This is a genomic window from Prochlorococcus sp. MIT 0604, from assembly GCF_000757845.1.
Lineage (GTDB): Bacteria > Cyanobacteriota > Cyanobacteriia > PCC-6307 > Cyanobiaceae > Prochlorococcus_A.
The window spans coordinates 797,740-855,410 of the sequence record NZ_CP007753.1; the positions used below are offsets into that span (position 1 = coordinate 797,740).

The following is a 57,671-nucleotide window of genomic DNA, read 5'->3' on the forward strand; positions in this document are numbered from 1 at the left end:
ATTTGAACCCACGACCCCCACTACCCCAAAGTGGTGCGCTACCAAACTGCGCTACGCCCCGTATCTTAACTATAAAGATAAGTTTGATTTAAATGTTATTCTTTATAGGATTGTTATCAGATCTCAATACACACTTATCAACTTCCCAATTAAAGTTTTCCCATATATGGTCTTCTAATTTATAGTTGCTTCCAGTAAAAACTCCTAACTTAACTTTTGTAGGTGACGCAGAACAATACTGCCTGCTTCCAGCTGATGCAAGATATTGTTGATGGTATTGTTCAGCATAAAAATATGAATCAATCATTTTTATTTCCGTTTCGATTAAACCATAATTTTTTTTGTTTAGTTCCTTTTGATATTCTTTCTTACTGGCTAATATTGTTTTAATATTATTTTCTTTTTTGTAATATATTGCTGATCTATATTGGGTTCCCATATCATTACCTTGCCTGTTTTTTTGAGTAGGGTCATGACATTCCCAAAACATTTTTAATAAATCACTTACATCAATTTCACTTTTATCCCATATAACTCTTACAACTTCTGAATGACCAGTTAAGCCCGAACATACTTCATAATAAGTTGGATTGCTTTTTTCGCCACCAGCATAACCTACAGAAGTTGTGACAACTCCTGGAAGTTTCCAAAAGCATTTTTCAGCCCCCCAGAAACATCCACATCCAAAAATTATTTCATCTTCTTGGTTATTAGGATCTTTCTTAATATCTGTATTTAATATTCTATGTAATGAATAAGGATCATTAGTTAAATTTACCGCCTTATTATTCATGATTTTTTTCAGATATTTAAACATAATTTAAATCTATATATTACAAGAAAAAAATTATTTTTAGCTCTTAACAATTCTTGTAGCTAGTTCTCTCTCCCAAAGTTGTTTATATAATCCATTTATTTTTACTAAATCTTTATGAGACCCTTCTTGTACTATTTCTCCTTTATCCATTACTAGAACCCTATCACAGGTAGCTGCAACAGAAAGTTGGTGACTTATCATGATGATTGTTTTATTACTTCTATCACTCATTTCATCTATAATTTTTGCTGCTGTTTTATTATCTACGCTTGCTAATGCATCATCAAGAACAACAATAGGAGAATTAACAAGTAGTGCTCTTCCTAGTGCAGTTCTTTGTCTTTGTCCTCCACTTAAAGTAATACCTCTTTCGCCAACAATAGTTTTAAATCTTTGTGGAAAACTATTGATATCATCAATTAATCCTGCTTTTGTAGCGCTTTCTTTAACTAAAACTTTAGATGCTTTGGGTTCTCCAAAACTTAGGTTTTCTGAAATTGTAGAAGTAAATAAGAATGCTTCTTGAGGAACGATTGAAATATTTTTTCTAAGTTCATTTAATTTTAGAGTTTTTACATCAATTTCATCTAAAAATAATTGATTGTCTGGTATTTCAATAGTTCTTCCTAGAGATTTTGCTAATGTTGTCTTGCCACAACCTACTGGGCCAACTATTGCAATAAGTTCTCCAGGATAAATCTTAAAATTAAGACTATTTAATGAGTTAAATTTTGATCCTGGATACTTTATCGTTAAATTTTTTGCTTCTAAAAATCCTTTAATCTTCCTTTTTAATAATTTAGCTTCTGCCCTATCTACAATATTTGGTCTGTTCTGAAAGATCTCTTCCACACGATCTAAACTTACTTGACCGAGTTGAAAAGTATTTAAGGTAAAACCTAATAGAGCCGTAGGGAAGACAAGTCTTTCTACGTAAAGAATTAGAGCTACTAAACCACCTATCGAAATAAATCCACTCTCTAGTTGGAAAGATCCTAATGATAATAAAATCAATAATGAAATTGAGGAAATACCTTGTAACAAAGGGAATAGGGTACTAGCTGTTCTTGCAAGTTTTATAGCTGAATTTCGATAAGAATTATTGTATATGTTAAATTCTTTTTTCTCAGCATTTTCTTGGGCATAAATTTTGATGGCGCTTATGCCAGAAAGATCTTCCTGTATTAAATCACTAAGTTTTGATAATGATTCTTGTTGAGCTTTTCTTTGTTTAACCATTCTGCCGCCGAATAGACTTACAATTCCAAGGATTAATGGAAATATCATTAAAGCTGATATTGTTAATGTTTTATTAATCGCAAACATTGAAGGAATAGTGAATGAATAAGCTAATACAATGTTGCACAGGCTTAAAACAGTAAAGCCTAATAGTCTTCTTATATTTTCAACATCGCTTGTAGCTCTGCTAATAATGTCTCCACTTCCTTTCTCTTGGATCCAATCTGGATCTTGAATTAGTAAATGTTCAAAAAGTTTTTGACGAAGATTTACCTCTACTTTTCTACCTATACCGAAGACAATCTGTCTTGAAAATAATCTTATTAAACCCATTAAAGTTGCTAAAAATATTAACCACAAAGATTTAGAAATAACAAAGTCAGAGGAAAACCCAATTTGTAGTTGGTCAATTATATTTTTTACTTCTAAGGGTATTACAACACTTAATATATTTACTACCAAGAGAGCTAAAGCTCCATATAAGAATTCTTTTTTGTAGGGTCTAAGGTATTTAGCTATAACTTTTATGTTTAAATTTTTCATTTTATTTTGCCCATATGATTAAGATAATGTTTCATTTTTGGATATGTGAGCTAATTTTATAAATGATTCAGTATTTATTTATGGGTAACGAACAAACTCATCCATTACATGAAACCGACAAGAGTATTATAGATTCCCTTATCACAAAAAAAACGCCAGAAGAACTTGACTATATAAATTTAGCTAGATTAATAAATCGCTATAACAATTTCCCTGGAGAAATTGAAATTAAAAATGATATTGAAAAAATTTTAAAATTTTGGAAAATCACTAAAAATCAACTTTTTTCAAATACAAAGAATATTTGGTCAAGAAACTTTAGGCCCTCAAATACTAATAAAGATTTAATTGGCTCAAGTTTTGATACCTCAGATTAAATTTTTTCATAATTTTTCTTCAATAATTAAATGTTTTCCAATTTATCAAACGCTGAAATCTTAAATAATTTGTTAGAGGGAAGGAACCTTGATGATTTAACTTCTAGATCTTTAATGCAAAGATGGCTTAATGATGAAATTTCAGATGTTGAAACAGGAGCGTTTTTGAGCGCTTTGAGAGCTAAAAGCTCTACAGGTATAGAACTAAGTTCTATGGCTGAGGAACTATTAAATGTTTGCGAATTGCCAATAGCAAGGCCAAATTTGTATTTGGTGGATACTTGTGGAACAGGAGGGGATGGAGCTAATACATTTAATATTTCTACTGCAGTAGCATTTGTAGCTGCATCTTGTGGGGTAAAAATAGCTAAACACGGAAATAAAAGCGCTAGTGGAAAAGTTGGCTCTGCTGATGTTTTGTTGAATCTTGGTTTGAATTTAAATTGTTCATTAGAAAAAATAATCTCAGCCATAAGTGAAATTGGAATAACTTTTTTGTTTGCACCTGTTTGGCACAAATCTTTAATAAAACTTGCTCCATTAAGAAAGACCCTTGGAATAAGGACAATATTTAATCAACTTGGACCATTGGTAAATCCTTTAAGACCCAATGCGCAAGTTTTGGGTGTTGCTTCTGAGGATCTTTTAAAACCTATGGGAAGCGCGCTTTTAAAAATGGGCATGAATAGAGCAATAGTTGTTCATGGCTCTGGCGGCCTTGATGAAGCTTCTCTTCAAGGAGAAAATAAATTAGTGCTTGTTGAAAATGGTGAATTACGGTTTTCAGAAATAAATATTTCAGATTTTAATCATGAAAATATTTCTAATGAAAAGCTTGTTGTTTCTGATATTGAGTCCAACGAGGAAATATTAAAGTCTGTTTTAAATGGTTCTGGACAAAAAGCACATAAAGATGTTGTTGCCTTTAATGCTGCTTTAGTGCTTTGGGCCGCAGGAATTGAGGATGATTTAAATGAAGGATTTAATAAAGCTTTATTTTCTATTAATCAAGGAGATCCTTGGAAAAAGTTTTTACTCTTAAAAAATTATTTATCTACAGATTAATTAATTTCAAATTGATGATTAATCCATATAAGAAAAACGCGAAATTAGTATTAAGTAATGGAATTGTATTTCCAGGATTCTTTTTTGGTGCTTCTGGTACAGCCAGTGGTGAGATAGTTTTTAATACTGGAATGACAGGATATCAAGAAGTTATTACTGATCCAAGTTATTATGGTCAGATATTAACATTCACTTTCCCGGAGATTGGAAATACTGGTATTAATTTTGAAGATTCAGAATCTAATATTAATGTTAAGGGGATAATTGTTAGAAATTTTTCATCTAATAACAGCAATTGGAGATCAAAAAAGAAATTTAATCAATGGTTAGTAGAAAAAAATATCATAGGTCTTTATGGAATTGATACAAGGGCTCTAGTTAAAATTTTAAGATCTAATGGTGCGATGAATGGAATTATTACCTCTTTAGATAAATCTGATGAAAGTTGTTTAAAAATAATTAATGATACGCCAAAGATGGAGGGTTTGAATTTATCAAAAGTAGTTTCAACAAAGCAACAATATTTATGGAAAAGTCATACACAAACAATTTTTGATTTGAGAAAAAGATATCCTGAATCGTCTAAAAAATTAAAAATAGTGGCAATTGATTTTGGAATTAAAAATTCAATTCTAAATAGACTTGTATCACATGGTTGTGAAGTTTTAGTTTTACCTTCTAGATCTTCTCTAAAAGATGTTTTATCGAATAAGCCGGATGGTATATTTTTCTCAAATGGTCCAGGCGATCCTTCTTCTGTTTCTGAAGGTATAGATTTAGCAAAATCTCTTATTGAATATGGTGAAATACCTATGTTTGGTATTTGCCTTGGCCATCAAATATTTGGATTAGCATTAGGAGGCTCAACATACAAATTAACTTTTGGACATCGTGGTTTAAATCACCCTTGTGGTGAAAATAATAAAATTGAGATTACTAGTCAGAATCATGGTTTTGCTATTGACCCTAATTCTCTCTCAAAGGATATAGTTAGGATAACCCACTACAACCTTAACGATAATACTGTGGCTGGCTTAGAAGTTAATAATAAGCCAATTTTTAGTGTGCAATATCATCCAGAAGCAGGACCTGGCCCTCATGATTCAGATTATTTATTTAAAAAATTTGTTTCTCTAATGTTAGAAAGATGTTGACATATTGTTTTCTTTTGATTTGATAATTACATTTGATAAATTAATTTTTTGGAGGTATTAGATCATAGAAGATTTCCAGAAGTTAACGGTTTCTTTAAGAGGAAACCTTGAGGTTAAAACAAACACTATTGTGTTTACTTTTAAAGGTCAACTTGATGCTTTCTCAGAAAAACAATTTAAGACTTTTGTAACTAATAACTTAAAAAATGAGTTTCCGTTTGTTATCGACCTTACAAAAATAGATTTTTTAGATTCCTCGGGTCTTGGAGCACTTGTTCAGACTGCTAAAGAATGCAAAAAGTCGAAACTTGGGTTCTCTGTCGTTGGCAATTCGAGAGTGGCTCAAACAATTAAACTTGTTCGATTAGGGGATTTTCTTAACTTGAAGTCAAGCCTTGAAGATGCCTTAAATTATTTAAAAAATTGAATTATTGGATTCAAAACTTGGTTCCATATGGAACTCCCGAAGATATAGGGGTTATTCAACTTGCTTGGCTTGGAGATTCGGTATGGGAGCTCCACCAAAGACTAAGGCATGTTCATTTTCCTTTAAAATCTAAAGACCTTCATTTATCTGTAGTAAACGAAGTAAAAGCAAAATCTCAGTCAAAATCATTAAGTCAAATTGAACATTTATTAAATTCAAATGAAATGGATCTAATTAGGCGTGCTAGAAATAAAACTAAGAGATATCAAAGATCTTCAGACCCCACCATATACTCCAGAGCAACTGGTTTTGAAACTCTTATTGGTTGGCTATTTTTAAAAGATCCTCAAAGATTATCAACACTTTTTGAATATTTAGAATTAAAAATGAATTGAAACTATGAAAAAGTCCCCTAAAAAAAATATTTCTGGAAAAAATAATAAAAATTATAAAAAAAATTCAGATTATGGTAATTATTCAAAAAGTATAAATCGTACGGAAAAAAATGATAGATTTTTGAACAATTCTGCAAAAAATAAGAATGCTGAAAATTTTAATAAAAAAGAAACGAATAATACTTTTTCATCTTTAAATAGATTGAAACCAAAATTTAAATCAAATTCAGAATTTTCCAACAACAAACATAATACATATCAAGAGTTTACTAATAAGAGGAATTTTGATGATTGGATATGGGGAAAACATTCAGTTTATGAGGCTCTTAGTAGCGATAGATCTATTAATAGGATTTGGTGTACTTCAGAAATCTTTTCTTCAGACAAATTCTATATTTTGCTCAAGGACCTTAAATCAAAAGGTGTCCTTATTGAAGAAGTTTCTTGGAATAGGCTTTCGCAATTGACTTATGGTGCTTCACATCAAGGTGTAGCATTACAGTTGGCATGCTCCAAAACAATATCCTTAGAGCAATTAATCGATTTTTCTAAACACAACTGTGCAAATCCAATACTTTTAGCATTAGATGGTATAACTGATCCACATAATGTTGGTGCGATTATAAGATCAGCGGAAGCATTTGGTTGCAAAGGCATAATTATTCCTCAAAGAAGATCTGCTGGATTGACTGGTACAGTCGCTAAAGTAGCTGCAGGAGCCTTAGAACACTTGCAAGTAAGTAGAGTTGTTAACTTAAATAGGGCACTTGAGGAACTTAAGAAAAATGGTTTTCTTGTTGTTGGCTTATCTGGAGATGGTCAATTATCTATCTCAAATTTTCTAGAAAAATCTCCCTTGGTAGTTATAGTCGGCTCTGAAGATAGAGGGATTTCTTTGCTTAGTCAAAAAAAATGCGATTTTCTATTAAGAATTCCACTCAAAGGTAAGACTTCAAGTTTAAATGCATCTGTGGCGGCCGCTATATCACTATTTCACTTGACAAGTAGATGATCTTATTTGTTACTAATCAGTGTTACTTAAGACTTCTAGAATGTTGTTGTTTCAATATATTTTTATGATTAATAAAATTTTATTGAATTTTCACTACAAAATTGTATAGAATTTAACAAGAATTAATGGTCTAAAGGGCCAATAAAATTTGATAAGAAACTTTGGAAACAAACTCGGATTAGCTTGGTGGGCTAAAATTGAGACAGATCAGCCTCATGGAACTTACTGGTTCGGTCCATTTATTACTAAACGTAGTTTAAAAGAAAATATTTCTTCTTTTATTAAAGATCTATCTGATGAAGGGTCTAAAAATATTAAACATAGCTTTGTCAGATGCAAAAAAGAAGAACCACTAACTATTTGATAACTTTAATTTTTAGAAGTAAATTAAGAAATGAATTTTAATTCTTTAAGAAAGGAAATTATTAGCAATAATGCTTCCGTTAAGGAATTAGTTAATGATTTTTTTGCCAAAATCGATCATAAAGATCCTGAAATTAACTCATATATTTGTACTACAAAAGATAATGCTATTGCTCAAGCAGAGAACATTGATAAATTAATACAAAATAAAAAGAAACTTCCTCCTCTCGCAGGGATTCCAATAGCAATAAAGGATAATATTTGCACAAAAGGAGTTGCAACAACTTGTGCAAGTAAAATGCTCAAAAGCTTTGTTGCACCTTATGAATCTACAGTTTCTAGTAAATTATGGTCTTCAGGGGGAATTTGTTTAGGAAAAACAAATTTAGACGAATTTGCAATGGGTAGTTCAACGGAAACTTCTGTCTTTGGTGTCACTTCAAATCCTTGGGATATTAATAGAGTGCCAGGAGGGAGTTCAGGAGGTAGTGCTGCTTCAGTTGCCGCTGGATTTTGTGCGGCAGCTATAGGTTCTGATACTGGAGGATCAATAAGGCAACCAGCTTCTTTTTGTGGTGTCGTAGGTCTTAAACCTACTTATGGCAGAGTTAGTAGATGGGGACTGGTAGCATTTGCTAGCTCTCTTGATCAAATTGGCCCAATTACAAATACAGTTTCAGATGCTGCTGAAATCCTTTCTGTAATATCTGGTAAAGACGCCTTTGACTCAACATGTCTTGATAAGCCAGTTCCAAATTATTTGACTGATTTAAATAAATCTATAAAGGGTTTAAAAGTTGGAATCATTAAAGAATGTTTTGAGCACCCTGGTCTTAATCCAGAAGTTAAGGAATGTGTTCTTTCTGGAGTTGATAGATTTAAAACTTTAGGAGCTGAAATTATTGAAGTTGAATGTCCTAGATTTAACGATGGAATTGCGACATATTATGTCATCGCACCATCTGAAGCCTCAGCAAATTTAGCTAGATATGATGGAGTTAAATATGGCTTCAGGTCGAATGAAGGTTCAAATCTTATTGATATGACTTCAAAAAGTAGAGCTGAAGGTTTTGGAGATGAAGTGCAAAGAAGAATTTTGATAGGAACTTATGCTTTGTCAGCTGGATACAGTGATGCATATTACAAAAAAGCACAAAAAGTTAGGACACTTATTAGAAGAGATTTTGATAATTCTTTTAAGAAAGCAGATGTCTTATTGACTCCAACTTGCCCAACAACAGCCTTTTTGAAGGGAGATTTTGTCAATGATCCACTTTCAATGTATTTGTCTGATCTATTAACTGTTCCTGTTAATTTAGCAGGTCTCCCAGCTATAAGTATTCCTTGTGGGTTTGATACTAAAGGATTACCTATTGGATTGCAATTAATAGGCAATGTTTTAGAAGAGGACAGAATATTGAACGCCGCAAATATCTTCGAAATTGATGCTCAGGTAATTAAGAATAGACCTTTATTATAAATTTGTATTAATAATTAATTTGTAACCACAAAGTATAGATCTTTTAGAAATTTTCTCTATCTTATATATATAAATTATTTGAATATGGGTTTCGTTCCGCTTCATAATCATAGTGACTACAGCTTGCTTGACGGAGCTAGTCAAATTTCAAAAATTGTAGATAGAGCTACTGATCTTGGAATGGAATCTATAGCACTTACTGATCATGGAGTTATGTATGGTGTTCTTGATTTGGTCAAGAAGTGTAAAGAGAAAGGCATAAAACCAATTATTGGTAATGAAATGTACGTGATTAATGGTTCTATTGATGATCCTCAACCTAAAAAAGAAAAAAGATATCATTTGGTAGTGTTAGCCAAAAATTATACTGGTTATAAGAATCTAGTGAAGTTAACAACAATTAGTCACCTAAATGGTATGAGAGGTCGAGGTATTTTTTCTAGACCATGTATTGATAAATCTCTTTTAAGTAAATATAGTGATGGTCTTATTGTTTCCACAGCTTGTCTCGGTGGAGAGATACCTCAGGCTATTTTAAAAGATAGATTAGACGTAGCAGAGGATATAGCTCTTTGGTATAAAAAATTATTTGCAGATGATTTTTATCTAGAAATACAAGATCATGGCTCTATTGAAGATAGAATTGTTAACGTTGAATTGATAAAAATTGGGAAGAAGCACCAAATAAAAGTAATCGCTACCAATGATGCTCACTACCTATCAAATATGGATGTTGAAGCACATGATGCATTGCTTTGTGTATTAACAGGAAAACTAATAAGTGATGAAAAAAGATTGAGATATACCGGTACAGAATATATTAAAAGTGAAAATGAAATGCTTGAACTCTTTAAAGATCATATTGATGATGAATCAATTAATGAGGCAGTGAATAATACTGTAGAAATTTCTCAAAAAGTTGAAGAATTTGATTTGTTTGGTAATTATAGAATGCCAAAATTCCCTCTTAATATAGATACAGATTCATTTTCTTTCCTTACTCAATTATCTAACGAAGGTCTTTTAAAAAGACTTAAAAAAAATGATCTTTCAGAAGTTGATGAGAACTATAAAAAAAGACTAACTTCTGAATTGAAAATTATAAAAGATATGGGTTTCCCAGATTATTTTTTGGTTGTTTGGGACTACATTAAATTTGCTAGAGATAACTCTATCCCAGTAGGACCAGGTAGAGGTTCTGCAGCAGGCTCATTAGTAGCTTATGCCCTTCAAATCACAAATATAGATCCTGTTGAGCATGGATTATTGTTCGAGAGATTTTTAAATCCAGCTAGAAAGTCTATGCCAGATATTGATACCGACTTTTGTATTGATAGGAGAAATGAAGTCATTGATTATGTTACTAATCGTTATGGAGAGGATAAAGTTGCTCAAATAATTACTTTCAATAAAATGACATCTAGGGCAGTTTTAAAAGATGTTGCAAGAGTTCTTGATATACCATATGGAGAGGCGGATAAATTGGCTAAGTTAATACCGGTTGTAAGAGGGAAACCTTATAAACTCAGTGAAATGATTGATAAGAATTCTCCTAGCCAAGAGTTTAGGGATAAATATATTAATGATAATAGGGTGAAAAAATGGGTCGATTTGGCTTTAAGAATTGAAGGGACTAATAAAACATATGGGGTTCATGCTGCAGGAGTTGTTATTGCATCAGATCCTCTCGATGAACTTGTACCTCTTCAAAGGAATAATGAAGGACAAATAATAACCCAATATTCCATGGATGATATTGAATCGCTTGGATTATTGAAAATGGATTTCTTGGGTCTGAAGAATCTTACGATGATTGAAAAGACAGTTTCTCTGATTAATCAATCCACGGGAAAGATAATAAATATTGATGATTTACCTAAAAATGATTGTAAAACTTTTGATCTAATTGGGAGAGGAGATCTTGAAGGAATTTTTCAACTTGAATCTTCCGGCATGAAACAGGTGGTGAAGGATTTCAAGCCTAGCTCTCTAGAGGATATTTCCTCGATACTGGCTCTTTATAGACCTGGTCCCCTTGATGCAGGTCTTATACCTAAATTCATAAACCGAAAAAATGGGAACGAAAAGGTTGATTTCCCCCATCCTTTTATTAAATCAATTCTCACTGAAACCTATGGAATTATGGTTTATCAGGAACAAATCATGAAAATTGCTCAAGACCTAGCCGGTTATTCTTTAGGTGATGCTGATTTACTTCGAAGAGCAATGGGTAAAAAGAAAGTATCTGAAATGGTAAAGCATAGGAATATTTTTGTAGACGGTTCTATGAAGAAAGGGGTAAATGAGAAATTAGCAAATGATCTTTTTGATCAAATGGTTTTATTCGCAGAATATTGTTTTAATAAAAGTCACTCAACTGCTTATGGTGCTGTAACTTATCAAACCGCATTTTTAAAAGCCCATTTTCCTGTTGCATATATGGCAGCCCTTCTAAGCGTAAATTCTGGATCTAGCGACAAGATGCAAAGATATATTTCTAATTGTTATTCCATGGGAATAGAAGTTATTTCACCAAGCATTAATTTTTCGGGGGTTGATTTCACTATTAAGAATAATCAGATTTTATTCGGTCTATCTGCAATTAAGAATTTAGGAGATTCTGCAATAAGAAACATAATTGAAAACCGAAATTGTTTTGGAATCTTTAACTCATTATCAGATTTGTGCGATCGTTTGCCTTCTAATGTTCTCAACAAAAGAAGTCTTGAATCTCTAATTCATTGTGGAGCACTAGATGAATTTTCAAATGATAATAATAGAGCTCAGTTATTGTCAGATCTAGAACATGTTATTGAGTGGGCCTCTTCAAGAAATCGTGATAGATTATCTGGGCAAGGAAATCTATTTGACTCTAAAGAAGAATTTTCTAATGTTGCTTTTTCAGATTCACAATTAGCTAAGGTTGATGATTATTCACTTATTGAGAAGTTAAAGTTAGAAAAACAGCTATTAGGCTTTTATTTATCTGACCATCCTCTAAAACATTTAACTAAGCCAGCAAAACTTATATCTCCTGTAAGCATTTCGCAGTTAGAAGAGACAAAAGATAGGACCAAAGTCTCTTTAGTTGCAATGATACCTGATATAAAGCAAATCACAACGAGAAAAGGAGATAGGATGGCTATAGTTCAGTTAGAAGATCTTTCTGGAAGTTGCGAAGCAATAGTTTTTCCAAAAACTTATGTCAGGTTATCAGAGTTTCTTCTGACTGATACTAGATTATTGGTATGGGGAACAATTGATAAAAAAAGTGATAAGACTCAATTAATAATTGATGATTGTAGAGAAATCGATAATCTTAAATTGCTAATTATTAATCTTGAAAGTTATCAAGCATCAGATGTAAGAGTACAAAATACTTTGAGAGACTGTTTAATTAAATTTAAACCAGATCAAGGAAGATGTGGAATCAAGATACCAGTTTTAGCTGCTGTAAGAAATAGAAATATTGTCACCTACGTTAAATTTGGGGAACAATTCTGTATTGGAGATATTCAAGGCGCATGCAAATTATTAGAAGATAAATCATTCCAATTTAATTTGAAATCTTTAGTTTCCTAGATTAACTTTTATCTTCAAAATTTTGAGTAGCAGGTTTGAAGGCATCTTTTGCACGTTGTATGTTCATTGGAATGTTTTCAATACCAAAAAAAGATCCAGGCTCTTTGTCCCAACTAGCTGATAATATTCCAAAACTTAATCCTGCTAGACCTAACAAGAAAAACAATGCTGAAATAGCAATTGTTGAGGAAGGTGGTATTTCGGCAATATTTCTAGTAACGATAATATAGCTAACAACAAAAACAGACATTCCTAATATTGTCGGTATTCCAGCTGTAAAAAATATTCTTTTTGCCATTCTATCTGCGACATATTTAGGTATGCCGGTTGAGGATCGCTTTGGTGTAGTTATAGTATTAGATGTTTTTTCTAGATTAGCGAAAGCAGTTGTCTCAGAATAATTTTTTTTCTTTTTATTTTGTGTCTTTTTTTTAGATTGCTTTTTTTTCATTAATTGAGATCATCCTCTGATTCCAATTTTCTTGACTAGTTCTTGATATTTCTGAACATTTTTGTCTTTTATGTAAGTTAGTAATCTTTTCCTTTTACCAATCATTTTTAATAATCCTTGCCTTGAAGCGAAATCATGTATGTTTCCTTGAAGGTGGTCACTTAATTTCGATATTCTTTTAGAAAGCATTGCTACCTGCACTTCAGCTGAACCTGTATCAGTTGGATGTACTTGATGAGTTTCAATCAGCTTTTGTTTTTCAGCTGTATCTAATGACATAAAATTTTTTCTTTTATCCTATGATACTACGTCATCTAGCTAAATTACTACTATCCTTATCAAGATAATTCATAGCTAATTTTAATAGATTTTCAAATGATAAATTATTTTGTTTCTTAGCAGGGAGATCTATTTCTTTAACAATAATGGGTAAAATAGTCTTGATTTCTTTATTTTTGTAATTTAATGATTGAAGGGTTAACTGAAGGTCTTCCATCATTTTATTAATTTCAGGATCCTTAATTTCTAATTCATTTTTACTTTTTTCTGCTTCAAATAGAATTTCACTTTTAAATTTACTTTTTAATTCTAAAATTAATCTATCACTCATTTTTTGTCCTATACCAGGTACGGAACAAATTAAATTTTTGTTTTGAGTTTTTATTGCATTTATTACTTCATTAATTGATAATTTATTTAATATCCCCATACTAATTTGAGATCCAACACCTCTAATACTTAAAATTTCAATAAAGAAATTCTTTTGTTCTTTTGACGTAAAGCCAAATAATAAATCTGAATCTTCTTTCTTAATATGTTTTATCCAAAGAGTTATGTTTTTATTTGATATTTGATTTGTTTTTAATTTGAGAAAGAAGGATTTTAATATTTGTATTTCGTATCCTAATCCTTGACAATTTATTAAAATAAAAAATTTTTGATTAGATTGCCATAATTCAACCAAATCTCCATTTATCCAACTAATCAATTAACCACCATCCACCTGACATCCAATTAGTGCTCCCGCTGTTCCGCCAGCAGGGACAGCCCAAAATCTGTCTTTCCCTCTAGAGGAGGATAGTGCTATTCCGGCACCAAGAATACCCCCAATAACAGATCCTTCACTACAGTCATTATCATCTATTTTTTCAACTTTGCTTTGACCTCCACAAGGTATTACAACATCTACTTCATAACTTTTTACGTAGCCTGGGTTTGATTGCGTTCCGGGGATGTACTCCTCTCTATATTCGGTTCTTGTACAAGTTACTGACTTTGGGGTTGTCGCATTAACTTGAACAATAGGAGAAAAACAAAACAATAAAGCTAAATAGAAAAATTTCACTTTTTTTAAATGCCAATATCTATATTCTATGTCCTTTTGATTATTTTGGTAGTGGATATAATAGTTCCTAATAAAACTAGTGAGGCACCTAATAAAAAATTTATGTTTATAATTTCACTAAAAAATAAAATCCCCCAAATTGACCCAAATAATACTTGTAAATAGTTAATTGTTGAAGCTTCAGAAGCAGGTAAGTTTTTTAATCCTATAGTTAAGAAAGTCTGACCTAATTGAGTAAATAAGCCAATCCCAATTATCCAAATTATTTCATGCCAATTTGGGGTAACCCAGTTAATTAATACAATTGGCAATAAAGTTATAAAAGAAACAAGTGGAAAATATTCAATAATTACATATACATCTTCAGTAAATGAAAGTTTCCTAACTGTTACGTAAGCTAATGCAGTACAGATTGCTCCAAGAAATGCTATCGAAATCGAAATATTTTCAATTTCAACGTTTATATTTGATAATTGGCTTGGATTCAAGATTACTAATATTCCAATCCAGCCAATAATTAATGCAAAAATTATATTACGAGTTATTCTTTCGTTTATAAATATGCCAGCAAATATAGATATAAAAATAGGATATGTGTACTGAATGACAGTAGAAATACTAAGAGGCATATTTCTGATAGCATAAAAAATACAAACTAACGCTAGAGTTCCTAAAAAACCTCTTAAGATCAGTAAGGGTCTATTTTTGCCCCAAGGATTTATATTTTTTAACTTAATTATGAATAATGTAATTATTAAACTTAACAATGATCTGAATAAAACTAATTCATAAATAGGTATCCTTTTATCAATATTTTTTACGCACAAAGTCATCAAACTGAAGAAGAATGAAGCAAATACTAAATTATACTTATTTAAAGAATTAAATCTTTTTTCTAATTCTTCGATATTTTTCATTATGAAAAAATAGGTTTTTGTGAAATTAAGTAGATTCTTATTTGATTTTGACCTATAACAAATAAGTCATTATTTATTTTTGATTCAAATCTCAATGGTTCATTCTATACACCCAAGAACTATTCAAGAGGTTAAGGAAAAAGCAGATATTGTTGACGTTATATCTGAACATATTGTTCTTAAGAAGAAAGGCAAAGAATTCGTTGGGATTTGTCCTTTTCATGATGATACTAAGCCATCTATGACAGTATCACCAAGTAAGCAATTCTATTATTGTTTTTCCTGTGGTGCTGGTGGTAACTCTATTAAGTTTTTAATGGAATTTACTCGTGCAAATTTTTCTGATGTGGTACTTTCTCTTGCTAAGAAGAATAATATTAATGTTGAAAATCTTGAGGGTCCCCAAGTAGAAGCTTATAAAAAACAATTATCTAGAAAGGAGGAACTTTATAAAATATTAAGAGTCACTAAAAATTGGTTTAAGTCTCAATTAAATAATTCTCTAGGTGTTGAAGCTATGAAATATTTAACAAAAAAGAGAAACTTGAGTAATAAAATTATTGATGACTTTGAATTAGGTTTTGCACCAAATTCATGGAATGATTTATTTAACTATCTTTCAAAGATTGAAAAATTTCCTAATAATCTAATATTGGCTTCAGGTCTTGCAATTTCTAAGGATAATACTGATAAGATTTATGATCGCTTTAGAAATAGATTAATCGTTCCAATACTTGATATGCAGGGACGTGTGGTTGCCTTTGGTGGAAGATCACTTGATGGAAAGGAACCCAAATATCTTAATTCTCCTGAATCAGAGATATTTGAAAAAGGGAAAATGTTATTTGCATTTGAAAAAGCATCTAGCAATATTAGAAAAAGAGATAAAGCTATTATTGTTGAAGGATACTTTGATGTAATAGCTCTCCATTCAAAAGGTATAACTAATTCTGTTGCTTCCCTCGGCACCGCATTAAATAAATATCAAATTTCCCAACTATGTAGATGTACAGATAATAAAAATATAATATTAAATTTTGATTCTGATAATGCAGGAATATTAGCTACAAAAAGAGTAATAAAAGAAGTCGAAAGCTTATCTCTCCATGATCAAATTAATCTTAAGATACTTCAACTTAATGATTTTAAAGATCCTGACGAATTTTTGAATAGTCATACTTCAGAAGATTATTTTAATCTAATTGATAATTCATCCTTTTGGATTGATTGGGAGATTGATCAGATCTTTAAAGATAAAGACTTAACTAAGTCTGAAAATTTCCAAAGTGTTATTTCATTATTGGTAAAATTGTTGAGCAAATTACCTCATTCATCAACAAGAACTCATTACTTACAAAAAGTTTCCGAACGATTAAGTAAGGGTCAAGCAAGGTTAGCGATACAGTTCGAACAAGATTTAAGAAATCAAGTTAAGGGATTTCGTTGGCATGGTAGATCAAAAAAATTTGAACAACCAAATGAAATTTCTCGGCGTGAAAAAAATGAATCGGAAATTATCTTTTATTATTTGCATTGTCCTGATCTTCGTTTATTTATTCGCGATGAATTTCTCAAAAGAGAAATTAATGGTTTTAATACTAATCATATTCAAAATTTATGGGAATCTATTTCCAAAATTGAACAAGATAATTTAGGTTTTAATTATTTAAATGAATTAAAAGAATCTAATAGTCTAAATCTTCAAAAAGAGTTTTTTGCTATTGACTTAATTTCACTTCTTACTGATCACTTAGCTCTTTATAATCCTGAATTATCAAATAAAATTAATAATTTTGTTAATCCAAATGAGTTGTTTTTAACATTGCTTAGTAATCCTAAAGATAATTTACTTGGAACTTTATCACTTCTTGAAAAATATAATTCATTAAAAAGATGTAGACACTTGATCGAATCTTGGGGATCACAAAGATTAAAAACTTTAGAAAATTGTATTTCTATTTTAATTGATAATTCTTCAGGTTCTTCAGAAACTAATAAAGAGATAGATGATCTCTTTAAGGATTTAAACTCAGACGCGATTAAATTTCAGGAACTATATTATTTAGAAAGACAACATATAAGTTTTTTAGATAAACAACGCTGTGGTAATTTTATTGCTAGCTAACATATTTTATTTAAATTTATAAGCAGTATTTTTTAATCATATTTTTTACCTTTTTGGGCTTGTTTTCAAGAATATAAGCTTCTACTTCTTTTGCATAAGTTCCAGAAAAATTGGAAGTTGAGAACTCTAATGACCTCCTCTTACTTTGATGTAATTTAGCTTCTAAATTTTTTATATCACCTACTGTCTTATTCTTATTACATTTTTGTATAGCATGAGTTGCTTCATGTCTTAATGCCTTTCTTATTGCCAGTTTTGTTTTGAAGTTGTCTTTATTTGGTTGTTGTTTTTCATTTCTATAATTTGTTTTCCTTTTTGCATTTTCAGTACATATTATTATTTTATTTTCTACAAAATTATGTAGTCCCTTTATTTCTTTATTTAATAGGCATTCAATTTTATTTTCTTCAACTTCATAGTTTGCTTTTATTAATAAGTCAAGAATCTCTTTATCTAATTTGCTTAAAAATATAATAAATTCCATTTTGTTTTTTTACTTTACTATAGTTGGGATCTGTTCTATATCAGTTGTAGATGAGCGACTTAAGAAATTCTTATTCATCGTCCAACTTTTTGGCTTTTTTGTAATAGCCCATGTAATTGCATTGTTATTAAATCTTTTATTTAATAAATCAATAGTTCTCATGAGAATTGCTGATTTTTTTAGGTCTTTCTGAGATTTGTAATTGATAATTGATTGCTGTAAATATTCGCTACTAGTCAAATCCTGCATTAAAACACCAGCTTTTGAAAATTTATATTCGGGATTATAAATTTCCTTAGATAATTCAACTACTATTTTTAAAATGCTATTTGTGTCGTCTGTTGCATTTGTAAGTTTTTTATGAGCACTTCTTTGATAATTTTGACTTGAATATTTACTGGTTCTTGCAAATACTCTAATATTAGATGATTGCAAATTCTGACTTCTCATTTTTTCAGATGCTTTTATTGCGTGAGTCGCTAGTGCTTGAGTTAAGTCTTCTAATTTTGTGACAGGAGTACCGAAACTCCTGCTTACCTGAATTTCTTTTTTTGATTTCTTGTTTTTTTCTATAGACAGACATTTATAACCTTTTAGTTCTAATTGCAATCTTTTTCCTACTATGCCTAGTTTCTTGGTGATTTCATTTTCTTTCATATCTCTTAATTCTTTCGCATTCTTAATACCTTTACTTTGCAACCAATTAGAGGTTTGTTTACCGACTCCCCATATCTTATCTACACTAATTCTTTTTAAATAATTATTCTCATTTCTGGTTCTAGCTAAATCAAATATTCCAGCTGAATAATCAATATTTTTAGCTAATTTATTAGCAATTTTTGCTCTTACTTTATTTTCTCCTATTCCTACTGTTATGGTAATCCCTAGATTCTGATATATTAATGATCTTATGTTTCTTGCCCAAGGATATAGATTTTTATCATTAGGTCTGGAAATTGAGACAAATGCTTCGTCAATAGAATAAATTTCTATTTCTTCGCAATGGTTTTTTAGTAAATTCATTAGTCTTCTGCTCATATCGCCGTAAAGCGAGTAGTTTGAGCTTAAGACTGCTACATCTAATTTATTTAATTTTTCTTTGATCTTAAAATAAGGAGTTCCCATTTTAATTTTTAAAGCTCGCGCTTCAGAACTTCTCGCAATGATACATCCATCATTATTAGATAAAATTACTACTGGTTTATTTCTCAAATTAGGATTAATATTTTGTTCACATGAGGCATAAAAATTATTAGCATCTATAAGAGCTATAGCCTCATTACTTGAAATTCTCATAAATAGCTATGTATTGAATAAATAACCACTCCCCATATCTGTACATCAATATGGTTTTTAAAGCTAAAATCAGGATAATTATGATTTTCTGCTTTTAAATATAATTCGTCATTTTTTATAGATAATCTTTTTATTGTAAATTCCCCGTCTATCATTGCAATGACAATATCCCCTGGCTTGGCTATTAAACTCTTGTCTACTATTATTAAATCTTTATCTTTAATACCTGCATTTATCATTGATTCACCTTTAACTCTAAGAAAAAAAGTACTAAACGGATTAGATATTAAATGTTCATTTAAATCAATATTTTCTTCCGTATAGTCATCTGCGGGAGAAGGAAATCCTGCAGATACCGAACCATTTAATAAGGGGATTCTGAACCTTTTACTAGCTGAATCAAAGGAATCCAAGACTTAAATTAATAGTATATATGTACTATATAATAAAAATCAAAAAAATAGTTAGTTATTAAAGTTTTATAGATTAATTTTAGATTAAATCTAATCTTTTAAGAGCGATGGTAAGGGGAGTTGTTAGATATAGAGACAGCTCTATAGATTTGCTCGATTAGAATTAATCTAGCTAATTCATGAGGAAAAGTTAAAGGAGATAAACTTAGTATAAGATCTGAATTTTTTTTTATATCTGAACTTATTCCATCAGTATCACCGATTAAGAAATTAATTTTTTTATTTTTAAAACTTAAGAGAAAAGAACAAAAATCAACTGAATTAAACTGCTTCCCTTCTTCACTTAGGCAGATAATGATGTTGTTATTAGATCTAAGATTATTTAAATTAAAAGTCTTTAACTCATTAATGATAAGTTCAGGCATTCTTTTTTTGTATTGATTAATTCCATCTCTAATCCAAATTTTCTTTATTTTGCCAATAGCATAAATTGTTAATCTATTACTCTGAAGCATAAGTAAATATTAAAAATAATTATTCATCAAGAAGATAATTAAATTCATCATATAGTTCCTCTTCAGTTGTTAATTTAGCTTTTTTAGAATTCATATTAATTTGATTAAGCTCACTTTTTCTTAATGAATTATTAACGTTAGAAGTCTCTTCTAAAGATTCTGAATTATCAATTAAAGAATAAAAAATTTTATTGGGATCTTCTGAATTATGTGAATTAGAGATAAAATTATCATTGTTAGGTACATTTGTGTAATTACTTATATTTTTACTTTCATTATTTAAATTTTTATTTTTTTTAAATTTATTGAGTTTATCTAAATTTTTTTTTGATAAGCTCATGATATAAAGTATTAAATAAATTCATATTTAATTTAAACATATTATTTATCTTTTAGATGAATTCTAAAAACTATCATCAAAAAAAAAGATTTGGACAACACTGGTTGGTAAATAAAAAAATATTAGAAAAAATTAAAGAAATTGCTGTTCTTAATGAAAATGACTTTATTTTAGAAATTGGTCCAGGTAAAGGAGCTTTAACATCTAAGTTATTAGATTCAGAAATTAAAAAATTACATGCAATTGAATTAGATAAAGATTTAATAAATTTATTAAATAACAAATTCAATAATAATGATAAGTTTACACTTCAGCAGGGAGATATCCTTACTGTAAATTTAGATTCAATTAATAAGAAGATTACGAAGGTTATTGCAAATATTCCTTACAATATAACAGGCCCAATATTGGATATTTTCATAGGGCGATTGGGCATTATAAGAAACTATAATTATGAAAAAATAATATTTTTAATGCAGAAAGACGTTGTAGATAGGATTTTGTCAAATGAAGGAAGTCCCAATGCTGGTGCGCTTAGTGTAAGAATGCAACTCTTATCAAAAATAAAAAAAATTTGCGATGTACCGCCTTCATCATTTAGTCCGCCTCCAAAAGTTTTTTCTTCTTTAGTAGTTTTCGAACCAATTAGAAATGATTTAAGATTAGACATTAGTCTAGAAAAATATATAGATAAACTTCTTCGAATTTCATTTAATTCAAGAAGAAAAATGCTTAGAAATACTCTCAATTCAATACTTTCAAATGAAGAGATAAATGAATTATCTGAATATTCAAAAGTATGCTTCAATCTAAGACCACAAGATATTTCAATTGACCAATGGATTAAGCTTGCAGAAAATTGTATTAAAATTAAAAAATAAAAATTTAACTATATGCAAGATTTAGCTAAAAAGAAAATTATTATAAAATCTCCTGCCAAAATAAATTTACACCTTGAAGTTATTGGGAAAAGAGAGGATGGATTCCATGAGTTAGCAATGATTATGCAAAATATTGATCTTTCTGATTATTTAGAGTTTCAAATTAACAATGAAGGTTTAATTAAACTTGATTCTGATTGTAATGATTTAAGTTTATCTAGTGATAACTTAATTGTTAAATCGGCAAATCTTTTAAGGGAAAAATCAAATATAGATATTGGTGCGAATATATTTTTAAGAAAAAACATTCCAATTGGTGCAGGATTAGCAGGCGGATCCAGTAATGCAGCAGCAACATTAATTGGTCTTAATAAATTATGGGATTTGAACTTAGATCAAAAAACATTATGTTCATTAGCATCAACTTTAGGATCTGATATTCCATTTTTTATAAATGGAGGTATTCAATTATGTTTTGGAAGAGGCGAAATTTTGGAGAAATTAGATTCAGTCTTTGAATATGCAGTAATTCTTTTAAAAAATCCAAATGTATCAGTATCTACTGCTGAAATTTATAAAAAATATAGTAATAGATTTTGTGATCAATATCTTATTAATAAAGAAATGATTGAGAACATAAGAAAAAATTTAAGAGATAATGGTTTAAATAACTTAAATTTTGATAATCAAAATTTAAATATTAAAAATGATTTGCAGTTAGTTGTTGGAAATGACAATGCGTCTGTAAAGCAGGCATTATATTTACTTTCTAAATTAAAGAATAGTCTGTCATTTTCAATGAGTGGATCAGGTCCAACATGCTTTGCACTTTTTAAGGATTTGGAGACTGCTAAAAAAGAATTAGCTGCAAATTATAAATTATTTAAAGATAATGGTTACGATTCATGGGTTTGCACTTTCCTTGAAAAAGGAATAACATTTATTTAAATTTTTTTTATACAAAATTTTATTGTGGCTGATAATAGTAATAAATATATTGAAAAAAATATTCCCGAAAAAGGACCATTAAATTTTATTGTAGGATCATTAACCAGTTTTTTATTATTTATATTTTTTTATTTTTTAAGTAATAAAATTGCAATTTATTTTTCAATACATAAACCAACTAATTCTTCTGAAATAGTCCAAAATATTTCTTCTAGTATTAATACCTTAATAATTGGATTATCTTTTTTGCTAACTTTTTCTTTTGCTTTTATAGGTATAGGACTTTTTATTGTATTTATTCGAAGTTTTTTTCTGAAGAAAAGTTGAATTGTGCATATCATTAAAAAAAACACTTTCATTGAATGTCTCTACATGACTTAGGACTATTAATACTTTTGCTTTCACCAGGAATGATTTTGTCAATATTACTACTTATAACATTTGCTGAAGGAGGTTAAATTAATCAAAGTGGTAGGATTATATATGTGATTAATTAGGTAATTAATTGTGGCTGGAACATTATTATTTAATGCTTTGAAAGAGGCAATTGATGAAGAAATGGCAAATGATGTAAATGTTTGCGTTATGGGGGAAGATGTTGGTCAATATGGAGGATCTTACAAGGTTACTAAGGATTTATATGAGAAATATGGAGAGTTAAGAGTCCTAGATACTCCAATTGCAGAGAATAGTTTTACGGGAATGGCTGTGGGTGCAGCAATGACTGGGTTAAGACCAATAGTAGAAGGAATGAATATGGGTTTTTTGCTATTAGCTTTTAATCAGATATCAAATAATATGGGGATGCTTAGATATACAAGCGGAGGAAATTATAAAATACCAGCAGTAGTTAGAGGACCTGGAGGAGTTGGTCGTCAACTTGGTGCTGAACACAGTCAAAGACTTGAAGCCTATTTTCATGCAGTTCCTGGTATAAAGATTGTTGCGTGCAGTACACCTATAAATGCTAAGGGTTTAATGAAAGCAGCTATAAGAGATGATAATCCGGTTCTATTTTTCGAACATGTTCTTCTATACAACTTGTCTGAAGAATTGCCTGAGGGTGATTATACTTGTGCTTTAGATCAGGCTGACATTGTAAAAGAAGGTAAAGATATTACTTTATTGACTTATTCAAGAATGAGACATCACTGCCTTAAAGCTGTTGAAGAATTAGAAAAAAAAGGAATAGATGTTGAGTTAATAGATTTAATAAGTTTAAAACCATTTGATATGGAAACTATCTCAAAATCAATAAGAAAAACCAATAATGTAATTATTGTTGAAGAATGTATGAAGACTGGAGGTATTGGTGCAGAATTAATCGCCTTGATAACAGAGGAGTGTTTCGATGATCTTGATGCCCGACCAATTAGATTATCTAGTCAGGATATTCCAACTCCGTATAATGGAAATCTTGAGAATTTGACAATAATTCAACCACATCAAATTGTTGAAAAAGTTGAAGATTTAATTAGTGGGAGCATATAGAGAATGAAAAGAAGGCAAGGTTGGCTTTTTTTTATTATATTTCTACTTACGTTATCTGTTTATCTATTAATAAATTATCCCTTACAGTTGGGATTGGATTTAAAAGGAGGTTCTCAACTTACACTACAAATTATTAAAGAAGAAGGTAAGGTAACAAAGGATGAACTTGATGCAGTTAATTCGGTTATAGATAGACGAGTTAACAACTTAGGTGTTTCAGAATCTAACTTGCAAACCCTAGGTGGAGATCAATTGATTTTAGAATTACCTGGAGAACAAAATCCACTTGTTGCTTCAAGAGTTTTAGGTAAGACTGCTTTATTAGAATTTAGGACCCAAAAAGAAGGAACATCTACTGATTTAAAAACTCTGCAATTTCAGAGGTTTAATATTAAAGAATTAATTGAACAATATTCCTCTTCAGAAAAAAGTCAATATGATGATAATTTCTTAAAGATTATTCAAGATGATCTTAATGAGATAGAGCAAGATTTAAATTACTCATCTACTAATAGTGATTTATATAGTAAGTTAATTGAAATTAAAAAGTATGTTGATAAAGAAATTACAAATTTATTTATTAAAACAGACTTATCTGGTAAGGATCTTATTAACGCAGGAAGGAGACAAGAACAAACAAATAATAATTGGGAAGTTTTATTAACTTTTAGTAATTCAGGAGGTGAAAAGTTTGCAGAAATTACAAAGTCAATTGCTGGCACTAATCAACTATTGGCTATCATTCTTGATGGTGAATCAATAAGTGAAGCCAGCGTTGGTAGTCAGTTTGTTAATACTGGAATTACAGGTGGATCAGCAACAATAAGTGGTAATTTTAGCGCTGAAAATGCTAGAGAATTAGAAGTTCAACTTAAAGGTGGTTCATTGCCATTGCCTATTGAAATAGTAGAAACTAATACTATAGGTGCTCTTTTGGGATCCAAAAATATTTTAAAAAGTCTTTATGCAGCTATTAGTGGATTAATTTTTGTTGGTATATTTATGATTTTTAATTATAGAATTCTAGGTTTTGTTTCAGTTCTTTCTCTAGTACTTTATGGTTTTTTTAACTTGGCCCTATATTCATTAATTCCTGTAACTTTGACTTTACCTGGAATATCTGGTCTTATACTTAGCATCGGTATGGCCGTTGATGCAAATATTCTAATATTTGAGAGAATTAGAGAAGAATTATATGATGGTAATACTCTTACAAGATCTATAGATAGCGGTTTCCAAAGAGCTAATTCATCAATAGTTGATGGCCATATTACAACTCTTCTAAGTTGTTTTGTATTGTTTATATTAGGAACAAATTTTGTTAAAGGTTTTGCGGCAACATTAGGTATTGGAGTATTAATAAGCTTGTTTACCTCATTAAATTGTTCTAAAACTATTTTGCGATTTTTTACAACATATCAATCTTTAAGACAAAAAAACCTCTATCTACCAAGGAATAATTTCTCAAATTAAATTTTTTAATTCTTACTTTCCCATGAAATACAATCTTGAACTAAAAAAAAATAAAAGAAAGATAATTAGTTTTTCAACTGTTCTTATTTTGTTGAGTCTTTTAGGAATTTTATATTCTAGTTTTAATACTTCTTATAAGAAACCTATAAATTTAGGGATGGATTTTGTTGGAGGAAATGAACTAAGAATAGAGAGAATTTGTGATGATCAATGTTCTAAATTTCCCCCCGATTCTGTTTTAGAAAATTTAAGAGAGATCTCTGAAAATAAAAAAATCTTAAATAATATTAAATTACAATTCCAAAATAATGATAAATTAATTTCAATAAGAACACCTTATTTGAGTATCGAAGAATCAAATAATCTTATTAAAAATCTTGATAATATTATTGGACCTCTTAATTATGAGAGTAAGGATTCAAGATTAATTGGTCCAAAGCTTGGGAAAAGATTACTTACTAATTGTGTTACTTCATTGTTAGTTTCTTTATTTGCAATATCTTTATATATAACTATTAGATTTGATAAAAAATATGCATTATTTGCTTTATTAGCTTTATTCCATGATTTATTAATTGTTTTCGGTATATTCTCCTGGTTAGGAATTATATTATCTGTTGAAGTAAATAGTTTATTTGCTGTGTCGTTGTTAACTATTGCTGGGTATTCTGTAAATGATACCGTTGTAATTTTTGATAGAATTCGTGAAAATTTAAAATCAAAGAAAGAAGACTATAACGAAATTATTCAATTATCAGTAAACGATTCATTTAGGAGAACCACGTTTACCAGTATTACAACCCTTATCCCTTTATTAAGTATAATTTTGTTTGGCTCTTACTCGCTATTTTGGTTTTCTTTGTCCTTATCATTAGGAATTATAGTTGGAAGTTATTCAAGTATTTTATTGGCCCCATCTTTGTTGCTGAAAGACTGAGCTTAGGCTTTTAATTGTATGAAATTGAATTATTATTTAATAATTTTGTTTTCTTTAGTTTTAATAGATCTTTCTACTGAGCTAAGAATATTATTTGATCATTTTACTTTTAGTTCACTATATTTTGCTATTGGTAAACATCCCTTAGCTTTTTTTATTCTTTTTTCATACCCATATATATATAAAAAATTAATTAAGTAGATTTTATATATCTTTAAATGATTCTTTGATTAGAACCTGTATTACTACAGCTAATGGAAGAGATAGTATTAAACCTAATGGACCAAAAATGAAGGTAAATCCAAATTGTGATATTAATGTCAAACCAGGAAGTAAGTTTGCTTTTTTCTTCAATATAGAAGGCATTATTATATAGCTTTCAATATTTTGAATGATTACATAAGCTCCTAAAACGGCCAGTGGTTTCCAAAAATTATCTAATAGTGCAATTGAGATTGGAAATACACCACTAATAACTGGTCCTATATTTGGAATTATATTAAGAACCATGGCTATTAAAGCATTTGAGATAACATATTTGACATCTAATATAGACAAAACTATTAATGATAATAAACCTACTGATAATGAGCTTATGACCATAGAAAAGGTCCAATTTGCTAATGCAATATTGCATTTTTCCAGTATATTTCTAAATTTGTTGCGATAATTTTTTGGAATTAATAGAAGTATGTTTTCTTTATATTGTTTTGGTTCAATAGAAATCATCAAACTCACTGCTAATACGAATATTAATTTCAATAGACCTGAACCCAGATTACCAGCTATGTTTATTAAATTCTTAAAACTTTCTTGAATGGCTTTTGCAATGGTTGAGGCATCTGGAATGGTAACTACATTATTTATAAGACTGAAAATGTCTATAGAATTTTCTGATTGTTCTCCATAAAATAGGCTATTAAATTTGTTCAGATTTGAATTAATCAATATATTTATTTTTGATAAACCATTTGGAATATCAACTAGTATTTCATTAAACTCTTTTATAAAAGGTGGCAATACAAGAATAAAAATAGTAAATACTATTATTGATATAACTGTTAAGACAAGAAACAATGACAACGATCGGGGAATTTTCAACACCTTTTGCATTTGATTACATAAATTACATACAATATTTGAAATTACTAAAGAACAAATTATTAACAAGAGAAAATCTCTTAAAGTCCATATTATTAACGAAGTAATTAAAATTGCTACTAACTTGAAATATGATGAACTACTCAATTTTCAAAATATTCTACTTCTTCTCAGAATATCCTAATCCATTTGATTTGGCATAACTATTTGCAAACCTCATAAATCTATCAAAGTCTAATGTGTTCTTCCAAATATAAACTGCTTCCAAAAATATTGGTTCTCCATCAACAAACTTTACTTTAACTTCCCTAGTTAGTATTTCACCTTCAGAGTCAATCATACGCATACCTGTGATTTCACCGTCTGTAATTGAAGATAGTGCCTGAGGTTTTTCGAACAAAAATAATGCTTGGCCGGTAGTACCATCCTTACTCCTAGTCAGTCTTATTTCAGGAACTACTGGCTCATCTGTTCCTTCATAAAATTGTATTTTTGCAGTTTTATTTGATGTCATGACATTCTTTTATAATTTTTTATTTTAGGAAATATTTTTCACATTCGTTTGTAATTTTATAAAACATTATTTATTAACTTTAGGATCTTTTCATCATATTGTTTGTCTGTTAAATCTAATAACTTGATATTTGTTTTGCCAACCTTTTCATATTCGTAACATTTATCATAATAATTTAGAACTGATCTGCAAACTAAGTCCCATCTCTCATTATTAATAGATTCTAGGGCTATTTTTGTTCTTTGCGGTCCTAATCTTTTTTTTATTCGTAATACAGATTCTTTGAGTTCCTTTTTCTTAAAAACACTATAAGTATCTATCAACTCATCTAATCTATTTGATTCGCTCCTTAAAATTTCAATTCTCCTTGAATTTTTCATCTGTTTGAAGAATTCATGAGGGATTTTACATTTACCTATATTTGCACTTTCAGCTTCTACAAAGATATTATTAGAACATTTAAAAGAATTTAATTTTTCTGCAATAATATTTTCAAATTGTTCATTTGAAGGTTGTTCTTTCATTCCTAAACCTCCAAATGTACTTCCTCTATGACAAGCAAATCCTTCAAGATCAATAGTTTGGTATTTATATTTATCTAGTAATGATAATAATCTTGTCTTCCCTGTTCCTGTTTTTCCGCCAATTACTACAATATTCAACTTTTTTGAAAAACTATCTAATACCCATCTCCTATATATTTTATATCCTCCATTAAGTGTAACGATATTTAATTTAAATTTTTCTAGTAACCATGCAATACTTTGTGACCGCATACCCCCTCTAGAACAATATATTCTTATAAAAAGTTCTTTATTATTATTTTCAGAAATATTTTTATATGAGTCAATACTCATAAATAAATTATCAAGAAGAAATTCCATTTTCTTTTCAAAAAATTTTAATCCCTCTATTACAGCTTTTTTTCTTCCTTCTTTTTTGTAAATCGTCCCAATTATTGATCTCTCATCATTATCAAATAGTGGAATATTAATAGAATTAGGCATGTGTCCTTTATAATATTCACCTGGGCTCCTAACATCTATAAGTGGTCCTTTAAAACATCTAAATTTCTTTAGTTCTTTTCTTTCGAAATACATGGATAGTTTTTATTTTTTGATAGATTTTTTAAAATGAATAACAAAGAACAAGATAACCATAATAATGCTACATTAGATCTTATAAAAAAATTCATAGATTTCAATCAAAGAAAAAGAATAAATTTATTAAGTCAAATAGAATCTGAATTCGAAAATATTTATAAACTTGGCCCTTCTCTTTTTGATATCTTTGATAAAGATGGAGATGACTGGGCTGCTGGTTGGATATTGCAAGTTTTAAAGAAATTTAAGCCTGAATTCTTTGAAAACTCTAAATTCAATAATTGGTTTAATACATATTCAGATATTGATATTAATTATGAAGATTTGCAATTGATGTTGGTTGAGCAAAAGTTTGAAGAAGCAGATAGGTTAACAAGTTCATACTTACGTAAATTAGCTGGAAAATTAGCTGAAAAACGTGGATATGTTTTCTACAGTGAAGTTAAGAATATGTCAGGTAAAGATCTACAAACAATAGATAGATTGTGGATTATTTATTCTAATGGTAGATTTGGATTCTCAATTCAAGCAAAGATATTAAAATCAGTAGGAGAAAAGTATGAATTAATGTGGCCGAAAATAGGTTGGAAAAAAGATGGCTTGTGGACTAGATATCCTGGATCTTTTCGATGGTCATTGGATGCTCCTGATGGACATATGCCTTTAATAAATCAACTAAGAGGAGTAAGACTTATGGACTCGATACTAAGGCATCCTGCTATTGCAGAAAGACATAATAATATTCTTTAAAATAAGGTATTTAATAAGTTAAAATTAAGAGAGTATCAAAATATTGTTATGTCCTTATTTCGGGGCAAAAATATTTTAAAAAAATTTTTTAAGAGACCAAAGATTAACTGGTCTAATTACGAATTCGAATCATCATTACAGTTAAATGAATTTGTCGATCAATTATTAGAACCTATAAAATATTCTCAATCAAATTATCTTATAAAACTTGGTTTACATGAAGCTCTTGTTAATGCAGTAAAACATGGAAACAAATTAGATCCTAAAAAAAATATAAGAGTAAGACGAATAATTACTCCTAATTGGTGTGTTTGGCAAATTCAAGATCAAGGTAATGGTTTAGAAATAAAAAAAAGAGACTACAAATTACCAAAAAAAATAAGTAGTGTTAATGGACGTGGTCTTTATATTATAAATGAATGTTTTGATGACATTAGATGGAGTAGTAAAGGTAATAGGCTTCAGTTGGCTTTAAAAAGGTGATTTTTACTAGGGCAAGGTTGATCTACGTTAATTTCTTTTAACCATTTAATACTTTCTTCTATATACTCAATAGTTTCCTTCTCATTACAAGAAATAATTAAATGGCATAATCCCGCCGAAATCAGTTCTGCAGATCGTTTATATTTATTTCCTTTATCTTTATGCCATTTAGAGTGATCAATCTTTAATTTGTCATTAAGACTTTGAACAAGCTGAATAGTATCTTTATCCCAATAAGTCATAAAATTTTTTATTTACTTTACAGCAGACCATACTTTGGTCATAAAAAAGGAATTTGATTTTACATCTTTAAACCCTACTTCCTCTATTTTAGAATCTATATCCTCTTTTATGTAATCAAAATAAAAAGGCTCATGAAATGATTTATAGAAGTTTTCCATTATGGATGTGAAGTCAGGTGAATCACTTATTTGAATTGAATCAGCTAACACTAATACTCCCCCAGGTTCAAGAACTCTAAAAAATTCATTTAATACTTTAGCTCTAATTGTTCTAGGTAATTCATGAAATAAGTAAACACAAGAAATACATTGAAAACTATCATTTTCAAATGGTAATTCCTCAGCATTACCTTTTAATAACTGAATTAAATCTCCATCTAAATCTGAAATATATCTACTTGCCTCTTTTAAGTATGAATCAGATAAATCAATTCCTGTAATTTTTTCTTTAGGAAATGCGGCTCTTAATTGTTTTAATGTTCTTCCTGATCCTGTAGCCACATCAAGTATTTTTATAGAACTTTTTTTTCTATTGCTAAACATTTCAAGTCCCTCTTTTATTGGCTTAATTATTCTTCTTCTCATTGAGTCAGCACTTCCATTGAAAAGTATCTCTACTTGTAGGTCATAAATGCTAGCTGAAAAATCTGATAAATAACCATCTGTTTGGTGATGAAAATTTCTCAAGTAATATTGAGGATAATTATCTTTATCTATTGATTTTGGAAGATCGTCAAAGTTTTGTTTTCTGCGTCTATCCCATGTGTTAGGCATATCAAGCCAAATTTTTGGATATTGAGTTAGATATCTAAGCCATGGTTCGTCAAACACTAATTTTTTTGGATATACATTATTTTCTGCATCATTCCAATCTTCTTCTCTTAAAATATCCATTGAATTTTGGATTTGCATTAGAAGATCCTTATCTATATCAAAATTTTCAAGCTTCGAATCAGGAAGAATAAAATTCATTAATCTTGAACTGATCTGCTTATGAGCGAAACCTGCAATGCTTTTGCTTTGTTGTAGCGTTTTATATGCAATTTTTGAAATAGATTCCCTAGCCATTTTTCAATTTATATATATCTATTCCAACAAAAAAAAAATCAATTTGAGAATATTTTGTGATATTTCTCAAATTGATTAATTTAAACTAATGAGTTTTTTAATTATGCATCGTAATACATGAAAAATTCATGTGGATGAGGCCTTTGTCTTAGTTGTTGTACCTCTTCGTATTTAATATCGATAAAGTTATCAATAAAATCTTCAGTAAATACTCCCCCAGCTAATAAATAATCCTTATCTGCTTTTAGCGCATTAAGTGAGTCATTTAGAGATGAAGGTACTGTATCAATTTTTGCTAGTTCATCAGCTGGAAGTTCAAATAAATCTACGTCTACTCCATCACCAGGATCAATTTGATTTTTAATTCCATCAATACCAGCAAGCATCATTACAGAAAAAGCTAAGTAAGGATTTGCAAGTGCGTCACCTGATCTGAATTCTAATCTTTTAGCTTTAGGGCTTGGTCCAGTTAAAGGTATTCTTACGGCAGCTGATCTATTACCCTCAGAATAAACTAGATTTACAGGTGCTTCGAATCCTGGAACCAAACGTTTATAACTATTTGTAGTTGGGTTAGTAAATGCTAAGAATGATGGAGCGTGTTTAAGTATACCTCCGATGTACCATCTTGCTGTTTGAGATAAATTTGCATATGCCCCTTCACCAAAAAATAGTGGCTGCCCACTCTTCCATAAACTTTGGTGAACATGCATTCCAGTACCATTATCGTTAAATACAGGCTTGGGCATAAACGTTGCAGTTTTTCCATATTTTTTAGCGACATTCCTGACAACATATTTATAAGTCATTACGTTATCAGCAGAATTTATTAACGAATCAAATTTCATTCCAAGTTCGTGTTGACCTGCACCAGCAACTTCATGGTGATGCTTTTCTGTGGGTATGCCTAATTCACCCATTAAAAGCAGCATTTCAGATCTGATGTCTTGCGCAGTATCATTTGGAGAAACTGGGAAATAACCCTCTTTGTATTGGATCTTGTATCCTAAATTTCCGCCTTCTTCAACCCTCCCTGTATTCCATGGAGCTTCAATTGTATCTACACTATAAAAGCAGGAACCTTCTTTTGAGTCGTATCTCACGTCATCAAATAAGAAGAATTCTGGCTCCGGTCCAAAAAATGCTGTATCAGCAATTCCAGTAGACTCTAAGTACTTTAAAGCCTTTTGAGCTAAAGATCTTGGGCATCTATCATAAGGCTCACCACTTCTAGGTTCTTGGATAGAGCAAATCATACTTAGAGTTTTATGTTTATAAAAAGGATCTATCCATGCTGTACTTGCATCAGGAACCATTGACATATCAGAGGCGTTAATTGCTTTCCAACCTCTTATTGATGAACCATCAAATGCTAGACCTTCAGTAAATGAATCCTCTTCTATCATGTCTGATGTAAGAGTTAAATGTTGCCATTTACCATGGATGTCTGTGAATTTTAAATCGATTAGTTCAATTCCTTCGTCTTTAATTTGACTTAAAACATCTTGTGGAGACTTAGACATAACTTTTGAGATACCTTCTATGAAATTAATAACTTGATGATTCTTATTATGTATCAAACGTAACTTTTTTCAACACTAGATGCGTTCTTTCAGTGTTTCAACTCATAACTTTGATAATTATTTACTTAATTATTTAAATTGAATTAATTTCTATAAAAAAATATCGCTTAGTCGTCGATATTAGTTTAATTTAAAAGTAATTAAATGTAATGCTTTGACAGAAGCAAAACTTATTCCGGCTTTAAATAAAGAGAATTTATCTCATTTTTCAAAGACTTATGTTCCCTCTAGACTTTTATTAGGACCAGGGCCTTCAAATGCACATCCAGAAGTCTTAAGCGCTCTTTCTTTGAATCCTATTGGTCATTTAGATGAAGCATATATCTCATTGATGTCTGACGTACAGCAACTTTTAAGGTATACCTGGCAGTGCAACAATCGTCTTACACTCCCAATGAGTGGTACTGGTAGTGCAGCCATGGAAGCTTCCATAGCTAATTTTATTGAAGAAGGTGAAAAAATTCTTATTGCTAAAAAAGGATATTTTGGAGATAGATTAGTTGATATGGCAGCTAGATATAAAGCTCAAATTTCCGTTATTGAAAAACCATGGGGTGAGGCTTTTACTTATGAGGAAATTAAGTATGAAATAGAGACTAAAAAACCAGCTATTTTTGCTATTGTCCATGCTGAAACATCAAGTGGTGTTTTACAACCTCTTGATGGTATTGGGGATATATGTAGAAAAAATAACTGCCTTTTTTTAGTTGATGCAGTTACTTCACTTGGCGCTTTAGAATTATTGATAGACGAATGGAAAATTGATCTAGCATACAGTTGTAGTCAAAAGGGATTAAGTTGTCCCCCAGGATTAAGCCCTTTTACAATGAATAAAAGAGCTGAAGAAAAACTAAGTTCAAGAAAAACAAAAGTACCTAACTGGTATTTAGATTTATCTCTATTAAATAAATATTGGGGTTCTGATCGTGTTTATCATCATACTGCACCAGTAAATATGAATTTTGCTATTCGTGAAGGTTTACGATTAATTGCGAAAGAGGGTTTAGAAAATGTTTGGAATAGACACAATACTAATGCAAAGAAACTTTGGGATGGTTTAGAAAGTCTTGGAATGGAATTACATGTATCAGAGAATTATAGATTGCCAACTTTAACCACAGTTAAAATACCTCCAGCAGTTGATGGGGATGGTTTTAGAAATCATCTCTTAAGAAATTTCGGAATTGAAATAGGAAATGGACTTGGAGAATTATCTGGTAAGGTGTGGCGTGTAGGGCTAATGGGTTTTAATTCATCTGAGGAAAATGTTGACAGATTATTAAACCTATTTGATACTGAGCTGAAGAAATTTTCTATTTTTGAGTCCTCAACTTTTTGAACCAAATCTGTAATATTTGACTGCATTCATCTTCTAGGATACCTCCAATTATTTCCATTTTGTGATGAGCACTTTCATGTTTTGATAGGTCAATTGAACCACCCAATCCACCTCTTTTCTTATCGTAAGCCCCGAAAATAACTTTACCCATCCGCGCTTGAATAAGAGCAGAGGAACACATAGTACAAGGTTCTAAATTTGTGATAATAGTACATTCATTAAATCTCCAATCATTTTTTATTAGAGATGCCTGCCTAAGTGCCATTATCTCAGCATGACCTAATGGATCTTTATTTATATACCTCGTGTTAACCCCTCTCCCGATACATCTTCCTCTCTCATCTAAAATTATTGAACAGATTGGTAGCTCAATTTTTCCAATTTCTTTGGATCTTCTCAATATCGAATTCATCCAGAAATTGTATTTTGAATTATTTGTTTTTTTTTGTTGTTTTTCATTACTATTTCCATTTTCAAAAATATATCTCATTTACCGATATTGAGAATAGAATTATTAATAGATATCTTATCTGATGGCTGAAGATTTAATTAATAATAAAGATATATATTTCCCCTCAGATTTAGGGACTAATGACAAATTGATTTCTCTTCTGAATAGAGCAAGTCAAACTCTTTGTGACTGGTTCTCTAAAGCTAATAAAAATGGTCCTTTACCTTTTGATGAGAGTTTCAGGTGTATTATGCCTTCGGATGATGGTGATTCTGAAGAAGATTTGTTTTTTGAGATTGAATCTCTTTTGAATAATTCGTTTAATCCTGTTCATCCTGGCTCATTAGCTCACCTTGACCCCCCACCTTTAATTTTCTCTATTTTGGGAGATTTAATTGCTGCTGGTTTAAATAATAATCTTCTGGCTTACGAGTTATCACCAAGTGTAACTTTGCTTGAGGAATCATTATGTAAATGGTTTGCCAAGAAAATAGGTTTTAATGATTTCTCAGGAGGTATAGCTGCTAGCGGAGGTACATTAAGTAATCTGAATGCACTTATTGCAGCAAGATATAATGCTGGATTAGGTACAAATCCTAATTCTGTATTACTTGTTAGTGAAGATGCTCATTCTTCCTTCGTTAAATGTATAAGAGTAATGGGTCTTGATACTAAGAATCTTGTCACGATTAAAACTGATAATCAAGGTCGAATGGATATAAACGATCTCATAAAGTCTTTAGATGAATGTTCAATAGAAAATAAAAAAATATTTGCTATTGTTGCCACCCTTGGCACAACAGTAAGAGGTGCAATTGATCCTATTAAAGAAATAAGTGAAATCTGTAAACAAAGAAACATATGGTTACATATTGATGGTTCAATTGGAGGGATTTTTGCTATAACTTCTATTCCAATAGAAGGTCTAAATAATATTAATCAGGCTAATTCGATAACGATAAATCCACAAAAAATTATTGGCATTACAAAGACTTCATCTTTGTTATTGGTTTCAAACATTAGTACTTTAGAAAATACTTTTAATACTGGATTACCATACATATCATCTAAAGAAAATATTATAAATAGAGGAGAAATAGGCATACAAGGTTCTAGACCTGCAGAGGCTATAAAACTATGGCTTGGATTACGTATTTTAGGTCTAAATGGAATAGAACATATATTAAAATCATCAATTAAAAGAAAAGAATTTTTTATAAAAAATATTAGTAAAAATAAATTTGATATATATTCAGGTCCTCTTCATATTGTCTCATTCTTACCAAAGAAACTTGAGCCAAAAGACTCTGATGCATGGACTCACAATAAAGTTAATGAATTAATTAAAAATAATTTTATGCTTTCCAGACCAAAATTTAAAGGTAAATATTTTTTACGGGTTGTCATGGGCAATTACAATACAAAAGAATCTCATATTAGGGAACTTTTGAAACTTTTAGATGCTTAACTAATGAATATGGGTAGACCAAAAATTATTGCAATAGTAACAGGGTTTATTTCTATAGCTATTTGTATCGCTTATTTAAGCTTAATAACTATTTTTGATTTTAGAACTTATTTAAATGATCAATTATCCAATCTTACATAGTAAATGGAGGCAAACTTTTATTTGATTTATAATTTTTTTGCATTTCAATTTTAGAAATAGCTTCTTTTACAAAGTTCTTCAAAATATCCTCTCTTTTACTTATTTTATAGATCTTATCTACTACTTCTTGAATTCCTCCATCTCCCCAATCTTGCCCATTTTTAAAATATTCAATCAAACTTAGTCCTACTATTCTTATTAACCATCCTGCTGTAACTGATTGTATAGATTTAGATAATATTATTTTAGTCAAGCTTGTAGCTAAAGCAGGAGAAAGTATGGCGAGTCCCCCTTTTAGTATTCCTAGTTTCGTCAATGCGCTTAGCAATGAAGTCGCTAAATCTTTTGCATCTTTTTTTGTAAGCTTTATTTCATATATTTTGGATAATTCCAATATCATTTGAAGGTTTACTGAGGTAGTAGTAAGGAAATCAACAGTTGGTAGTGGATTAACTAGTATCACTCCTCCTGTTATCCACATATATTTATTAATAACTTTATTTGACATTAAATATCTTTGTTCTTGCACGAAATTTTTACTTTTAATACCTAACTTATTTGAGCGAAAAAGAATATTATCAGCCAATAACTCTTCACCATTATTATCGAGTGTTTCAATTATTTCTCTAAATAAACTTCCTACCTCTGGAACTAAATTTAAAGTATCAGATTTTATATACGGAGATTGTTGAGGCACTGCAATTGTGTGAACAACTGATATTTTATTTTTTCTAGCGGAAGTTATAGAAATTATATTTTCTTTGATGAGGTTATTTTCATCTCTAGATCTCAAATCACATTTATTTATAACTATTATTATTTTTTTTCTCAAATTTAATAATTCTTTAATTAAATAGTTTTCGTATTTATTTATGTCCTGATCTAAAACAAAAAGAACTAAGTCAGAATTTGATGCTTGTATAATTGTTGCTTTTTCTCTTTCTTCTCCTAATTTAGATGGTTCGAATAATCCAGGAGTGTCAATTATTTTAATGTTTCTTTTTAAGATTGGAATACGAATTTTATAACTATTAATTTGCTTCGTTGTACCTATCTTAGGTGAAGTTTGTCCGACAATATTTTTCAATAAAGATCTTGCTATGGATGTTTTTCCTGAAGAACCAGCTCCAAAAAGAGTAACTTTATAATCTCCGGTTTTTAATTGCGACTCTAGTTTATTTTTTTGGTAGTTTAACAATTCAACTTTTACCTTATCGTTAATTTTTTTATTAATTTTCTCGACCCCTTCCAAACTTATCTTGGCAGCACCATATGTATTTTTGAATAAATGTGTATTTTTTTTATTTTTATATATAACTTTATAAACTATTTTTTTAAATAATTTTTTATCAATATTATAAAATATAAAAATAATTATTATTAAAAATAAAAGGTTATATATATTTACTATTCTTACAAATATCGAAAATAAAATATATAGAAATAATATTAATACCATATATTTTATATACTTTAATTTTAAGAAATTCATTTTATCGATTATTTTTAAAAATGTTATACAGTAAAAAAATAAAACCAATATTAATCGATATATCAGCAATATTAAATACTGGAAAATTTATAATATTTAAATTTATAAAATCAACCACAAAACCTCTATCTATTCTATCTATGCCATTACCAATAGTTCCTCCAAGAATAAAGCTATAAGAATATAGATCGAATGAGTTTAAAGTATTTTTCCTAAATATTAAATAAATAAGTAATATTGAAAAAAAAATACTTATTATTGATAAAAATATTCTACTTCCACTAAATATGTTAAATGCTGCCCCATAATTTTTTACAAAGTCTAATTTGAATAAAAGAAAATCTTTATTAATAAATAATTCTTTATTATACAACATTAAATATTTCGTAAATTGATCTATTAGAACAATAAAAATACTTAAAGATAAAAAATATAATTTTGTTTGTAATTTATTAATCATTATTTGCTACATTTTAAACGTTCAATAGGTTTAATAAGTAATAAAAGTGGAAAAAGCATTAAAAAATGATATCCAATCTTACCTAATGAGTATTTCCCTAAATTATATAAAAATAAATTAAATTTACTGTAGAAAATAATTTGTATGAAGTTGTAAAATATTCCAGTTAAGTGCATAGCACAAATTGCTATAAATCCATTTTTTAAAAAGTTTCCAAAGTTTATTTTATCTCTAGTATTTAAATTATCAATTATTTTGATTAAGGGATATAAGCCTAATAAATAACCAAAATTTGGAGTGAGCAAATAGCCTATTGAGCCTCCTTGATGAAAGACAGGAAATATAAATAACCCCAAAATTATATATATAGAAAATGCTCTGAAAACAATTCTTTTATGAAATATAAGTGTTAATAAAATTATGGTTGGTATTTGCCATGTGATAGGCAATTCAATGTTATTACTAGATTTATAGATAAAAGGTAGTGGAATATAAACAGGTAACATTGATGTTATTACTAGCGATTGAAGACTCACCAGTATCTCAATTAATTTATAAAAATTGAGCATTATTATGAACTCTATTTATAAACTTCTCAATGCAACAATTGGATCTAATTTAGAAGCTCTTTTTGCAGGCAGAACGCCAAAGATTAAACCTATTGATCCTGAAATTATCATTGTGGAAAAAGTAGTTGTAATTCCTACTGATGCAGGAAGTGGTGTTATCAGAGATAAAAGAAATACACCTGATAATCCCGTTGTTGTTCCAATTAATCCTCCAATCGTAGATAAAATCAATGCCTCAATTAAAAATTGAATTAATATATCTGACTGTTTAGCTCCTATTGCTTTTCTAAGTCCAATCTCTTCAGTCCTTTCGCTTACAGAAACGAGCATAATATTCATAATTCCTATCCCTCCAACTACTAAAGATACTGCCCCAATACCAGCCAGCAAAAAAGTTAGTCCACTTGTTATGTTGGTTACTATATTCAATGCATCTTCTTGTGATCTAACCGCAAAGTCATCATCTCTGATTATTTTATGTCTTTGCCTTAATAAGTTAGTAATCTGAAATTTAGCGGCACTAGTTGCATTTTTATTTATCGCTTCAACACTAATGAAGCTTAAACTTACTCCATATGTCGGGTCTTTCCCTGTAATCCTATTGACCATTGTTGTTAATGGTATATATGCATTTTTGTCTTGATTACTTCCAAATACAGCACCTTTTGGTTTTAATATTCCGATAATTTCATACGTATGGTCTTTAATTCTGATTTTTTTTCCAAGTGATGATGATTTATCTTTGAAAAATTCGTCTTTAAGATCAGGGCCTATTACAACAAAACTTCTTGCACTATTAACATCACTTTTTGATAAAAATCTTCCCTTATCTACTTCAAAGCTTCTTACTTCAAGAAATTCAGGAGTAACTCCAGCAATTGAAATATTTAAACTTTTAGAATTTGATTGCACTATTTCGTTAGCAGAGATTTGAGGAGCTACTTTTTTAACTGTGGGTACTTGATTACTTATTGCTGCTGCATCTTCTAAAACTAGGTTTTTAGGAAATGTAATACCTCTTCTTCTTGTGTCATTATTTCCGGGAACAATAAATAAAACATTGGCACCTAAATTACTTAATTGGTTTTTTGCTAATGTTTGAGCACCTCTACCAAGTCCAACAAGTGTAATAACTGAAGCATTTCCTATAATTATCCCCAGCATTGTTAACGAACTTCTCAATTTGTTCGAAACTAATGTTTTTGTGGCCATGCCCAAGGCTTCTTTTATTGAGATATTCCTAGACATATTTATATTTATCTATTGCATCATCATCTTCTTCAATTTGTCCCATGTATATAACACCTTCATTAAGCTGGAGTGTAATAAGGTCGCCATTATTGATTTGATGATTATCCATATTTTCTAAATTACAAATTGTAGAAATCTTTTTATTATTTTTATTAAACAAAGCATAAACATCATTTACATTTTGGTCGGTAACAATACCGGCAATATTTTTACTCAGTGGAATATTTTTCATTAATTCCTTAGGAACAAATAATATTTCTCCTGGGCAAATTAAGGATATATCAAGATTATTTTTTATTATTCTTGCTTTACCCGTAACACCGATTTCCCCTATTGAAATTCCTCTTGATACAATCTTTCTTACTAAACCAACTTTTATTAAATCTGTAGAGCCGCTAATTCCAGTTAATGTACCTGCGGTTTGAACTACTAAATCTCCTTGATTTAGGATTCCCATCTCCTGAGCTATTTGCATAGCTAAACTAAAAGTTTTTGCTGTTCTTTCGTCATTTTTAACTACTATTGGAGTAACTCCCCATACAAGTTGTAATCTTCTCGCTACACTCCTCTCTGTAGTAGTTGCCAAGATAGGTGTTGGTGGTCTGAACTTACTTACATTTCGAGCTGTAGAACCTGATTTTGTTAAAGGGATTATAGCTCCTGCATCAAGTTGTCTTGCTATGTTACTTACTGCCGCACTAATAGCATTTGGGATCGTACTGGGTAAGTGGCTTTCAATAGCCTTAAGTGGATAATCCCTTTCAATTCTTCTTGCGATGGTTGCCATCGTTTCAACTGCCTCTACAGGATAATCGCCAACTGCAGTTTCGTTTGAAAGCATTACAGCATCTGTACCATCCAGAATTGCATTTGCAACATCACTAACTTCGGCCCTAGTTGGTCTTGGGTTAGAGGCCATAGAATCAAGCATTTGAGTCGCTGTAATTATTGGGATTCCTAGTGAATTAGCTTTTCTTATTAGTTCCTTTTGTAAAAGTGGAACTTCTTCAGCAGGCATTTCTACTCCCAAATCACCTCTTGCAACCATAACCCCATCACATAAGGGTAATACTGTATCTATCTGATCAATTGCTTCAAATTTTTCAATTTTTGCAACTACAGGAGTTGAATGCCCATTTTTGTTTATTAAATCTTTTATCTCATTTATATCTGATGGATTTCTTACGAAACTTAGTGCTATCCAATCAACTCCTTCAGATAAACCGAATTTTAAATCCTCTTTATCTTTTTCTGTTAATGCTTTTACTGATAATTGAACATCTGGAAAATTAACACCCTTATTGTTTGAAAGAACCCCTCCTACAGTTACAATACACTCCAAATTATTATTTTTTATATCAACTTTTTCTACAAGCATTTCTATTTTTCCATCATCTAAAAGAATTCTTTTCCCTTCGCTAACTTCTTGAGAAAGGTTGTCGTAGGTTACATTAGCAATAGTATTTGTACATTCGACTTCATTTGATGTCAGTGTGAATTTATCGCCTTTTTTAACTTTTACTGGACCTTCTTTAAAGCGTCCTAATCGTATTTTAGGTCCTTGAAGATCCTGCAATATTCCTATATCTATATCTAACTTTTTTGATACTTCCCTTATGGTTTTTATTCTCTCAGCATGATCTTTATGATCTCCATGTGAGAAATTTAATCTGAATGTTGTTACTCCAGCTTTAATTAAATCTGTAATTATCTCTTCAGATTGAGTCGCAGGGCCAATAGTTGCTACTATTTTTGTTCTTCTTTTTAAATCAATATTCGACATATATAGATAATATTGCTAGATATAAATAAATTTACCATACCCAAAGTTAGTTATTTAAGTCATGGATTTTAAAACTTATCAGAAAAAAGCTAGAGAAACAGCACAATATCCAGATTTAGGTTCAAATAATATTTATCCAACTCTTGGTTTGGTTGGAGAGGCCGGTGAGGTAGCAGAAAAAGTGAAAAAAGTTATAAGAGATAAAAATGGTATATTTGATAACGAATCAAAATTAGGTATTAAAAAAGAGTTGGGAGATGTTTTGTGGTATGTATCAAATCTTTGTACAGAATTAAATTTCAATTTAGAGGATGTTGCAGTACAAAACCTTGAAAAACTAAAATTAAGAGCTGCTAAAGGGAAGATAAGAGGTTCTGGAGATGATAGATAAATTCAGCTATAACCTAAGCTGGCATACTGGAGATTTGTAATTAAATTTTGAATAACATTTAAAAGTAAAAAAGCTAATAAAGATGATATATCAAATCCACCTATTGGAGGGATAATACCTCTAAAAATGTTTAAATAAGGATCTGTTATGGAAGTTAATGCAGATAAAACACCGTTACTCCAATCAATACCTGGAAACCATGTAAGTAAAATTCTTATTATCAATATGAAAGAATAAATTGATAAGGTTTGGCCCAGAACAGCAAAAATCTCAGATAACATTATCTTGTCGTAATTTAATATATCCTAACATTTACTTATTATTGCTGCTTCCTATATTTGAGAGATATTCATTACTTACAGCAAAAGTTTGAAAAAACTTTTCTGATAGTGATAACCAATATGATCTGCCGTCTTTTTGCTTCCGTTTGACAATAAATTTCTTTTCTAGTAATTCTTTAATATGATCATAAGCTCCTGAACCTCGAAGAAGTATAAGATCCGATTGCAGGATCTTTTTTTTGATCGCAATAGTTGCCAATGTCCTTAGTTCGGATGTTTTCAATTCAGAAGGAAGTAAATCATCGACGAATTCATTAAGACTAGATTTTAGTTCGAGAGAAAAACTGTTATTAACTGCATTTAATTCAATAGCTGAATTGGGATTAGAGTATTTATTTTTTAGATCTTTAATTGCATCATTTATTGAGTTGATATCAGAATTGGTAATTTCTGAAAGATCCTTTTTTGATATTGGTCTGCCTTTCAAATATAGAACAGCTTCAACTTTAGTAACTAGATCTATATCAGATATTGGCATGGTATTTAGATCAGATTGATTGATTTTAATTACAGAAATCTTTCCTAATTTACCTTAGATTTAATCTGATGCACCAAGGAATAATTTATATGTATCGTTTTGAGTTTCATCCCAGAATTTATAGCCTAGAATTCTTACAAATTTATTCCACTCTGAAATCTCATTTTTATGGATTAAAACTCCAATAACAATTTTCCCTACATCAGCACCATAATTCCTGTAGTGAAAAACGCTTATAGACCAATTAGATTTCATATTATTTAAAAAGTTTATTAATGCGCCGGGCCTTTCAGGAAACTCAAATCTGTATAAAAGCTCAACAAAGTTTCTATAATCCATCTCTTTAAAATTCCTTGGTAATCTTCCACCTACCATATGTCTGAGATGATTTTTAGATAATTCATCATCACTTATATCAATAAATGAGTACTTTGAATTTCTAAATACATTTAATAGATTTTTTTTATCGTTTAACCCATAGACTTGAACTCCAACAAAAATCTGTGCATTATTAGAATTCGACATCCTATAGCTAAATTCAGTTAAATTTCTATTATCAAGTAACTTACAAAAATCAATTAGACTACCAGCACGCTCAGGAATTTCAACAGCCATCATTACTTCTTTACACTCTCCAAGTTCTGCTCTTTCTGCTACAAATCTAAGCCTCTCAAAATTCATATTTGCACCACATGCAATCGCAACCATTTTTCTATTTGAATAATTCGAATTTAGAATGTCTTTTTTCATTCCTGCGATTGATAAGGCACCTGCGGGTTCTAATATTGACCTAGTATCCTCAAAAACATCTTTTATAGCAGCACATATTTCGTCAGTATTAACCCTAATCATCTTATCTATAAATTTTCTACCAATATCAAATGTATTTTTACCAATTTTTTTAACCGCCACTCCATCTGCAAATTGACCAACAGATGATAATTCCACAATTTTTTCTTCTTCCAAGGATTTTGTCATAGCGTCTGCATCTTCAGGTTCTACGCCAATTATTTTTACTTCAGGCCATATTTTTTTAATATATAAAGAGATTCCTGATATCAATCCACCACCACCAACTGCAATATAAATTGCATAAGGTTTTTCCGGGAGTTGCTGTTCAAGTTCAATAGCTATAGTTCCTTGTCCGGCTATTACCTCTGGATCATCAAAAGGATGAATAAAACATAAATTTCTTTCATGGCTAATCCTTATTGCCTCTTGATATGTTTCATCATAATTATCACCAAATAATATAACTTTTGCTTTTAAATTTTTTACTGCATTAACTTTTACTAAAGGTGTTGTAATTGGCATTAATATGGTTGCTTGGCAATTTAATTTGAGAGCACTAAGTGCAACTCCTTGAGCATGATTGCCAGCACTTGAAGTAATTACTCCCTGAGTAAGCTGAGATTTACTGAGCTTACTCATCTTGTTGTATGCCCCTCTTATTTTGAATGAAAATACATCTTGAAGATCCTCTCTTTTTAGAAAAACTTCATTATTAAGTATATTACTTAAATTATGTGCTTTCTCTAGTGGTGTTTTTTTAGCTACTTCATAGACTTCAGCTTGAAGTATTTTTTCAAAATAATCATTCATATATATATTTTTAGCATTAATTATTAATCTAATAAAACATTACATGATCTATTTCAAAAAAAATACTCATTTTGCACCTTCACGTTTTAGATTATATAGATACCAATTTTTGTTAAATGCTTTTAAGTGAGTTATGTCATCCAAATCAACTTCATGGCTTAACTGTTTCACAATTAGAGGAAATTGCCTGTCAAATTAGAGAAAGACATCTTCAAGTAGTTTCTACTAGTGGCGGACATCTTGGTCCTGGATTAGGTGTTGTTGAGCTTACATTAGCTTTATATCAAACTCTTGATCTTGATTTCGATAAAGTTGTTTGGGATGTAGGACATCAAGGTTATCCTCATAAGTTAATAACAGGACGTTTTAGTCAATTTGATTCTCTTAGACAACAAAATGGAGTAGCGGGATATCTCAAAAGAAGTGAAAGTAAATTTGATCATTTTGGTGCAGGTCATGCAAGTACTTCTATTTCTGCTGCTTTAGGAATGGCAATAGCAAGAGATAGAAAAGGTGAAAATTATAAATGTGTAGCTGTTATTGGAGATGGAGCATTAACTGGAGGAATGGCATTAGAAGCTATAAATCATGCAGGCCACTTACCAAATACTCCTTTAGTTGTAGTGTTAAACGATAATGATATGTCTATTTCACCTCCAGTTGGAGCCCTTTCTTCTTACTTAAATAAAGTAAGAGTTAGTCCACCATTGCAATTTTTGTCCGATAGTGTTCAAGAAAGTGTAAAAAATATTCCATTAATTGGTAAGGATATTCCAGAAGAACTTAAAAATATTAAAGGAAGCGTTAGACGACTATCAGTGCCTAAGGTTGGAGCTGTTTTTGAAGAACTTGGATTTACATATATGGGTCCAATTGATGGACATGACATTGGAAATTTAGTTAATACTTTTAATGCTGCTCACAAACTTAAAAAACCTGTACTCGTTCATGTTGTCACAACAAAAGGTAAGGGATATCCTTATGCAGAAGCTGATCAGGTTGGATATCATGCACAGTCAGCATTTGATCTAACAACAGGGAAATCTATTCCATCTAAGAAACCTAAACCGGTTAGTTATAGTAAAATTTTTGGTCAAACCTTATTGAAAATATGTGAACAAGATAGCAAAGTTGTTGGTATTACGGCAGCAATGGCTACAGGGACTGGTTTAGATATATTGCAAAAAAATATTCCAGAACAATATATCGATGTAGGAATAGCAGAACAACATGCAGTTACTCTTGCGGCAGGCATGTCCTGCGATGGTCTCAAACCTGTTGTAGCTATTTATAGTACTTTTCTTCAACGAGCATTCGATCAATTAATTCATGATGTTGGTATCCAAAATTTACCTGTATCATTCGTACTTGATAGGGCTGGAATAGTTGGCGCTGATGGTCCTACTCACCAAGGTCAATACGATATCAGTTATATGAGATCTATACCTAATTTTGTATTGATGGCTCCAAAGGATGAATCTGAATTACAAAGAATGTTAATAACTTCAATTAACCATAATGGCCCTACAGCTCTAAGAATACCAAGAGGTTCTGGATTAGGGGTAGCTGTAATGGATGAGGGTTGGGAACCTTTGAATATAGGCGAAGCTGAAATAATTGAAGAAGGAGAAGATATTTTAATTATTGCTTATGGATCAATGGTCGCATCAGCTATTGAAACAGCAAAGATTCTAAAAAATATGAACATTAATTCATGTATTGTAAATGCAAGATTTGTGAAGCCTCTAGATAAAAATCTTATTATGCCTTTAGCAAGTAGGATTCAAAAAGTGGTAACTATGGAAGAAGGAACCTTAATAGGTGGATTTGGTTCTGCAATAGTTGAATTACTTAACGATAATGAAATAAATATCCCTGTATACAGAATAGGTATACCCGATGTTTTAGTTGATCATGCATCACCTGACCAGAGTAAAGAAAAGTTAGGACTTATGCCTGGTCAGATGGCAGATAAAATTGTTAAGAAATTTAATTTAAATAATTAAAAATATAATAAATAAATTTTTATAAAACACCACGTGAGGCTAATCCTAAGATTGCACCAATTCCGAAAATATGACCTAGGCAATTAGCACCTACAACTGATGCGTGACTTAAACCACCATAGAATTTTGAATTAGGTATTTCAAACCCTTCATTAGGTTTTCTGATAGTTGCTCTAGCAATTGCATAAGCAAAAACATTACATGCAATCATAACAACGGCACACTTAGGTGACCATTCGAATGTTGCTGGAGCAGAAGCAGCTGCAAATAATGTGGTAATCATAAAAAATCGTTATTTTCATATATTCTCTAACACTTTTACATAAAAAACACAAAATTGTAAAAGGTCTTAAGAGTTGTTTACTTCTAAGTTATTTAAAATCTTTATGAAGCCTAACAAAATTACAAAATCGCTTAGGGTTAAGAAAGATTCTGCTAAACCATGCAAGAAGTCAACCTCAACAAGGGTTTTATCAAAGTAACTTAATGTGTATATAGAAACTATTATTGTTATAAAAACAAATAAAACTGTTAAGGAATAACCTGTTTTTACTAATATATTAACAGATTTAATTTTATGTAAGTAGAACAAAAAGATTCCATATGGAAATATAGATGCTGCGAACAAAGCTGTATTGTCAATTGAAGCTAATTTTTCTATAAGTTTTATAAATAAATCATTCATAAGTCTCCTTCTCTTTATAAATAGTGAATGATGCAAGAGCTAATGTTGAATTTCCAATAAATGTAAATATCCCTTGAAGCGTTACTAATCCATACAATGCATCTTGATTATCATAGATATGCCAAGTAATAGCGCACATAGCTCCTATTAAGTTTGGGACCATAGCTAAACTTAACCAAAAAAATAAATTATATTTTTTATATGTTGATATTTTGTAGATGACAAAGATAGAAAAAATCCATTCAGTGACTGAAGAGATATGAATCAACCAAGTTCCAAATGATAGTTCGTGCAAAGTTTATATTTTTTTCTTTAGTACATTAAGTACTTCCTTGGAATGATTTATAGGTAAAACACTTATCCATCTATAAGAAATTTCCCCTTCTGGAGAAATCAAAAAAGTATTTCTATCTGAAAATGGAGGAATCCAAGAACCATATTTATCGCTAATAATTCCATCAGGATCAGATAATAAAGTGTAGTTTATGGATTTCTCGCTGCAGAAACTTTCATGAGAATCTTGATTATCAGCACTAATGCCAACAATTTCGGCATTATATTTTAAAAAATCTTTTTTTAATTCAGAAAAACCTTTAGCTTCGATAGTGCAACCTGCAGTAAAATCCTTTGGATAAAAATACAAAACAAGCCACTTACCCTGAAAATCATTTAATTCCCATATTTTTTTTGATTTTATGTTTTTATTAAATCCTTCTAAGTGAAAGTTAGGAGCCAAATCTCCTACTTCAGGAGCAAAGTCAAAAGCTATTGCTGAATTACAATTAAATATAAGAACGAATGGTATTAAAAAACTTACAACTAAATTTCTCATCAAATTTAGAATTTTTTTAAATCAACTCCATTTGATTTAGCAAATTTATCTAATCCCACTTTTTGTACAGATTTTAGTGCTTTGGTACTAATTTTTATATTTACCCATTTTTTGCCTTCTTCCCACCAAAGTCTTCTTTTTTGGAGATTAACTTGTTGTAATTTTTTTGTACGAATATGTGAGTGGCTTACAGCCATCCCATTATTAGCTTTTGCTCCAGTCAATTCGCAAACTCTTGACATGTTTTTTGAGTTATATCTTTAAAAATTTTAACACACGACTCAATTTGTTGAATTAAGCAATTCTGAAATTAATTCAGCGTTATTATTTTGTAAATTAATAATCTGTTCTTGATCTAATCCACCAACAGATAGTTTAGCCATATCGTAAACATGATTTGCAATTTTAGATGCCAGAGGATTTTCTATAGGGTCTTTTTTATCAATAATTATTTTATTGCTTGTGATTTTATTAAGACCAATAATAAGAGGATGTTCCTTGTTAATTAAAAGCACATGGTATTCTGGTAAGCTAGGCATCCTTTGTTCCATGTAAGCACCCATATCATTAATTCTTCTCATTTGCTCTGGAAGCAAGATCATCGCAGGTGGTGCGCCTTTACTTGAAAGTGACTGAACTTTAACTGTTACTTTCTCATTGTTAAGTGCTTTTACAATGGTATCTCTAAGATTTTCTGTATTTGATTTTCCATCTTTATCTACAATTTCTTTAGATTCATTTTCTTCTAGCTCATTTATTTCTGAATCAACTCTTTGGAACTGATAATCTTGGTTTTTACTTTCTAACCAAGGAAGAAATTGAGCATCAATTAAGGGATCTGATTTAATAACTTCTTTGTTATTTGATAAGCAGATGTTTAATGCGCTTGACTGAGCAATCGAATCTGAACAGTATATTATTTTTTTAGATTCAGTTATATTATTTCGTTCTTTGTAATTTGCCAAAGTTGTGAAATATTTTTCATTGGATTTAATAAGTGATTTATTTTCAATATCTTTAGTTACGTCTATTTCCGAATTTATGATCGTTTCAAAAATTATACTTTTATCTACTAAATCAGCAAATTTTTCATCTTCGATTGCACCAATTTTAATAAAAGCAGAGATAGAATCCCAAATTTCTGCATAAAATTCTGGAGAATTTTTTATCAAATCCTTCAATTTATTTGCGATTTTTTTTGAAATAAATGATGATATAGATCTTACTTTTCTATCTGTTTGTAATGCGCTTCTACTAACATTTAGCGGTATATCTGTAGAGTCAATTACTCCTCTTAGAGGTAAAAGATATTTTGGGACAATCTCTTTAATTGAATCACTTACGAATACTTGATTACAAAATAGTTTAATCTCTCCTTTTTCCCAATCAGCTCTACCAGACAACTTAGGGAAATACAATATCCCTTGTATGTCATACGGATAATCAGTATTTAGATGAATCCATAACAGTGGATCTCCCTGAAAAGGATAGAGATACTTATACAACTCAATATAATCTTCATCTTTTAATTCACTAGGTTGTTTTCTCCAAGGAGGATTTTTCTTATTAATTGTCTCACCTTCTAATAAGACATCTATTGGCATAAAATCACAATATTTTTTTATTAATGATTTAATCCTTTCAGGCTCTATAAACTCTTTTTCTTCGTCAAGTAGGTGCAGTATCACATCTGTACCAATTGTCTCCCTTTCTGACTCCTGTAACGTGAAATTTGGCGATCCATCACAAGACCATTTAAAAGCTTTTGATTCTCCAATTGCTGATTTAGTTAATATATCAACTCTATCCGCCACCATGAAACTCGAATAAAAACCAAGTCCAAAATGACCTATAAATTCATCGTTATCTTTTTTGTATTTTGTTAGAAATTCTTCTGCGCTAGAAAATGCTACTTGGTTTATGTACTTCTTAATTTCTTCATCGTTCATTCCAATTCCATTATCAGAAATAGTTAGAGTATTTTTTTCACGATCAATAGATATTTTTACTTGAGCTTCTTCAGTATTTTCGCAGTCCCCTGCCATAGAGGCCATTCTTCTTTTACTTATTGCGTCAACACTGTTACTAACAAGTTCTCTTAAAAAGATTTCATGGTCAGAATATACTGCCTTCTTGATAATTGGAAATATATTTTCGGTATTAATACGAATTTCGCCTTTTTCCATTTAAAAAAATCAAATATATTAAATACTATTTCCAAAAAACTAGTTAATCAAGTTTAATTAGGAGTATTGTCCGAACAATATATAAATTTAAAAACTTAAATATACTTTTAAAAGATTTTATTTAACCCAAAAAATCTCACTACAATTATTTTCTTTCATTATTTGATTTGCTTTAACCAAGTCATCACATGGATTTAAATATAAAACAGCAATATTTCCTCTTTTTTGTTGTTTTTTTTGTTCATTCATACCTTTTTCTAACATATAAGAATCTTTAAACATTAATAAAATCTTTTTATTATCTTTTTTTTCTTCTTTAATTAAATTTCTTAAAATGTCAATAGAAATTGTAAATCCAATCCCATTTAAGATTTTCTCATTAGGACTAAAGAATCTCACTAATTCATCATATCTTCCTCCTTTTGCTATTACGCTTTTATTTTTACCATCATCCCCTATTAATTGAAAAACTATTCCTTCATACAAATTCAAGTGAGGTTGAAAGGTGGGATCAAGTTGTAATTTAACTCCATATTTATTTGATATTTTTGATAATGTTTTAAATAAAAAATTTAAGTCATCTAATGTTTTACTAGTGCCATATGTACTTTTCAATTTTTTTAATATTGCAATTGGATCCCCTCTCGTGAATAAGAGATCTTTCAGAATATATTTATCATCTTCATTAATTTCTAATTTACATAAATTATCTTGATCAAAATTTACCAGACATTTCTTGATTTCTTCAAAATGATTATTTTTGTATTTATTCAATATTAAATCCATTATTTTTGTGGTGCTTACTAGTAGAAATAAATTACAACCATCTTTCAAATTAATATTATCGATTGCATCAAACAATATATTTATTACTTCAATTTCTGGGTATTTTGTATCATATCCAATTAATTCAATTCCGCTCTGCAGTTTTTCTTGTAACTTAAATGAATTTTTATTATTTTGTTTTTTATCAAAGACCATTCCATTAGTAAATAATCTTATAGGTCTTTTCTTATTTATTAACCTAGTAGATGACAATTTAACAATAGATGTTGTCATTTCTGGCCTAAGACATAATGAATTATTACTTACTATTCCCACAACCTGGTTTTCGTCAATAACGCCTCTGCCTTTTATCGTCTCTAAAGTATTAATAAATGAGGGTGAAACTTCTTCATAGCCCCACAGTTTATAAATACTATTTAAATTATTTATGATATTAGAGTTGTTTTTTACATCGACTAATTTAATTTCTTTTATATCTGTCATTTTGATATTTAACAAATTTTAAGTATAAAAATTTTTTTTAAATGGAGAAACTTTATCTAGTTCAATTTTTAATTCATTCTCAAGGCTGGGAGAACAAGCTAGGATTCTTCCAGAACTTAAATTAAATTCGCCTGATGGATAATCAGAAATAATACCACCAGCCTCTTTAACAATAATAGCACCGGCAGCTAAGTCCCATACCTCCAAGCCTCTTTCCCAGTACCCATCAACCTTACCTGCCGCAACAAATGCTAGATCAACTGCTGCCGCTCCTCCTCTTCTAACTCCTCTAGTTTTATGTGTTAAATAACAAAATTCGGCATAATTATTATCCTCAGTCTCAAATCTGTCATAAGAGAAACCTGTTACAAGTAGACTATCAGAAAGACTGGAAGGACTCGATACTTTAATCTCACTATCATTGCAGAATGATCCTAAACCAATAATGGCTGAATATAGTTCATTTAGATAAGGAACTGATATAGCCCCTATAATTGGCTTATTCTTATATACAAGACCAATAGAAGTTCCAAAAAAAGGATATCCATGGGAATAATTTGTTGTACCATCAAGTGGGTCTATACACCATGTTAAATCCGATGATTTGTTTAATTTCCCCGATTCCTCTGCATTAATAGATATGTTTGGAGTCTCATCTAATAAATATTCTTTTATTTTATTTTCAACTTCCAAATCTACATTCGTTACAAGATCACCCTTTCTACCTTTAGATGATATTTTCTGAATTTTATTGTAATTGATTTTTAGAATTTCATTACCAATTTGAGCGGAGTTTTTGGCTATTTCATACAAACTGGATAGGTTTACTTGATTTGCAAGTTCCTCTATTTCACTCAATTCAAACATGATAATTAATCTTCCTCAAATTCCCAGGGCGGAGCAACTCTTGTATTTCCCCTCCCAAAATATTGTCCAAATTGTAAATCATAAACTTCATCTTCATAGGTTGTTTCCACTTCGAGATCTGAAGTGGCTTTAGCGACACAAAGCAGTGCGTAACCTTTGTCTTTTAAGGCTTGAGATACACCCATGGCTTCAGGTTGTTCTAAAGTACCCGATTTTATTTTAACTGCACAACTTGTGCAGCAACCATTTCTACATGAAAATGCAAGTTTGAATCCTTTTTTTTCAAATTCCTTAAGTATGTACTCATCACTATTAACCTGCTCTTGGTAAACCTTTCCGGTATCCTTATTTTTAATCGTGACTGTGAAAGTCTTTTTCAAATAACTTTCCTCAAAAATGGGATGATAAAGGGTTAAAATGGTTATCTCGGGAGAGGTGGCCGAGTGGTTGAAGGCGCAGCACTGGAAATGCTGTATAGGGGCAACTTTATCGAGGGTTCGAATCCCTCTCTCTCCGTTTTATATTAGTTTATTTTAGTTAATTACATCAACAATTTTGTAATTAAAGGATTTTTAAAATAGATAGTAATCCTTTTGAGAAGTTATAAATAATCTTATTTATTTAAATAAAGTTGAAAATATTCGATTTTTACTATTATATGTAGATATCTAAGATATAAATTAATTAACTTTTTAGTGAATTTTGCTTTAATTTAGCGATCTAAAATCATGGGGCAAATAGTTGGAATTGATTTAGGTACTACTAACTCCGTTGTTGGAGTTATAGAAGCTGGTCGTCCAATTGTTATTGCAAATTCTGAAGGATCTAGAACTACACCTTCAATAGTTGGATTTACAAAAGACAAAGAAATAGTAATAGGAGACCAAGCCAGAAGACAACTTGTATTAAACCCAAAGAATACTTTTTATAACTTAAAAAGATTTATCGGTAGCGACTGGGACGAATTAGATGATACAAGTATTTCTGTTCCTTATAATGTAAAAGCAAATAATAGCGGAAGTGTTAGGGTCCTTAGTCCAAATACAGAAAGAGAGTATGCTCCAGAAGAATTAGTCAGCTCATTAATTAGAAAATTAATAAATGACGCTGAAACATATCTTGGGGATACGGTAGAGTCTGCTGTTATTACAGTCCCTGCTTATTTCAATGAATCTCAAAGGCAAGCTACAAAGGATTCTGCAATATTGGCTGGTATCAAAGTAGATAGAATTCTAAACGAGCCTACTGCAGCTGCTCTTGCTTATGGATTTGAAAAAAGTTCTTCTAATAATGTTTTAGTTTTTGATTTAGGGGGAGGTACATTTGATGTTTCATTATTAAAAATTTCTAATGGTGTATTTGATGTTAAAGCCACATGTGGAGATACCCAACTAGGAGGTAACAATTTTGACTCAAAAATAGTAGATTGGCTTGCTGAAAAATTTCTTGCTAAACATGAAATCGATCTAAGAAGGGATAGACAAGCATTACAGAGATTAACTGAGGCTGCCGAAAAAGCTAAATGTGAATTATCAGGATTACAAAAAACAAAAATATCTTTACCTTTTATCACCACAAGCAAAGAGGGGCCATTACATATTGAAGAGATCTTAGATAGAAAAACATTTGAATCATTATCTCAAGATCTATTAGATAGATTATTAGAGCCTGTGCAATTAGCATTAGAAGACTCTCGATGGAACGCAGAAGATATAGATGAGGTAGTTCTTGTCGGAGGTAGTACAAGAATTCCAATGGTTCAACAATTAGTTAAGACTCTTGTTCCTAATGATCCTTGTCAATCCGTTAATCCAGATGAAGTAGTTGCAATTGGTGCTGCGATACAATCCGGAATAATTAGTGGTGATTTACAAGATTTACTGCTAAATGATGTTACACCTCTTTCATTAGGTTTAGAAACAATTGGTGGTCTTATGAAGGTACTAATCCCTCGTAATACACCAATACCAGTTAGACAATCTGATGTTTTTAGTACTTCAGAAGCGAATCAATCTTCGGTTGTCGTTCAGGTAAGGCAGGGTGAAAGGCCTTTAGCCTCTGAAAATAAATCACTTGGAAAATTTAGATTATCAGGGATACCTCCAGCTCCTAGAGGAATCCCGCAAGTTCAGGTAGCTTTTGATATTGACGCTAATGGTCTTTTAGAAGTAAGCGCAACTGATAGAACAACTGGAAGAAAGCAAACAGTTTCAATTTCTGGAGGTTCTAATTTAAATGAACAAGAAATTAAATCGATTATTGAAGAAGCCAAATCAAAAGCTAATGAAGACAAAAAGATAAGATCTGTCATTGATAGAAAAAATAGTGCTTTAACTCTTATTGCACAAGCTGAGAGGAGACTTAGGGATGCTTCTTTAGAATTTGGACCTTATGGAGCCGAAAGACAACAAAGAGCTGTTGAATTAGCAATTCAAGATGTTGAAGACTATATAGATGATGATGATCCTCAAGAATTAGAAATTTCAGTAAGTTCTCTTCAAGAAGCATTATTTGGTTTAAACAGAAAATTTGCTGCAGAAAGAAAAACTGATAATAATCCATTACAGGGTATTAAAAATACATTTGGATCGTTAAAGGACGAATTGTTTTCAGATGACTATTGGGATGATGATCCTTGGGATAATCAAATGAATAGAAATTATAGAAATTCGAGGTATGGTAACTCTAGGGATGATGATCCATGGGACAATGACTATTTCCTCTAAAAAAGACTATTTGTCGATTTTGGGTTTATCCCCTGATTTTGACGATAAAGAACTTAAAAAGGCCTTTCGAAGAGAAGCAAGAAAATGGCACCCAGATTTAAATAAAAATGATCTTAATGCAGAAGAAAGATTTAAATTAATTAATGAAGCATACGAATGTCTTCGAGATCCCAAGAAAAGAAATAAGAGTTCAGATGAAAATAATCAAGATGATTACGAAAATATTAATTTCAAGACAGGTTTTCCTGATTTTCAAGAGTATCTTGATTCATTATTTGGATATGAATACACCGCAAAGAATTACGACAAATATGATAATGAATCATTTGAGGATGAGCCCATAAATATAGATAACGATGAATTCAATAATTATGAATACCCTACAACCTCTCCAGATGAGCCACCTCCAGTTAAGCTCGACCAAGATATTGAAACAATAATTGAATTAACTCCATATGAGGCCTTAAATGGAGCTTCAATTTTAATAGAGCTTGAAGATGAAACAGTTGTAGAAGTTGATACACCTCCTTTCGCTGGAGATGGATGGCGATTAAGACTTGAAAATATTGCAAGAGGAGGTAAAGATCATTATCTACAGTTAAAAGTTCAAACGGAAAGTGGTCTAAGAATTGATGGTTTAAGAGTTCTTTATAAATTAGAGTTATTTCCTCATGATGCTCTTCTTGGCTGTGCAGTAGAGGTTCCAACCCTTGATGGAAATGTCACACTTCAGGTGCCACCAAAATCATCTACGGGAAGAATGCTACGCTTGAAGGGTAGGGGTTTAACCTTTGAAGATAATGTAGGCGATCAATATGTTGAAATCTTGGTAGTGATACCTGCCGATATTAATGATGAAGAAATTGCTTTGTATACAAGATTACAAGAATTATCACTTTCTGATTCTTAAAAAATATTATAATGATAGAAAAATTTGATACTTATGAATATATTTGTTCTTTTATACAATTCAGGAACAGATAAGGAAGGAATTCATTCAATAGAGCTTAAAGGAAGGACTATTGTTCTTATGTTTGAAGATAAGGATGATGCAATAAGATATTGTGGTCTACTAGAAGCTCAAGATTTTCCTTTGCCAACAGTTGAAATGATCAACATGGAGGAAATAAAAGATTTCTGCAATAAATTGGATTATGAAAGCAAATTAGTAGAAAAAAATTTTGTACCTAAAACCGCTGAAGATAGGTTACTGATTTCACCACCCCAGAAAAACCTAGAAGTTGAGAATTGGGAGGAGGACAAAAATAATAATAAAGATAAATTTGATATTAATACCATTAAGGAAAACCTTGAAAAGTTGCTTTAGCTATTAATATATAAGTTAATTATTAAACCAATAAAACATGACAACTGCATTATTTGAGACAGAAGTTGGGAACATTAATATTGAATTTTTCTCTGATGACGCACCTAATACAGTTAAAAACTTCACGAAGTTGATTAGTGATGGTTTTTATGATGGTCTAGCATTTCACAGAGTTATTCCAGGATTTATGGCTCAGGGCGGATGTCCTAATACTCGTGATGGGGCATCTGGTATGCCAGGAACAGGAGGACCTGGATATAATATTAAATGTGAAATTAATTCCAATAAACATATAAAAGGTTCTCTTTCTATGGCTCATGCAGGAAAGGATACAGGTGGTAGTCAGTTTTTTATAGTTTATGAACCACAGCCTCATCTAGATGGAGTTCATACTGTTTTTGGTAAGACAGATGATATGGATGTTGTGCTAAAACTCACTAACGGTTCAAAAATTATTAAGGCAACTCTAAAGTAGTAATTTAGCCTTCAAAAACAATACTGAATGTCTCTTTATCTAGATTAAATTTTCTTGTAGAAGAATATAAGATTTCATTATTAATAGTGAATTTAGTATTTATTAGTTTGATACTACTTTTTGGGTGTAATGCTTGTTCAATATTTCTAGAAACAATAATTCCAATCTTTGTACTATTTTCATATGTGGATAAAAACTGAATAAATAATTCTATATTCTTTATTTCCTCATCATTAATATTGGAATTGGTTCTATTCTGATCATGTAAAATTCTCCATACTAATTTTGGTCGGTTCCAAAACGCCAATAATCTTGGACTACTTTCAAGTTTAATATTAATGTTTTGTTCACTACAGAATTTAATAACTTTATTTTTTATTGGAACTAAATCAATAGATTTATATTTTCCGTCAAGAAAAATTGATATAAATGGATCAATATTACTGGAATTAGAATTATCATCATCAATCATGTGGCCTAACTTTGTTTTTTTAACACTCAAATATTCTGCATTATTATCGTTTGGACAAATAACTAAAGGAACTCTCTCAATAACTTCTATTCCATAGCCACCTAGTCCGGCAATCTTTCTAGGATTGTTGGTTAGTAATTTTAATT

63 protein-coding genes and 2 tRNA genes (2 of these 65 only partly in view) are annotated in these 57,671 nt (G+C 30.2%); 27 read left to right on the plus strand and 38 right to left on the minus strand.

Going from position 1 to position 57,671, the window contains the following annotated elements; translation table 11 throughout:
- The 3 genes from EW14_RS04420 to EW14_RS04430 all read right to left on the minus strand — a co-directional run.
- Nucleotides 1–61, minus strand: a tRNA-Pro gene (locus tag EW14_RS04420); it reaches 13 nt to the left of the window's first position.
- A 27-nt stretch (nt 62–88) separates the two neighbouring features.
- Complete coding sequence (msrA, locus tag EW14_RS04425) at nt 89–817, minus strand: peptide-methionine (S)-S-oxide reductase MsrA (RefSeq protein WP_042850298.1); 729 nt, start codon at nt 815–817, stop codon at nt 89–91.
- 36 nt (nt 818–853) lie between these two features.
- The gene (locus EW14_RS04430) at nt 854–2,599 is read right to left on the minus strand and encodes an ABC transporter ATP-binding protein (RefSeq protein WP_042850299.1); all 1,746 of its coding nucleotides are present in this window, start codon (nt 2,597–2,599) and stop codon (nt 854–856) included.
- A gap of 80 nt (nt 2,600–2,679) precedes the next feature.
- Here EW14_RS04430 and EW14_RS04435 point away from each other — a divergent pair, with 80 nt between their 5' ends.
- From EW14_RS04435 to EW14_RS04475, 9 genes are all read left to right on the plus strand, one after another.
- The gene (locus tag EW14_RS04435; protein ID WP_042850300.1) at nt 2,680–2,976 is read left to right on the plus strand and encodes a DUF3288 family protein; all 297 of its coding nucleotides are present in this window, start codon (nt 2,680–2,682) and stop codon (nt 2,974–2,976) included.
- A 30-nt stretch (nt 2,977–3,006) separates the two neighbouring features.
- Complete coding sequence (gene trpD, locus EW14_RS04440; protein WP_042850301.1) at nt 3,007–4,041, plus strand: anthranilate phosphoribosyltransferase; 1,035 nt, start codon at nt 3,007–3,009, stop codon at nt 4,039–4,041.
- Between the two features lie 14 nt (nt 4,042–4,055).
- A complete protein-coding gene (gene carA / locus EW14_RS04445; protein WP_042851306.1) occupies nt 4,056–5,195 on the plus strand; it encodes a glutamine-hydrolyzing carbamoyl-phosphate synthase small subunit in 1,140 nt (379 codons plus the stop codon).
- Nucleotides 5,196–5,259: 64 nt separating this feature from the next.
- Nucleotides 5,260–5,622: an STAS domain-containing protein gene (locus tag EW14_RS09855; RefSeq protein WP_369794281.1), complete on the plus strand. Its 363-nt coding sequence runs from the start codon at nt 5,260–5,262 to the stop codon at nt 5,620–5,622.
- Nucleotides 5,619–6,017, plus strand: a complete 399-nt coding sequence (locus EW14_RS04455; protein ID WP_042850302.1) for a ribonuclease III domain-containing protein — start codon at nt 5,619–5,621, stop codon at nt 6,015–6,017. The genes EW14_RS09855 and EW14_RS04455 overlap by 4 nt, the downstream gene beginning before the upstream one ends.
- A 4-nt stretch (nt 6,018–6,021) precedes the next feature.
- A complete protein-coding gene (gene rlmB, locus EW14_RS04460) occupies nt 6,022–7,029 on the plus strand; it encodes a 23S rRNA (guanosine(2251)-2'-O)-methyltransferase RlmB (RefSeq protein WP_042850303.1) in 1,008 nt (335 codons plus the stop codon).
- A 148-nt stretch (nt 7,030–7,177) separates the two neighbouring features.
- On the plus strand, nt 7,178–7,393 hold the full coding sequence (locus EW14_RS04465; protein WP_042850304.1) for a DUF1816 domain-containing protein: 216 nt from the start codon (nt 7,178–7,180) through the stop codon (nt 7,391–7,393).
- Nucleotides 7,394–7,423: 30 nt separating this feature from the next.
- On the plus strand, nt 7,424–8,872 hold the full coding sequence (gene gatA, locus EW14_RS04470) for an Asp-tRNA(Asn)/Glu-tRNA(Gln) amidotransferase subunit GatA (protein ID WP_042850305.1): 1,449 nt from the start codon (nt 7,424–7,426) through the stop codon (nt 8,870–8,872).
- A gap of 84 nt (nt 8,873–8,956) precedes the next feature.
- Nucleotides 8,957–12,454 carry a DNA polymerase III subunit alpha gene (locus tag EW14_RS04475; RefSeq protein ID WP_042850306.1) on the plus strand — a complete coding sequence of 1,166 codons (3,498 nt, stop codon included), beginning with the start codon at nt 8,957–8,959 and terminating at the stop codon, nt 12,452–12,454.
- Nucleotide 12,455: 1 nt separating this feature from the next.
- Here the strand turns inward: EW14_RS04475 and EW14_RS04480 are convergent, their stop codons facing one another.
- Genes EW14_RS04480 through EW14_RS04500 form a run of 5 tightly spaced genes read right to left on the minus strand, consistent with a single transcriptional unit; the run spans nt 12,456 to nt 15,167 of the window.
- The gene (locus EW14_RS04480) at nt 12,456–12,905 is read right to left on the minus strand and encodes a PAM68 family protein (protein WP_042850307.1); all 450 of its coding nucleotides are present in this window, start codon (nt 12,903–12,905) and stop codon (nt 12,456–12,458) included.
- Nucleotides 12,906–12,914: 9 nt separating this feature from the next.
- A complete protein-coding gene (gene rpsO, locus EW14_RS04485) occupies nt 12,915–13,184 on the minus strand; it encodes a 30S ribosomal protein S15 (protein WP_042850308.1) in 270 nt (89 codons plus the stop codon).
- A gap of 31 nt (nt 13,185–13,215) precedes the next feature.
- On the minus strand, nt 13,216–13,893 hold the full coding sequence (gene ruvA / locus EW14_RS04490; protein ID WP_042850309.1) for a Holliday junction branch migration protein RuvA: 678 nt from the start codon (nt 13,891–13,893) through the stop codon (nt 13,216–13,218).
- Nucleotides 13,894–14,250 (minus strand): glycine zipper 2TM domain-containing protein, encoded by a 357-nt coding sequence (locus EW14_RS04495; RefSeq protein WP_042850310.1) that lies wholly within the window; start codon nt 14,248–14,250, stop codon nt 13,894–13,896.
- A 26-nt stretch (nt 14,251–14,276) separates the two neighbouring features.
- On the minus strand, nt 14,277–15,167 hold the full coding sequence (locus EW14_RS04500; RefSeq protein ID WP_042850311.1) for a DMT family transporter: 891 nt from the start codon (nt 15,165–15,167) through the stop codon (nt 14,277–14,279).
- 94 nt (nt 15,168–15,261) lie between these two features.
- On the opposite strand from EW14_RS04500, the gene dnaG reads away from it, so the two are divergent.
- Complete coding sequence (gene dnaG, locus EW14_RS04505) at nt 15,262–17,292, plus strand: DNA primase (protein WP_042850312.1); 2,031 nt, start codon at nt 15,262–15,264, stop codon at nt 17,290–17,292.
- 16 nt (nt 17,293–17,308) lie between these two features.
- Here the strand turns inward: dnaG and EW14_RS04510 are convergent, their stop codons facing one another.
- From EW14_RS04510 to EW14_RS04530, 5 genes are all read right to left on the minus strand, one after another.
- Complete coding sequence (locus tag EW14_RS04510; protein ID WP_042850313.1) at nt 17,309–17,776, minus strand: hypothetical protein; 468 nt, start codon at nt 17,774–17,776, stop codon at nt 17,309–17,311.
- Nucleotides 17,777–17,785: 9 nt separating this feature from the next.
- Entirely contained in the window at nt 17,786–19,072 is a 1,287-nt protein-coding gene (locus tag EW14_RS04515; RefSeq protein ID WP_042850314.1) for a Y-family DNA polymerase, read from the minus strand.
- On the minus strand, nt 19,069–19,485 hold the full coding sequence (locus tag EW14_RS04520; protein ID WP_042850315.1) for a LexA family transcriptional regulator: 417 nt from the start codon (nt 19,483–19,485) through the stop codon (nt 19,069–19,071). Before EW14_RS04520 ends, EW14_RS04515 begins: the two co-directional genes overlap by 4 nt.
- A 98-nt stretch (nt 19,486–19,583) precedes the next feature.
- Nucleotides 19,584–20,000: a 23S rRNA (pseudouridine(1915)-N(3))-methyltransferase RlmH gene (locus tag EW14_RS04525; RefSeq protein ID WP_042850316.1), complete on the minus strand. Its 417-nt coding sequence runs from the start codon at nt 19,998–20,000 to the stop codon at nt 19,584–19,586.
- A gap of 19 nt (nt 20,001–20,019) precedes the next feature.
- Nucleotides 20,020–20,340 carry a hypothetical protein gene (locus EW14_RS04530; RefSeq protein ID WP_042850318.1) on the minus strand — a complete coding sequence of 107 codons (321 nt, stop codon included), beginning with the start codon at nt 20,338–20,340 and terminating at the stop codon, nt 20,020–20,022.
- Nucleotides 20,341–20,396: 56 nt separating this feature from the next.
- On the opposite strand from EW14_RS04530, the gene rsmA reads away from it, so the two are divergent.
- The 6 genes from rsmA to secF all read left to right on the plus strand — a co-directional run bounded on the left by rsmA (nt 20,397) and on the right by secF (nt 26,070).
- A complete protein-coding gene (rsmA, locus tag EW14_RS04535; RefSeq protein ID WP_042850319.1) occupies nt 20,397–21,221 on the plus strand; it encodes a 16S rRNA (adenine(1518)-N(6)/adenine(1519)-N(6))-dimethyltransferase RsmA in 825 nt (274 codons plus the stop codon).
- 12 nt (nt 21,222–21,233) lie between these two features.
- Complete coding sequence (ispE, locus tag EW14_RS04540; RefSeq protein WP_042850320.1) at nt 21,234–22,169, plus strand: 4-(cytidine 5'-diphospho)-2-C-methyl-D-erythritol kinase; 936 nt, start codon at nt 21,234–21,236, stop codon at nt 22,167–22,169.
- A 24-nt stretch (nt 22,170–22,193) separates the two neighbouring features.
- Nucleotides 22,194–22,496 (plus strand): DUF3082 domain-containing protein, encoded by a 303-nt coding sequence (locus EW14_RS04545; RefSeq protein WP_081925736.1) that lies wholly within the window; start codon nt 22,194–22,196, stop codon nt 22,494–22,496.
- A 180-nt stretch (nt 22,497–22,676) separates the two neighbouring features.
- Nucleotides 22,677–23,660, plus strand: coding sequence for a pyruvate dehydrogenase complex E1 component subunit beta (locus tag EW14_RS04550; RefSeq protein ID WP_042850322.1), 984 nt, complete (start codon nt 22,677–22,679; stop codon nt 23,658–23,660).
- A gap of 3 nt (nt 23,661–23,663) precedes the next feature.
- Nucleotides 23,664–25,133 (plus strand): protein translocase subunit SecD, encoded by a 1,470-nt coding sequence (secD, locus tag EW14_RS04555; RefSeq protein ID WP_042850323.1) that lies wholly within the window; start codon nt 23,664–23,666, stop codon nt 25,131–25,133.
- Nucleotides 25,134–25,155: 22 nt separating this feature from the next.
- Nucleotides 25,156–26,070: a protein translocase subunit SecF gene (gene secF, locus EW14_RS04560; RefSeq protein WP_042850324.1), complete on the plus strand. Its 915-nt coding sequence runs from the start codon at nt 25,156–25,158 to the stop codon at nt 26,068–26,070.
- A 204-nt stretch (nt 26,071–26,274) separates the two neighbouring features.
- Here secF and EW14_RS04570 read toward each other — a convergent pair whose 3' ends face one another.
- Genes EW14_RS04570 through mnmH form a run of 3 tightly spaced genes read right to left on the minus strand, consistent with a single transcriptional unit; the run spans nt 26,275 to nt 28,785 of the window.
- The gene (locus EW14_RS04570) at nt 26,275–27,318 is read right to left on the minus strand and encodes an AI-2E family transporter (RefSeq protein WP_042850326.1); all 1,044 of its coding nucleotides are present in this window, start codon (nt 27,316–27,318) and stop codon (nt 26,275–26,277) included.
- Nucleotides 27,319–27,331: 13 nt separating this feature from the next.
- The gene (psb28, locus tag EW14_RS04575) at nt 27,332–27,685 is read right to left on the minus strand and encodes a photosystem II reaction center protein Psb28 (RefSeq protein WP_042850327.1); all 354 of its coding nucleotides are present in this window, start codon (nt 27,683–27,685) and stop codon (nt 27,332–27,334) included.
- Between the two features lie 56 nt (nt 27,686–27,741).
- Nucleotides 27,742–28,785: a tRNA 2-selenouridine(34) synthase MnmH gene (gene mnmH, locus EW14_RS04580; protein WP_042850328.1), complete on the minus strand. Its 1,044-nt coding sequence runs from the start codon at nt 28,783–28,785 to the stop codon at nt 27,742–27,744.
- Nucleotides 28,786–28,818: 33 nt separating this feature from the next.
- On the opposite strand from mnmH, the gene EW14_RS04585 reads away from it, so the two are divergent.
- Both EW14_RS04585 and EW14_RS04590 read left to right on the plus strand, forming a co-directional pair.
- Nucleotides 28,819–29,538 (plus strand): GUN4 domain-containing protein, encoded by a 720-nt coding sequence (locus tag EW14_RS04585; protein ID WP_042850329.1) that lies wholly within the window; start codon nt 28,819–28,821, stop codon nt 29,536–29,538.
- Nucleotides 29,539–29,586: 48 nt separating this feature from the next.
- A complete protein-coding gene (locus tag EW14_RS04590) occupies nt 29,587–30,021 on the plus strand; it encodes an ATP-binding protein (RefSeq protein WP_042850330.1) in 435 nt (144 codons plus the stop codon).
- Here the strand turns inward: EW14_RS04590 and EW14_RS04595 are convergent.
- The 3 genes from EW14_RS04595 to glnA form a co-directional block, all read right to left on the minus strand.
- On the minus strand, nt 30,000–30,263 hold the full coding sequence (locus EW14_RS04595) for a DUF6439 family protein (RefSeq protein ID WP_032518874.1): 264 nt from the start codon (nt 30,261–30,263) through the stop codon (nt 30,000–30,002). The genes EW14_RS04590 and EW14_RS04595 overlap by 22 nt on opposite strands.
- Before the next feature lie 12 nt (nt 30,264–30,275).
- Nucleotides 30,276–31,331: a class I SAM-dependent methyltransferase gene (locus EW14_RS04600; protein ID WP_042850332.1), complete on the minus strand. Its 1,056-nt coding sequence runs from the start codon at nt 31,329–31,331 to the stop codon at nt 30,276–30,278.
- A gap of 101 nt (nt 31,332–31,432) precedes the next feature.
- Nucleotides 31,433–32,854 (minus strand): type I glutamate--ammonia ligase, encoded by a 1,422-nt coding sequence (glnA, locus tag EW14_RS04605; RefSeq protein WP_042850333.1) that lies wholly within the window; start codon nt 32,852–32,854, stop codon nt 31,433–31,435.
- A 214-nt stretch (nt 32,855–33,068) separates the two neighbouring features.
- Between glnA and EW14_RS04610 the strand changes: the two genes are divergently transcribed.
- Complete coding sequence (locus tag EW14_RS04610; RefSeq protein WP_042850334.1) at nt 33,069–34,253, plus strand: alanine--glyoxylate aminotransferase family protein; 1,185 nt, start codon at nt 33,069–33,071, stop codon at nt 34,251–34,253.
- On the opposite strand, the gene EW14_RS04615 is transcribed toward EW14_RS04610, so the two are convergent.
- Nucleotides 34,228–34,743, minus strand: a complete 516-nt coding sequence (locus EW14_RS04615) for a nucleoside deaminase (RefSeq protein ID WP_042850335.1) — start codon at nt 34,741–34,743, stop codon at nt 34,228–34,230. The genes EW14_RS04610 and EW14_RS04615 overlap by 26 nt on opposite strands.
- A 43-nt stretch (nt 34,744–34,786) precedes the next feature.
- On the opposite strand from EW14_RS04615, the gene EW14_RS04620 reads away from it, so the two are divergent.
- A complete protein-coding gene (locus tag EW14_RS04620) occupies nt 34,787–36,172 on the plus strand; it encodes an aminotransferase class V-fold PLP-dependent enzyme (protein WP_042850336.1) in 1,386 nt (461 codons plus the stop codon).
- 133 nt (nt 36,173–36,305) lie between these two features.
- Here EW14_RS04620 and EW14_RS04625 read toward each other — a convergent pair whose 3' ends face one another.
- Genes EW14_RS04625 through pyk form a run of 5 tightly spaced genes read right to left on the minus strand, consistent with a single transcriptional unit; the run spans nt 36,306 to nt 41,868 of the window.
- Nucleotides 36,306–37,805 (minus strand): GTP-binding protein, encoded by a 1,500-nt coding sequence (locus EW14_RS04625; protein WP_042851308.1) that lies wholly within the window; start codon nt 37,803–37,805, stop codon nt 36,306–36,308.
- A gap of 1 nt (nt 37,806) precedes the next feature.
- Nucleotides 37,807–38,265, minus strand: a complete 459-nt coding sequence (gene lspA, locus EW14_RS04630; RefSeq protein WP_042850337.1) for a signal peptidase II — start codon at nt 38,263–38,265, stop codon at nt 37,807–37,809.
- Complete coding sequence (locus tag EW14_RS04635) at nt 38,265–38,801, minus strand: biotin transporter BioY (RefSeq protein ID WP_225866648.1); 537 nt, start codon at nt 38,799–38,801, stop codon at nt 38,265–38,267. The genes lspA and EW14_RS04635 overlap by 1 nt, the downstream gene beginning before the upstream one ends.
- A gap of 48 nt (nt 38,802–38,849) precedes the next feature.
- Nucleotides 38,850–40,082 carry an ABC transporter permease gene (locus EW14_RS04640; protein WP_042850339.1) on the minus strand — a complete coding sequence of 411 codons (1,233 nt, stop codon included), beginning with the start codon at nt 40,080–40,082 and terminating at the stop codon, nt 38,850–38,852.
- Entirely contained in the window at nt 40,075–41,868 is a 1,794-nt protein-coding gene (gene pyk / locus EW14_RS04645; RefSeq protein WP_042850341.1) for a pyruvate kinase, read from the minus strand. The genes EW14_RS04640 and pyk overlap by 8 nt, the downstream gene beginning before the upstream one ends.
- 61 nt (nt 41,869–41,929) lie before the next feature.
- Here pyk and EW14_RS04650 point away from each other — a divergent pair, with 61 nt between their 5' ends.
- A complete protein-coding gene (locus EW14_RS04650; RefSeq protein ID WP_042850343.1) occupies nt 41,930–42,259 on the plus strand; it encodes a nucleoside triphosphate pyrophosphohydrolase family protein in 330 nt (109 codons plus the stop codon).
- Nucleotides 42,260–42,261: 2 nt separating this feature from the next.
- Here the strand turns inward: EW14_RS04650 and EW14_RS04655 are convergent, their stop codons facing one another.
- The 3 genes from EW14_RS04655 to ilvA are packed head-to-tail and all read right to left on the minus strand — an operon-like array spanning nt 42,262 to nt 44,680.
- Nucleotides 42,262–42,540, minus strand: coding sequence for a YggT family protein (locus EW14_RS04655; protein WP_002807500.1), 279 nt, complete (start codon nt 42,538–42,540; stop codon nt 42,262–42,264).
- Between the two features lie 31 nt (nt 42,541–42,571).
- Nucleotides 42,572–43,078, minus strand: a complete 507-nt coding sequence (scpB, locus tag EW14_RS04660; protein ID WP_042850344.1) for an SMC-Scp complex subunit ScpB — start codon at nt 43,076–43,078, stop codon at nt 42,572–42,574.
- A 60-nt stretch (nt 43,079–43,138) separates the two neighbouring features.
- The gene (gene ilvA, locus EW14_RS04665) at nt 43,139–44,680 is read right to left on the minus strand and encodes a threonine ammonia-lyase, biosynthetic (protein WP_042850346.1); all 1,542 of its coding nucleotides are present in this window, start codon (nt 44,678–44,680) and stop codon (nt 43,139–43,141) included.
- Between the two features lie 116 nt (nt 44,681–44,796).
- Here ilvA and dxs point away from each other — a divergent pair, with 116 nt between their 5' ends.
- On the plus strand, nt 44,797–46,686 hold the full coding sequence (gene dxs, locus EW14_RS04670) for a 1-deoxy-D-xylulose-5-phosphate synthase (RefSeq protein WP_042850347.1): 1,890 nt from the start codon (nt 44,797–44,799) through the stop codon (nt 46,684–46,686).
- A gap of 19 nt (nt 46,687–46,705) precedes the next feature.
- Here the strand turns inward: dxs and psaK are convergent, their stop codons facing one another.
- From psaK to EW14_RS04715, 9 genes are all read right to left on the minus strand, one after another.
- Nucleotides 46,706–46,969: a photosystem I reaction center subunit PsaK gene (gene psaK, locus EW14_RS04675; RefSeq protein ID WP_042850348.1), complete on the minus strand. Its 264-nt coding sequence runs from the start codon at nt 46,967–46,969 to the stop codon at nt 46,706–46,708.
- Nucleotides 46,970–47,035: 66 nt separating this feature from the next.
- On the minus strand, nt 47,036–47,371 hold the full coding sequence (locus tag EW14_RS04680) for a DUF3593 domain-containing protein (protein WP_042850349.1): 336 nt from the start codon (nt 47,369–47,371) through the stop codon (nt 47,036–47,038).
- A complete protein-coding gene (locus tag EW14_RS04685) occupies nt 47,364–47,666 on the minus strand; it encodes a DUF2499 domain-containing protein (protein ID WP_042850350.1) in 303 nt (100 codons plus the stop codon). The genes EW14_RS04680 and EW14_RS04685 overlap by 8 nt, the downstream gene beginning before the upstream one ends.
- Nucleotides 47,667–47,669: 3 nt before the next feature.
- Nucleotides 47,670–48,203 carry a peroxiredoxin gene (locus EW14_RS04690; RefSeq protein ID WP_042850351.1) on the minus strand — a complete coding sequence of 178 codons (534 nt, stop codon included), beginning with the start codon at nt 48,201–48,203 and terminating at the stop codon, nt 47,670–47,672.
- A gap of 5 nt (nt 48,204–48,208) precedes the next feature.
- Nucleotides 48,209–48,445: a 50S ribosomal protein L28 gene (gene rpmB, locus EW14_RS04695; RefSeq protein ID WP_011376452.1), complete on the minus strand. Its 237-nt coding sequence runs from the start codon at nt 48,443–48,445 to the stop codon at nt 48,209–48,211.
- A 39-nt stretch (nt 48,446–48,484) separates the two neighbouring features.
- Nucleotides 48,485–50,389 (minus strand): molecular chaperone HtpG, encoded by a 1,905-nt coding sequence (gene htpG / locus EW14_RS04700; protein ID WP_042850352.1) that lies wholly within the window; start codon nt 50,387–50,389, stop codon nt 48,485–48,487.
- Between the two features lie 117 nt (nt 50,390–50,506).
- On the minus strand, nt 50,507–51,658 hold the full coding sequence (locus tag EW14_RS04705; protein ID WP_042850354.1) for an ATP phosphoribosyltransferase regulatory subunit: 1,152 nt from the start codon (nt 51,656–51,658) through the stop codon (nt 50,507–50,509).
- 18 nt (nt 51,659–51,676) lie between these two features.
- On the minus strand, nt 51,677–52,525 hold the full coding sequence (locus tag EW14_RS04710) for an inositol monophosphatase family protein (RefSeq protein ID WP_042850355.1): 849 nt from the start codon (nt 52,523–52,525) through the stop codon (nt 51,677–51,679).
- 5 nt (nt 52,526–52,530) lie between these two features.
- Nucleotides 52,531–52,905: a 2Fe-2S iron-sulfur cluster-binding protein gene (locus tag EW14_RS04715; RefSeq protein ID WP_042850356.1), complete on the minus strand. Its 375-nt coding sequence runs from the start codon at nt 52,903–52,905 to the stop codon at nt 52,531–52,533.
- A 49-nt stretch (nt 52,906–52,954) separates the two neighbouring features.
- Between EW14_RS04715 and EW14_RS04720 the strand changes: the two genes are divergently transcribed.
- From EW14_RS04720 to EW14_RS04740, 5 genes are all read left to right on the plus strand, one after another.
- Nucleotides 52,955–53,041 (plus strand) — tRNA-Ser (locus tag EW14_RS04720).
- Nucleotides 53,042–53,253: 212 nt separating this feature from the next.
- Nucleotides 53,254–55,251 carry a molecular chaperone DnaK gene (gene dnaK, locus EW14_RS04725; RefSeq protein ID WP_042850358.1) on the plus strand — a complete coding sequence of 666 codons (1,998 nt, stop codon included), beginning with the start codon at nt 53,254–53,256 and terminating at the stop codon, nt 55,249–55,251.
- Nucleotides 55,202–56,161, plus strand: coding sequence for a DnaJ domain-containing protein (locus EW14_RS04730; protein WP_042850360.1), 960 nt, complete (start codon nt 55,202–55,204; stop codon nt 56,159–56,161). The genes dnaK and EW14_RS04730 overlap by 50 nt, the downstream gene beginning before the upstream one ends.
- A 33-nt stretch (nt 56,162–56,194) precedes the next feature.
- Nucleotides 56,195–56,578 (plus strand): DUF3110 domain-containing protein, encoded by a 384-nt coding sequence (locus EW14_RS04735; RefSeq protein WP_042850361.1) that lies wholly within the window; start codon nt 56,195–56,197, stop codon nt 56,576–56,578.
- A gap of 37 nt (nt 56,579–56,615) precedes the next feature.
- Complete coding sequence (locus EW14_RS04740) at nt 56,616–57,053, plus strand: peptidylprolyl isomerase (RefSeq protein WP_042850362.1); 438 nt, start codon at nt 56,616–56,618, stop codon at nt 57,051–57,053.
- Nucleotides 57,054–57,057: 4 nt separating this feature from the next.
- Here EW14_RS04740 and ribBA read toward each other — a convergent pair whose 3' ends face one another.
- Nucleotides 57,058–57,671, minus strand: partial view of a bifunctional 3,4-dihydroxy-2-butanone-4-phosphate synthase/GTP cyclohydrolase II gene (gene ribBA / locus EW14_RS04745; RefSeq protein ID WP_042850363.1) — the 3' end only. 1,111 nt of this gene lie beyond the right edge of the window; 614 of the gene's 1,725 nt are visible here — the last part of the coding sequence; the start codon falls outside the window, past its right edge; the stop codon is at nt 57,058–57,060.

What these genes read in the sequence shown, in the direction of transcription:
- msrA (WP_042850298.1), bottom strand. Translation starts at nt 817, where the DNA reads ATGTTTAAATATCTGAAAAAAATCATGAATAATAAGGCGGTAAATTTA.
- EW14_RS04430 (WP_042850299.1), bottom strand. Translation starts at nt 2,599, where the DNA reads ATGAAAAATTTAAACATAAAAGTTATAGCTAAATACCTTAGACCCTAC.
- EW14_RS04435 (WP_042850300.1), top strand. Translation starts at nt 2,680, where the DNA reads ATGGGTAACGAACAAACTCATCCATTACATGAAACCGACAAGAGTATT.
- trpD (WP_042850301.1), top strand. Translation starts at nt 3,007, where the DNA reads ATGTTTTCCAATTTATCAAACGCTGAAATCTTAAATAATTTGTTAGAG.
- carA (WP_042851306.1), top strand. Translation starts at nt 4,056, where the DNA reads ATGATTAATCCATATAAGAAAAACGCGAAATTAGTATTAAGTAATGGA.
- rlmB (WP_042850303.1), top strand. Translation starts at nt 6,022, where the DNA reads ATGAAAAAGTCCCCTAAAAAAAATATTTCTGGAAAAAATAATAAAAAT.
- gatA (WP_042850305.1), top strand. Translation starts at nt 7,424, where the DNA reads ATGAATTTTAATTCTTTAAGAAAGGAAATTATTAGCAATAATGCTTCC.
- EW14_RS04475 (WP_042850306.1), top strand. Translation starts at nt 8,957, where the DNA reads ATGGGTTTCGTTCCGCTTCATAATCATAGTGACTACAGCTTGCTTGAC.
- EW14_RS04480 (WP_042850307.1), bottom strand. Translation starts at nt 12,905, where the DNA reads ATGAAAAAAAAGCAATCTAAAAAAAAGACACAAAATAAAAAGAAAAAA.
- rpsO (WP_042850308.1), bottom strand. Translation starts at nt 13,184, where the DNA reads ATGTCATTAGATACAGCTGAAAAACAAAAGCTGATTGAAACTCATCAA.
- EW14_RS04500 (WP_042850311.1), bottom strand. Translation starts at nt 15,167, where the DNA reads ATGAAAAATATCGAAGAATTAGAAAAAAGATTTAATTCTTTAAATAAG.
- dnaG (WP_042850312.1), top strand. Translation starts at nt 15,262, where the DNA reads ATGGTTCATTCTATACACCCAAGAACTATTCAAGAGGTTAAGGAAAAA.
- EW14_RS04510 (WP_042850313.1), bottom strand. Translation starts at nt 17,776, where the DNA reads ATGGAATTTATTATATTTTTAAGCAAATTAGATAAAGAGATTCTTGAC.
- EW14_RS04515 (WP_042850314.1), bottom strand. Translation starts at nt 19,072, where the DNA reads ATGAGAATTTCAAGTAATGAGGCTATAGCTCTTATAGATGCTAATAAT.
- EW14_RS04525 (WP_042850316.1), bottom strand. Translation starts at nt 20,000, where the DNA reads ATGCTTCAGAGTAATAGATTAACAATTTATGCTATTGGCAAAATAAAG.
- EW14_RS04530 (WP_042850318.1), bottom strand. Translation starts at nt 20,340, where the DNA reads ATGAGCTTATCAAAAAAAAATTTAGATAAACTCAATAAATTTAAAAAA.
- rsmA (WP_042850319.1), top strand. Translation starts at nt 20,397, where the DNA reads ATGAATTCTAAAAACTATCATCAAAAAAAAAGATTTGGACAACACTGG.
- ispE (WP_042850320.1), top strand. Translation starts at nt 21,234, where the DNA reads ATGCAAGATTTAGCTAAAAAGAAAATTATTATAAAATCTCCTGCCAAA.
- secD (WP_042850323.1), top strand. Translation starts at nt 23,664, where the DNA reads ATGAAAAGAAGGCAAGGTTGGCTTTTTTTTATTATATTTCTACTTACG.
- secF (WP_042850324.1), top strand. Translation starts at nt 25,156, where the DNA reads ATGAAATACAATCTTGAACTAAAAAAAAATAAAAGAAAGATAATTAGT.
- psb28 (WP_042850327.1), bottom strand. Translation starts at nt 27,685, where the DNA reads ATGACATCAAATAAAACTGCAAAAATACAATTTTATGAAGGAACAGAT.
- mnmH (WP_042850328.1), bottom strand. Translation starts at nt 28,785, where the DNA reads ATGTATTTCGAAAGAAAAGAACTAAAGAAATTTAGATGTTTTAAAGGA.
- EW14_RS04585 (WP_042850329.1), top strand. Translation starts at nt 28,819, where the DNA reads ATGAATAACAAAGAACAAGATAACCATAATAATGCTACATTAGATCTT.
- EW14_RS04590 (WP_042850330.1), top strand. Translation starts at nt 29,587, where the DNA reads ATGTCCTTATTTCGGGGCAAAAATATTTTAAAAAAATTTTTTAAGAGA.
- EW14_RS04595 (WP_032518874.1), bottom strand. Translation starts at nt 30,263, where the DNA reads ATGACTTATTGGGATAAAGATACTATTCAGCTTGTTCAAAGTCTTAAT.
- EW14_RS04600 (WP_042850332.1), bottom strand. Translation starts at nt 31,331, where the DNA reads ATGGCTAGGGAATCTATTTCAAAAATTGCATATAAAACGCTACAACAA.
- glnA (WP_042850333.1), bottom strand. Translation starts at nt 32,854, where the DNA reads ATGTCTAAGTCTCCACAAGATGTTTTAAGTCAAATTAAAGACGAAGGA.
- EW14_RS04615 (WP_042850335.1), bottom strand. Translation starts at nt 34,743, where the DNA reads ATGAGATATATTTTTGAAAATGGAAATAGTAATGAAAAACAACAAAAA.
- EW14_RS04620 (WP_042850336.1), top strand. Translation starts at nt 34,787, where the DNA reads ATGGCTGAAGATTTAATTAATAATAAAGATATATATTTCCCCTCAGAT.
- EW14_RS04625 (WP_042851308.1), bottom strand. Translation starts at nt 37,805, where the DNA reads ATGAATTTCTTAAAATTAAAGTATATAAAATATATGGTATTAATATTA.
- lspA (WP_042850337.1), bottom strand. Translation starts at nt 38,265, where the DNA reads ATGATTAATAAATTACAAACAAAATTATATTTTTTATCTTTAAGTATT.
- EW14_RS04640 (WP_042850339.1), bottom strand. Translation starts at nt 40,082, where the DNA reads ATGTCTAGGAATATCTCAATAAAAGAAGCCTTGGGCATGGCCACAAAA.
- pyk (WP_042850341.1), bottom strand. Translation starts at nt 41,868, where the DNA reads ATGTCGAATATTGATTTAAAAAGAAGAACAAAAATAGTAGCAACTATT.
- EW14_RS04650 (WP_042850343.1), top strand. Translation starts at nt 41,930, where the DNA reads ATGGATTTTAAAACTTATCAGAAAAAAGCTAGAGAAACAGCACAATAT.
- EW14_RS04655 (WP_002807500.1), bottom strand. Translation starts at nt 42,540, where the DNA reads ATGTTATCTGAGATTTTTGCTGTTCTGGGCCAAACCTTATCAATTTAT.
- scpB (WP_042850344.1), bottom strand. Translation starts at nt 43,078, where the DNA reads ATGCCAATATCTGATATAGATCTAGTTACTAAAGTTGAAGCTGTTCTA.
- ilvA (WP_042850346.1), bottom strand. Translation starts at nt 44,680, where the DNA reads ATGAATGATTATTTTGAAAAAATACTTCAAGCTGAAGTCTATGAAGTA.
- dxs (WP_042850347.1), top strand. Translation starts at nt 44,797, where the DNA reads ATGCTTTTAAGTGAGTTATGTCATCCAAATCAACTTCATGGCTTAACT.
- psaK (WP_042850348.1), bottom strand. Translation starts at nt 46,969, where the DNA reads ATGATTACCACATTATTTGCAGCTGCTTCTGCTCCAGCAACATTCGAA.
- EW14_RS04680 (WP_042850349.1), bottom strand. Translation starts at nt 47,371, where the DNA reads ATGAATGATTTATTTATAAAACTTATAGAAAAATTAGCTTCAATTGAC.
- EW14_RS04690 (WP_042850351.1), bottom strand. Translation starts at nt 48,203, where the DNA reads ATGAGAAATTTAGTTGTAAGTTTTTTAATACCATTCGTTCTTATATTT.
- rpmB (WP_011376452.1), bottom strand. Translation starts at nt 48,445, where the DNA reads ATGTCAAGAGTTTGCGAATTGACTGGAGCAAAAGCTAATAATGGGATG.
- htpG (WP_042850352.1), bottom strand. Translation starts at nt 50,389, where the DNA reads ATGGAAAAAGGCGAAATTCGTATTAATACCGAAAATATATTTCCAATT.
- EW14_RS04705 (WP_042850354.1), bottom strand. Translation starts at nt 51,658, where the DNA reads ATGACAGATATAAAAGAAATTAAATTAGTCGATGTAAAAAACAACTCT.
- EW14_RS04710 (WP_042850355.1), bottom strand. Translation starts at nt 52,525, where the DNA reads ATGTTTGAATTGAGTGAAATAGAGGAACTTGCAAATCAAGTAAACCTA.
- dnaK (WP_042850358.1), top strand. Translation starts at nt 53,254, where the DNA reads ATGGGGCAAATAGTTGGAATTGATTTAGGTACTACTAACTCCGTTGTT.
- EW14_RS04730 (WP_042850360.1), top strand. Translation starts at nt 55,202, where the DNA reads ATGGTAACTCTAGGGATGATGATCCATGGGACAATGACTATTTCCTCT.
- EW14_RS04735 (WP_042850361.1), top strand. Translation starts at nt 56,195, where the DNA reads ATGAATATATTTGTTCTTTTATACAATTCAGGAACAGATAAGGAAGGA.
- EW14_RS04740 (WP_042850362.1), top strand. Translation starts at nt 56,616, where the DNA reads ATGACAACTGCATTATTTGAGACAGAAGTTGGGAACATTAATATTGAA.